This is a genomic window from Bradyrhizobium sp. Tv2a-2 (assembly GCF_000472425.1).
Taxonomy (GTDB): domain Bacteria; phylum Pseudomonadota; class Alphaproteobacteria; order Rhizobiales; family Xanthobacteraceae; genus Bradyrhizobium.
Genome location: NZ_AXAI01000022.1, coordinates 1 through 57,671, shown reverse-complemented (window position 1 = coordinate 57,671; position 57,671 = coordinate 1). Strand labels below are relative to the sequence as shown.

Below are 57,671 nucleotides of genomic sequence, written 5' to 3'. Positions count from 1 at the left end.
CCGCATCCCAGAAGCTTTGTGGCCGCTCCTGTCGTGGCTGTCGCGGCGGCGATTGTGCCGCTGGCCAGGTAATAGCCGAGCGGCAAGAAACCGGCCGCATATTCTCCGACATTGAAAAAGGACAGAGTATCTCTGTTGCGAAGCTTGCGATAAGGCTGCAATTTTTTGGTGAAGTGAACAATGCCACCGCCAGTGACACCCGCGCACATTGAAATCCCGTGGCCCCTTAGCATTTCCGTGATCACGTCATACGGATCTGCCGAGATTTTGTTGATTGCGTTCATGGCCTAAAGATCCCCTGAGCGTCCCTGGATTGCGGAGGCGGCGGATCGATCGACTGCATCTCGATGCAATCGACCATGTGTCGGATGTGAGGCCAGGGACTCGTGTCGAGCACGACGTGATGTAACCGGACAATTTTTAGTAGAACATCACGCCTGTTACACCATTGTGTCATTTCGCAAGATGCATCGCTCTGATGGCTTCGACCGCACGCACTGAAAATGTAAAATGCGTTTTGAGATTGCATCTCGGAAGTCTCCGCTCTTGATGGCGCGCCTTGTCGTGCCGGCCGACGCTTTGCTCGAAGGCTCGGGTCGCGATCAATTGATGGCTGAATTGATCGATGACTCGCGAAGACGGATGATACAGCTATCCGAACGAGGTGCGTGCCAAACGCATCAGGCACACGCTTCGCGAGCAAAGGTGCAACAATGACGTCCTCCTTCGATTCCCGTGACCTGCGCATGGATTCCGCGTTCTTCGATCTGCTCACTGGCAGCTATGCCCGTCTCGTCGGACAGCCGCTGGTCGCGGATGGAAAGGGACCGCCGTGGCTCTACAATGAAGCGCCGTTCGTGGTCTTGGCCCATAACACTGAGCCAGATCCGCACTTCATCTATGCGAACAACGCGGCGCAGGTCTGTTTCGATTACACCTGGTCTGAATTCACCAAGTTGCCCTCGCGTCTCTCTGCGGAGGCTCCAGAGCGAACAGAGCGTCAACGTCTGCTGGACGAGGTCCGGCGCAATGGCTTCACGAGAGGCTACCGCGGCCAGAGGATCGCAAAATCGGGCCGCCGCTTCTGGATAGAAGACGGCATCGTCTGGCAGCTTATGGACGCAAACGGAATCGTGCGGGGCCAGGCCGCAACATTCGCTTCGTGGAAGGACCTATAGCCGGCCTCGGTCCGGCAGAAAAACCATGTGACGGGCCGATCGGCGCGGCGACCATCACTTCGGATGCGGCGCCGGCTCAATCCCCTATCTGAACGCCGACACCACGATCAATCCGATGATGGCGACCGTCAGCGTGTACTTCAGCGTATAGTAGACGCTCCGGTTCCATTCCTTCACCTTGCGGCTCTGAAGGTGGATCTCGTAGAGCTTGCCAAATACCTTGTTGAGCACGCCGACGTCCTCGCCCTCGACATTCTGCGTCGCGGATGCCTTGACGATGTGATGGCTGACCCAGCGATTGATGTGCCTGAGCAAGCCGTATCTCATCGGACGCTCAACGTCGCAGAACAGGATGATGCGGTTCACATCGGTCGCGTTCTCGGCATGATGGATGAAGGTCTCGTCGAACATGAAAGCTTCGCCGTCGCGCCAGACGCAGGGCACACCGTCGACCAAGATCCGGCATTTGTCGGAATTGGGTGTGACGAGCCCGAGGTGATAGCGCAGCGAGCCAGCGAAGGGATCGCGATGCGCCCCGAGCTTCCCGCCGGGCGGCAGCATCGCAAACATCGCTCCGTGCACGCTGGGGATCGAATTGAGCAGCTCGACCGTTTTAGGGCATAGCGTTCGCGCCGACGGCAAAAAGTCGTCGTACCATTTCAGGTAAAAGCGCTTCCAGCCGCTCTTGAAGAAGGAATAGAAACCCCAGTCGTTGTTCTTGGCAGCGGCGCGAATGAAACCCTCATCGAACAGCCGCACTGCCTCGTCGCGGATGGTCTCCCAATTCTCGCTGAGCTTGTTGAGTTCCGGGAAACTCGCAACCGGGATCACCGGCTGGTTCGGCACAGCGGAGCCCGCGTACATCAGCACGTTATAGGGTGCGAGATAGGTCGAGTGATCGCCGAGCTGCCGGGCGAATCGAAGCCGCTCCTTGCCGCGGAAATGCACATAGAGCGTCGAGGCCACAAGAATATACACGCCTACGAGTTGCGGCGCGAGAAGCTGCTTTAACATGGTCCGTCCCCGCGCGACCGTGGCCCCAAGCCCCTTGGGCCCGATCGTGTCGTGCAAGCGGCGCTTGCAAGGCAGCCGCTCCTCCGTCTCCCAATACCATGGGGGCAAGATGGATGACCAGAGATGGTAAAGCGCTACACCACCCGCGAAGCCGGCCAATGTCGGCCCATTTGGGTGCGATCTTCCGGAATAAACCAGATGTGAATGGTGCATCAGCCTCGCGCCAGCGCCTGCAGGCCCTTGAAGGTCAGCCGCTTCGGATCCTTCACGCCAGCCAAATAGAGCCTGCGAATGAAGGCGGCCGCCGCCTCTCGGTCACAATCGGTCAACGCAACGATGGCGTCGACCGCAATTCTCTGGGCTTCCATGGGGCTTCCCTTCCCTCTCGAGCAGCCGCCCCGGCCCTCGAAGCATAAAGCGTGCCGGTTAACCCTACGTTAACCCTGCCGGCAGCGTGGAGGATTCGGAACAACAGGCGAATACGCGAAACGACGGATGGCGAGTGGCTGCCGATCAGCCCTTGCGCTCGGTGCGGTCCTTGGCGACCGCCTGCCCCAGCGACTTCACCGCATCCGCCTGCTTGAGCATCAGCTCGCAACTCTTGCGCGCCTGCGTGGCCGTGAGCTCGACGAATTCGGCCGCTGTTCGCGTGCCGGCAAGGTCGCGCGCATAATTCACCGTGGCGGCGACATTCGCCTGCATCAATACAATCGCCTCGGCGCGAAACGCCACGGCAGCGTCGAGCGCGTTCACGCCGTCGTTCGCCGGACCGATATCACCCGCCGCTTCGCCCGCTCGCTTCGTTTCCGCAAAATCCTTCGCATGGTCCAACGCGGCATTCAGACCGGCCTTGATGCTGTCGAGCACGTTGTTCTGATAGTCCTTGGCGATCTGCACCATCATCTCGGCGGCGCTGCCGGACGCCACACTTTCGCGGCCGCGCGATGCCTGCTTCTTCGGCGGTTCCGCAGCCGCGGTGCGGATCGGAGCGATCGGCGGCTCCGGCGTGTCAGTTTGTTCGGGCTTCTCCGTGGCGCGCTCCAGCCGCGGATGTTCCGCCAGCGCGGCCACCCGGCTCGCAGGCACTTCCAGCAAGCCATCCTCGACGGCCTGCCGCACGGCCGCGGTCAACTCCACCAGCGAGCGGCGCACGGCATTGTCGTCAGTAGGCCGCCTGTTTCGCGTCTTGCTCATGACCGACCGTCCCTTCGACAAGCTTTTTCAGAACCCAGCGCCACACCGCAACCATTTCCTCCGCGGCTTTGCCCTCAGGGGCATACTCGGTCACGCCCAGGCCCGCACCCAGCGCGTCCTGATGGTCGTTGCGCTGGACGACATAGGGCAGCGCGAGATGCCCGAGCGAACTGAGCGAGGTCGCGGCCTCGCTCAAGCGGCCGCCGCGCGCCGGCGTCTGGTTGAGGATGAAGGCAAAGCGCCGGTTGAGCCTGCGAATCGCAATCAGCGTCGGCACCGCCGCCTCGATGTCGGCCGGGCTCGGACGCGCCGGGATCAGGCAGAGATCGCTGCGTGCGATGGCGCGCAATGCCGCCGCATTGGTGGTCGCGGCGGTATCGATGATGGCAAGCCAGGTTCCTTCGGCCTTGAGGCGCGCCAGCGCCGGCTCAATATAGGCGGGATCGCTCACGCGATCGACGCGCGGGTAGCTATCACCGCGCCGCTCCTTCCATCGCCATATTGTCCCCTGAGGGTCCGCCTCGACCAGCGCCACGCGCTCGCCGTTCTCCATTGCGGCCACCGCAAGGCCTACGGCCAGCGTGCTCTTGCCGCTTCCGCCTTTCTGCGTGACTAAAGCAAGGACGTACATGTCCTGTGCGTATCCTGACAGACGACAACGATGCGGAACAGAATTTATCGGAACATGAACTAAATGAATGCCGTCACGTCCTACTCCGAGTCGCGAGTCGCCTCAAGCGCACAGGGCTGGAACTTGCCGTATTCAAGAAAACGTCACGCAAAGTGATGCCTCGGCGCATCAGTTCGGCAATCGTCCGTAGGCCACCGTCGAGGACTGCATCACACCGTCATCAACTTGCCGAGCGTGTCTCTCCACCATCACTGCGTGGAACAATGCGACGACTCTCACGCGTCCCAAAAACGCAAATGGCCGGGCTGTTGCCCGGCCATTGCGAATGCAGCAATCGCGCGTGTCGCTCAGTAGCGGTAGTGATCCGACTTGTACGGGCCTTCCTGCTTGACGCCGATATAGTCGGCCTGGTCCTTGCGCAGTTCGGTGAGCTTCACGCCGATCTTGGCGAGGTGCAGGCGGGCGACCTTTTCGTCGAGCGTCTTCGGCAGCACGTAGACCTTCTTCTCGTACTTGCCACCCTTGTTGTTGGCGAAAAGCTCGATTTGCGCCAACGTCTGGTTGGTGAAGGAGGCCGACATCACGAAGGATGGATGCCCCATCGCGTTGCCGAGGTTCACGAGACGGCCCTCCGACAGAAGGATGATGCGGTGCTTGTCGGGGAATTCGATCTCGTCGACCTGCGGCTTGATGTTGGTCCACTTCAGATTGCGCAGGCTCGCAATCTGGATCTCGTTGTCGAAATGGCCGATGTTGCAGACGATGGCGCGATCCTTCATCGCGCGCATGTGATCGATGGTGATGATGTCCTTGTTGCCGGTCGCGGTAACGAAGATATCGGCGCGGGGCGCGGCATCTTCCATGGTCACGACCTCATAGCCTTCCATCGCTGCCTGCAGCGCGCAGATCGGATCGACCTCGGAGACCATCACGCGGCAGCCGGCCTGACGCAGCGAGGCGGCCGAGCCCTTGCCGACATCGCCGAAGCCGGCGACCATCGCGACCTTGCCCGACAGCATCACGTCTGTGCCGCGCCGGATGCCGTCGACCAGCGACTCGCGGCAACCATAGAGATTGTCGAACTTCGACTTGGTGACGCTGTCGTTGACGTTGATCGCGGGGAACAGCAGCGTGCCCTTGTTCGCCATCTCGTAGAGACGATGAACGCCCGTGGTGGTCTCCTCGGAGACGCCCTTGATGTTCTTGGCGATCTCCGCGAAGTAACCCTTCGGCTTCTCCTTCAGGAGACGCTTGATCAGTGCGTAGAAGATCTCTTCCTCTTCCGAACCGGGCTTGTCGAGGAAGGCGGTGTCGCCGTTTTCGGCGCGGACGCCGGCATGCACCAGCATGGTGGCATCGCCGCCATCATCGAGGATCATGTTGGGCGTGCCGCCGCCATGCCAGTCGAACAGCTTGGCGGTGTAGTCCCAATATTCGGCGAGCGTCTCGCCCTTCACGGCGAACACCGGAATGCCAGCGGCAGCAATCGCGGCCGCAGCGTGGTCCTGGGTCGAATAGATATTGCAGGAGACCCAACGGATGTCAGCGCCGAGCGCAGCCAGCGTCTCGATCAAGACCGCGGTCTGGATGGTCATGTGCAGCGAGCCCGCGATGCGCGCGCCCTTCAGCGGCTGCTTCGGACCGAACTCCTCCCGTGTCGCCATCAGGCCGGGCATCTCGGTCTCGGCCAGCGAGATCTCCTTGCGGCCGAACTCGGCCAGCGAAATGTCCTTGACGATGTAGTCTTTGAAGTCCGGCTTCTTGGCGGTGGCGGTCATGCAGTTTTCCTGTCTGGCTGGCATGTCATTCCGGGGCGGTCCGCAGGACCGAACCAAGGTGCGCAATTGCGCACCTTGAGAATCTGGAGATTCCGGGTTCGCGTCCGTCGCCGCGCCCCGAATGACGGTGAGAAATCAAACCGCGCGCTTGAGCGGCTCGACGAGGTCGGTCTTCTCCCAGGAGAAGCCGCCTTCATTGTCCGGCGTGCGGCCGAAATGACCATAGGCCGAGGTGCGCGCGTAGATCGGACGGTTGAGATCGAGATGAGAGCGGATGCCGCGCGGCGTGAGATCCATCACCTCGGCCGCCGCCTTCTCCAGCCGGTCCTCCGGCACCTTACCGGTGCCGTGGGTGTCGATGTAGATCGAGAGCGGCCGCGCCACGCCGATGGCGTAGGCGAGTTGCAGCGTGCAGCGGTCGGCAAGACCGGCGGCGACGATGTTCTTCGCCATATAGCGGGCAGCGTAAGCGGCCGAGCGGTCGACCTTGGTCGGGTCCTTGCCTGAGAACGCGCCGCCGCCATGCGGGGCTGCGCCGCCATAGGTGTCGACGATGATCTTGCGGCCGGTGAGGCCGCTGTCACCGTCGGGACCGCCAATATAGAACTTGCCCGTGGGGTTGATGTGCCAGATGGTCTTGCCGTTGATCCAGTCCTTTGGCAGCGCCTCGCGCACATAGGGCTCGACCCGCTCACGCACCTGCTCCGAGGTCATGTCCTCGACCAGATGCTGATGCGACACCACGATCTCGCGCACGCCGACGGGCTTGCCGTTCTCATACTGCACGGTGACCTGGCTCTTGGAGTCCGGACCCAGCACCTTCTCGCGGCCGGCGTGACGGGCTTCAGAGATCAGGCGCAGGATCTTGTGGGCGTAGAAGATCGGCGCAGGCATCAGATCCGGCGTCTCGTTACAGGCATAGCCGAACATGATGCCCTGGTCGCCTGCGCCCTCTTCCTTGGCGGCGCCCGGCTGCAGCGCGTCGACGCCCTGCGCGATGTCGGCCGACTGCGGGTGCAGCAGGATATCGATGTCGCACGTGTCCCAGTGGAAGCCTTCCTGCTCGTAGCCGATGTCCTTGATCGCCGCGCGCACCACGGCCTCGATCTGCTCGTTGGTCACGGACTTCGGACCGCGGGTCTCGCCCGCGATCACCACCTTGTTGGTGGTGGCGAGCGTTTCGCAGGCCGCGCGGATCGCCCAGGGGTCGATGCCCGCCTTCGGGCCCTCGCGGTAGAACAGGTCGACGATCTCGTCGGAGATCCGATCACAGACCTTGTCAGGATGGCCTTCGGAGACCGACTCGCTGGTGAACAAATAAGACGCGCGCATCAAGCATCCCCTTCATTCCGCCCGATATGGCGGTTGTTTCAAACTGTCCCGGAGTGTCAGTCCCGCCGACGCGAGATGACGTAGGATTCGTCGTAGAACCAAAGTCCGTTGTACTTGCGTAAAACCTCTCTGGCGGCATCGAGAGCCAAGCTCGAGTGAGCCGTCTCCGTCAGCCGGTCCTCTTCAATCTGGGCGACATACACCGCCGCATTCCAGGCTGCAAAGGCCGTCGAGGTGCCGATTGGACCCGTCACCTCGGTGGGCAGCGCTTCCATATCATATCTGAAAACGGAACGGTTGTCGGAATATGCATTAAAATTGAGCACCCGCCCAACGGAACCCAATTCATACTTCACAGCCTGCAACAGCTCGTGCCGGCTCACCACGAAAGGATTTTCCCCTGGCCACACCATCTGGATGATTTCCATGCCCGGGTCCTGCCCATGGGAGTGGATGCCGATCAGCCGGCCGCCCGGACGAAGCGCCCGCGCCAGTGGCGCGATGATCCGCTTGGCGCGGAAATTCACAGAAGATTTGGCCCGATAAGGCTGCGAGGCGATGATGAGGTCGAAATTGGCCTCAGTGCGGCCGGCTCTGGGAATAATAGCGTCGAGCAGGAAGCGGTGGTCTTCGCGGTACAGGACCAGCGCCATCGGGCGTTCATAGACCGGCATGCCCGTGCGAGGGCTGACGCTGGCGCGCCAGTTCGAATCCAGAAAGCCTCGCAGATCGGCGATTTGGGCCTCGAATTCGCCTGAGGAGGCGCCGCGCAGCGCCACCTCCTGCCAGATCATGCCGGCAGCGGCCGCGGGCGAAGCCGGCGTGAGCCAGGGCGCCTCGGCATAGTTCATGTTGGTGAAGACAAAGATGCTGGCGGGGTGCTCCAGGAGCCGGTCCGGCACCTTGTCCAGGGTCAGGCGTACATCTTCGAGGCTCAGTTCTTTGCCGGCCACGTAAAAAGGCATGTGGGGAAAGCGGCTGTGCATCGCACGAAGCACCCGAGCCATCACCGTCCCGTCGCCCATCCCGGCATCGAACATCCGCAGGGCCGGTGGGCGGGGATGGATCGAGGACAATTCCAGCGCGATCCGATCGGCGATCACCCGCTTTTCGCTGCAGGTGTGCACGAACAGGAGGTATTTCTGACGGTTCTCGAAGAAGCGGAAATTGCCGCGGGGATCGCGCTTCTCGGGCGGCACCTGCAGCCCGCGCGGCGGCGGTGGGCCGCCGGTGGACGCCGCGATATAGGCCTGGATACGCTCCAGCGTATCGATGGTGATGCGCTTGCCCTCGCGCAGCCGGTGCACCAGCTTGCCGTCGTTCACCGCGCGGCGCCCGAAGGTCGATTCCGCCATGTCCGCCTGCCGGCAGAAGTCGGAAATCTGGGCTAAAATCGCGTCGTTCTTCATGAATTCGCGTTGGGAAAGTGTTGTGGGCAGCTACAGGCTTCCCACACCTCCTACCACTGTTTGCCCAACAACACCAACCCCGGCCGGAGGGCGGTTCAAACGGCAGTGACCCCGCCCCGACCGTTGGTCGCCAGAATCAGTGGATGCCCCCGGTTATTGCCTGGAGCCAACCAAGATCGACCCCATACGCCGCCTCATCCTGGCTCGCGACGCTGCGCATCGCCCCGAAATGACGAAGGCGTCACTTCCCCCACACCTCTTGCGCCAGTTCCACCGCGAGTCGGAGCTTCGCCCACTGTTCCTCCTCCGAGAGGACATTGCCCTCCTCGGTCGAGGCGAAGCCGCATTGCGGGGAGAGCGCGAGTTGCTCCAGCGGAGCGAACTTGGCGGCCTCTTCCAGGCGACGCTTGATGTCGTCGCGCTTTTCCAACTCGCCGAACTTCGAGGTGATCAGCCCGACCACCACGACTTTGTTGCCCTTGGGCAGGAAACGCAGCGGCTCGAAGCCGCCGGCGCGGTCGGAATCGTATTCCAGGAAGTAGCCGTCGTAATTGGTCTCGCCCAGCATGGTCTCCGCCACCGGCTCGTAGCCGCCGGAGGAAATCCAGGTGGAGCGGAAATTGCCGCGGCAGACATGGGTGGTGATCGCCATGTCGGCTGGACGCTCCGCGATCGCGTAATTGATGATGCGCGAATAGATCTTCTGCAGGCCCTCCGGATTGTCGCCGCGCTCGCGCGACTTCTGCAATTCCTCCTGTGAGCACAGATAGGCCCATACGGTGTCGTCGAACTGCAGATAGCGGCAGCCGGCGTCGTAGAACGCCTTCACCGCCTTGCGGTAGGTCTTGGCGAGGTCCTCGTAGAAAGCGTCGAGATCGGGATAGACGTCCTTGGAGATCGCCTTGCGGCCGCCGCGGAAGTGCAGCACCGCAGGCGAAGGGATCGTCATCTTCGGCACGACGTGAGCAATGTCGGCATGCTTCTTCAGGAAGCGGAAATGGTCGAGCATCGGATGGTCGTCAGGGAAGTCGAGCTTGCCGATCACGCGCACCGCGTCATGCCGCGTCTCGACACCGGCGAACTGGATCCCGGTCTCCGGGTGAAACAGCTCGCAGCCGGTCAGCTTGGCCAGAAAGTCGAAATGCCACCAGGAACGGCGAAACTCGCCGTCGGTCGCGAGCTTGAGACCGATCGAGGCCTGCTTGTGCACGACCTTCTCGATCTCCATGTCCTCGACCTTGCGCAGATCCTCGGGCGAGATCCCGCCCTTCTCCCGCTTGGCCCGCGCCTCCTTGATCTTCTGCGGCCTGAGCAGGCTGCCGACCTCGTCGGCGCGGAAAGGCGGTTTTGCTCGTTGCATGGTCTCACTCCCGATATTCAGCGTATTTTAGTGTGCGGTGGCGGCGGCGCCGGCCACGCCGAGATGGCGCTCCAGCACCGCGGGATCGGCCTTCAGCGCCTGGCTTGACGCATCGTGCACGATGGTACCGCGTTCCAATATCACAACGCGGTCGGCGAGCCCCAGAATCTTTTGCGCGTTCTGCTCGACGATGATGGAGCAGATTCCCGTGCCGCGGGTAATGCTGCCGATCGCCTTCAAAAGCTCCTCGACGATGATCGGCGCGAGTCCTTCGGTCGGCTCGTCCAGCAGCAGCACCTTGGGATTGAGGGTGAGTGCGCGGCCGATCGCCAGCATCTGCTGCTCGCCGCCGGAGAGCTGGTTGCCAAAATTGCTGCGCCGCTCTTTCAGCCGCGGAAACATCTCGTAGATCTTCTCCACCGTCCACGGGCCCGGCTGGGCCACCGCGGTCATGTTCTCTTCCACGGTGAGGGAGCGGAAGATGTTGCGCTCCTGCGGCACCCAGCCGATGCCGGCACGCGCCCGCTCATCGGGACGAAACGAGGTGATATCGCGCCCGGCGAGCGTGATGCTGCCGCCGAAACGCCTGACGACACCGACGATGGAGTTCATCAGTGTGGTCTTGCCGGTGCCGTTGCGGCCGAGCACCGCCAGCACCTGCCCTTCCGGCATGCCCAGCGACATGTTCGGCAGCACGACTGCCTCGCCGTAGCCGGCGCGTAAATTCTCGATCGTCAGCAGATCAGGCATCGGCGGCCTCGCCGAGATAGACCGCCTTCACCTGCGGGTCTTTTGCCACCTGGTCCGGCGGGCCTTCGGTCAGGAGCGCGCCGCTGACCAGCACGGAGATGCGGTCGGCAAAGGAGAAGACAAGGTCCATGTCGTGTTCGATCAGGAGCACAGTGACGTCGCGCGGCAGCGCGGCGACGACGGCGAGAATGTCATGACGCTCGCTCTCGGGAACGCCGGCTGCGGGCTCGTCGAGCAGCAGCACGCGCGGCTTTGCGGCAATCGCAACTGCAATCTCCAGAAGCCGCTGCTTGCCGTACGGGAGTGTTGCGGTCTGCTCGTTCATGACATCGAGCAGATGGAAGCGGCCGAGAATGTCGGCGATCTCGGCATTCACGTCGTCGCGCGTGCCCATCACCCGCCACCAGTCGCCGCCGCGACCGAGCCTTTCAGAGACCGCAAGACCGATCGTCTCCAACGGCGTGAGATCCGCATAGAGCTGGTTGATCTGGAAAGTGCGCGACAGGCCGCGCAGCACGCGCGCGTGCACGGGCAGATCGGTGATGTCCCGCCCCTCGAGCAGGATGCGTCCCGAATTGGGCTTGAGCACACCGGTGAGCTGGTTGATGACCGTCGTCTTGCCGGCGCCGTTGGGGCCGATCAGCGCATGACGCGCGCCTTGCGCAATCTTCAGCGAGAGGTCGCGCGTCACCCGCAGGCCGCCGAACTGCTTTTCCAGTCCGATCGTTTCCAGCGCGATCGTCATTGTCCCTCGCCTTCGGGAATGGCGACCGCGGCCTTGCGGCCTGCGACCTGCGCGATGAGAAGGTTCGGCAGAAACAGCACCCAGCGATGCAACCGCGCGCGCCCGATCATGACAATTGCGACCAGAACCACCCCGATCCAGAATTGCCAGTATTGCGGGGTGATGGTGGAGAAGACTTCCTGCAGCATCCGAAACACGACGGCGCCGATCAGGCCGCCATAGAGATAGCCGGTGCCGCCGATGATCAGCACGAGCAGCAGATCGGCCGAGCGCTCGAAGGCGAACACATCAAGCGAAGCCAGCGCCGTTGTCTGGGTGAACAGCGCGCCTGCGATGCCGGCGTAGAACGCGGCTACCGTGTAGATCGCGATCAGCCGCCGGTTCACGGGGATGCCGATCGCAGCCGCCCGCAGCGGATTGTTCTTGATCGCGCGCAGCGAAAGCCCAAACGGCGAATGCACGATGCGCCGCGCCAGCAGGAACAGCACGAACAGCACGATCAGCGAATAGAAGAACCCGGTCCGCCCGAACATATCGAAGGCAAAGATGCCGAGGATCGGCTGCATCTCGATCCCCTGCAGGCCGTCGGTGCCGCCGGTGATGCCGGAAAAGCTCTCGGCCAGCGCCTCGAGCAGCATCGCGATGCCGAGCGTCACCATCAGCCGTGTCAGATCGACGCCGCGGATGACGAGAAAGCTCGTGACAAAGCCGAGCAGCATGGCCGCGCAACCGGCGAGGACCAGCGCCAGCAGCGGCTCGGTGACGACGCCATGCAGCGCCATCAGGCCGGCCGAATAGGCGCCGACGCCGAAGAAGGCCGCGTGGCCGAGCGAGACGATGCCGGCATAGCCCAGGATCAGGTCAATCGACATCGCAAACAGCCCGAGCCGCACGATGTCGGTCATGACCAGATAGCGCGAGGGAAACAGGAAGGCGCTAGCGAGTGCGAGCACCCAGAACACGATCTCGCCGACATGCCATCGCGCATGCCGCCTGGCGTGATATCCGACATCATCAGGGGCGCTCATGTCGCCTCACCGCGCCGCGGTGCGACCGAACAGGCCGTTCGGACGCCAGATCAGGATCACGATCATCAACGTGTAGATCACGAACGGGCCCATCTTGGGCACGTAATATTTGCCGGCGACGTCGCCGATCCCGAGCAGCAGCGAGGCCAGGAACGGCCCGGTGATCGAGGAAGAGCCGCCGACGGTCACCACGATCAAAAAGTAGATCATGAATTTCAGCGGAAAATATGGATCGAGCCCAAGGACCTCGGCGCTCAGCGCGCCGCCAAGGCCGGCAAGCCCGCAACCGAAGGCAAAAGTGAAGGCGAACACCTGCGGCACATTGATGCCGAGCCCTGAGGCGACGCGAGGATCGTCGACCGCAGCGCGCAGCCGGCTGCCGAAGCGCGTGCGCGCCAGCACCAATTGCAGGCCGGCAGTGAGCAAGCCGCAGATCACGATGATCATGAGGCGGTAACGGCCGATGCCGACGCCGAGCACATCGAACTGTCCCTCGAGCACCGACGGCAAATTGATGAAGATGCGCTGCGACCCCATGATGTAGTCGACAGCGGCAACCGAGATGAAGACGAGGCCGATCGAGAACAGCACCTGGTCGAGATGGCTGCGGGCGTAGAGATGGCGATAGAGCAACCGCTCCAGCACGATCCCGATCGCGGCCGCCGAGACGAAGGCGAGCGGCAGGCCGGCGAAGAACGGCCAGCCCATCTGGTTGACCAGCACCGCGCAGACGTAGCCGCCGGCCATGGCGAAGGCGCCATGCGCGAGATTGACGAAATTCATCAGCCCGAGCGTGACGGCAAGACCGCAGGCGAGCACGAACAGCAGCATGCCGTAAGCGACGCCATCGAACAGGTTGGTGAGAATAGAGGTCATGCGGTCCGAGTTTGAGCCAAATACGATGGAGCTATCTGTAGGTCGTCATGCCCGGGCTCGTCCCGGCCGTCCACGTGCTTCCGGCCATGCGGATGCCCGGGACAAGCCCGGGCATGACGTGAGCGTGTGGGGCGCAGCCCCGGGATGACGCTTCGCGTCACTTCTTCGTCTTGCCCGGATCCTTCACGTCCTTGAAGGTCTCGAACTCGACATTGTAGAGTTCACCATCGACCTTCTCGACCTTGCGGACATAGACATTCTGCACGATGTCGCGGGTGTCGGGGTCGATCGAGATCGGGCCGCGCGGGCTTTCCCACTTCATGCCCTTCATCGCCTCGATCAGCTTGTCGCCATCGGCATTGCCGCCGGTCTTCTTCAGCGCTTCGTAGATCAGGTTGATGCCGTCATAGCCGCCGACCGCCATGAAGCCCGGGCGCTGGTTGAATTCCTTCTTGTAGGCGGCGACGAAATCCTTGTTGGCCTGGGACGGATGCGCTGCGGAATAGATATGCGCGGTGACAGCGCCGAGTGCGGCATCGCCCATGCCGTTGAGGAGATCGTCATCCATGACGTCGCCCGGCCCGATCACCTTGATGCCGGCCTTGTCGAGGCCTCGCTCGGCATATTGCTTCATGAAGTTGCCGCCTTGGCCAGCGGGCACGAACACGAAGACAGCATCTGGCTTGGCATCCTTCATGCGCTGCAGGAACGGCGCGAAGTCGGGGTTGGCCAGCGGCACCTTGACCTCCTCGACGATCTCGCCGCCACCGGCGGTGAAATGTTCCTTGAACGCGGCGAGCGCATCGTTGCCCGGCGCGTAGTCCGAGGTCAGGGTTGCGACCTTCTTGATGCCGTTCTTCACCGCCCAGTCGCCGATGATGGTGGAAGACTGCGGCAGCGTGAACGAGGTGCGCACGATATAGGGCGACTTCTCGGTGATGATGGAGGTGCCCGCCGCCATCACGACCTCGGGAATCTTGCCCTGCGTCGCAAGCGGCGCCGCGGCGAGCGCCGCCGGCGTCACCCCGAAACCGGCGATGACATTGACCTTTTCGTTGACGATCAATTCCTGCGCTGCGGTCTTGGTCTTGTCCGGCAGCGCGCCATCATCCTTCAGGATGACCTCGATTTTCTTGCCGGCGACGGTGTCGCCATGCTGCTTCATGTAGAGCTTGATCGCATTGTCGATCTGCTTGCCGGTCGAGGCCTGCCCGCCCGTCATCGGCACAATCAGGCCGATCTTGAACGTCTCTTCGGCGCGCGCCGGCATGAGCGCCAATGCGCCGATGGCGGCAGCACCGAGCAACGACCATGCGAGCTTCCTGTCAGCAACGAACATCTACCCTTCCTCCCTCAACGGCCTGTCGAGCCCTCAACTCAAGGGCCTGGTGTCGCCCAGGCCTGCATTGTTTTTGCCTGCAGCGGCAGGTCATGGCGTCCCGCCGCCGTGATATTGTCAATCGCGACAATAGATGTGCCTGCGGGACCGGTTTCGATGTGGTGGCATCGGCTCCAGCCCCGAAGATACGGTACCTTCATACCCCGTAAAGGGCGCCGATACACGCTTTCCAGTCCCCCTCCGTGCGCCGCGCACGCAGTCCGGTCCTGCTGACGATTCCTTTGTACATTTGTACAAGGAATGCAAGAGCGCGTTGCCCAAAGCGGCGATTGTCTTTTCTAGTGCCTTAGTAGAGGAGCCCGCGGGATGGATAATCCCGTCCTTCTTTTGCACGATTCAAACCTGCGCCGTTGGCGCGGCTGCGACCAGACGGCAGGTCTGTTCGAGCTGTTCGCGCAGCCAAAGATGGGCGGGATCCTTCTGGTAGCGCTGGTGCCAGACCATGAACATCGGCAGTTTCGCCAGCGCCCCCGCACGCGAAGGAAGCGGGATACGCGCGCTGGCGAAGCCGCGCACCACGTCAGGAGCCAACAGGCTCGGCATGCTCGCCAGCATGTCCGAGCCGCGCAGGAAGGCGGCGACGCCGGAAAAGCTCGGCACCGAGATCGCGATGTCGCGCTGCAGACCGGATGCCTCCAGCCTGCGGTCGAAATCAAGCCGCTCATTGTCGGTGTAGACCACGGTGATGTGACGCGCCGCGAGATAATTGGCATGCGTCGCCGGCGCCGACCGCACTTTGGCATCGTAGTAGCAGACGTAATGATCCTGCAGCAGCCGCTTCTGCACGATATCGATGCCGGAGGGCGGCAGCGGCGTGATCAACAGATCGCAGCGGCTCTCGCGGAGCATTGCCGGCGTCGGCGATTGCGAGGGAATGACGCGCAGGTTCAGGCTCTTAACCTTAGCCGCGACGCGCCGGTAGAAGCTCGGCAACAACAGGTCGCGCTGGAAATCATTGGCGGCGATGGTGAGCGACAACCGCGCGTTCGCCGGGTCGAAGCTCGCTCCGCTGGCAAAGCTCCGCATCTCGTCGATCAGGCCCCGCGCTCTTGCCGCGAGCGCCTGCGCATGCGCGGTCGCGATGATGCCGCGCCCGGATTTGGCAAACAACGGATCGCCGATGATCCGCCTGAGCTTCTGCAGGCTGTGGCTGACGGCGGACTGGGTCAGCCCGAGCCGGGTCGCGGCCGCCGTCACCGAGCCCTCCTCCAGCACGGCGAGGAACAGCGCGAGCGCATGGCCGTCGAGGGACAAATGATCAATTTCCTTCATGCAATTGATTATAATCCATCTATTTATTTTTAGAATGGGCCCGCGCACCCTCCACCGGTCAATTGCGCCGCATTCCCAAGGCGCGAGAGGGAGACAACACGTCATGAGCGCCCAGGCCGCCGACACTGATGTTCGCCACAACCGCCCTGCGCCGTCCTTTGGCGATGGCGGCTTTTTCCAGCGCGACCGCTCCATCCATCCGCCGCTGCATGCGCCCGGCTACAAATCCTCGGTGCTGCGTTCGCCGCGCCAGGCGCTGCTGTCGCTGGAAAGCTCGGTCTCGGAAATCACCGGTCCGGTGTTCGGCCACAACGATATCGGCCCGCTCGATAACGATTTGATCAAGAACTACGCCAAGGACGGCGATCCTGTCGGCGAGCGCATCGTGGTCCATGGCCGTGTGCTGGATGAAACAGGCCGCGGCGTGCCGAACACGCTGGTCGAATTCTGGCAGGCCAATGCCGGCGGCCGCTACCGGCACAAAAAGGACACTTATCTCGCGCCGATCGATCCCAATTTCGGCGGCTGCGGCCGCGCGCTGACGGATGCGAGCGGCTATTACTATTTCCGCACCGTGAAACCGGGACCCTATCCGTGGCGCAACTTCGTCAACAGCTGGCGCCCGGCGCACATCCACTTCTCGGTGTTCGGCTCCGGCTTCGCGCAACGGCTGATCACCCAGATGTATTTCGAGGGCGATCCCCTGATCCCGGTGTGCCCGATCCTGACCACGATCCCGGACCCGGAGGCATTGAGCCGGCTCGTTGCATCGCTTGATCTCAATGCGAGCCTGCCGCTTGATTCGCTCGCCTATCGCTTCGACATCGTGCTGCGCGGCAGCCGCTCGACCTTTTTCGAGAACCGTCCGGAAGGAAACTGAGCCATGGTGCAACCGCTCAACTATCTGAAGGAAACCGCTTCGCAAACCGCCGGGCCCTATGTCCATATCGGCCTGATCCCCGGCATGGCCGGCTTCGACATTTTCGAGAAGAATTTTACCAACGTCCTGGTTGGGCCGAACACCAAGGGCGAGCGCATCACGATCGAGGGCCGCGTGCTCGACGGCACCGGCACGCCGCTGCGCGACGTGTTGCTGGAAATCTGGCAGGCCAACGCGGCCGGACGCTATAACCATCCCGCCGACCGTTCGTCCGGAGAGCTGGATGCAGATTTCCGCGGCTGGGGCCGTGCCGGCTCGGATTTCGAAAGTGGCTTGATCACCTTCGAGACCATCAAGCCCGGCGTCACCACGGACAAGGCGGGCCGGCGCTGCGCGCCCCATGTCAACGTCTGGATCGTGGCACGTGGCATCAATATCGGCCTGAACACGCGGCTCTATTTCTCCGACGAGGAAGCCGCCAACGCCGCCGATCCCGTGCTCAACCTGATCGACCAGCCGGCGCGGCGGTCGACGCTGATCGCCACGCGCAACGAGCGCGGCGGCAAGACGGTCTACAGCTTCACGATCAACCTGCAGGGCCCCGAAGAGACTGTCTTCCTCGACGTGTGAGTAATCACCCCTCCCCGCCATGCACTTGCGCACGGAAGGCGCGCGGCGAAAGGCCGGTGGCGGCAGCGTAGACGCGGCTGAAATAAGCGGGGTCGTCGAAGCCGAGCGCATAGGCAATCGTCGAGACCGGCAGGTTGGTATAGACCAAATTGCGCCGCGCTTCGCGGATCAGCCGATTCAGGATCAGATGCGAGGCGGTGTCGCCGGTTGCTGCACGCGTCACGCGGTTGAGATGCGTCGGCGTCACCGACAACGCCTTGGCATAATCTGCAACGCTCCAGCGCTTCAGATGATGCTCTTCGAGCAAGGCCTCGAAGCGGCGGAACAGCTCCGAATCGGCCGCCGCCGAGACGCCGCTCTCGCGGGCGAGTTCGCGCGCCACAAGCCCGATCAGCGCCGCCGACAGCGCGCGCAGCGCATGCGCCCGCCCGAAGCGCCGCCCGGCATGCTCGGCAAAGATCTGCTGCATCAGCGTACGGATCTCGCGGGTTCCGCGTACCACCGCCGCATGCGACAGCGCCGCGCGCAGGCCCTCCGGCGCCAGCAGAGTCTCATCCAGCACTTCGGCGGCGATGGTGAGAACCCACCCTTCGGTAGCCGGCACGAAGTTGAAGCCGTGCACGTCGCCAACAGGCACATTGACCATGGTCATGGGCTTGAGTGGCGAGACGCGCCCATCGAGCGTCGCCTCGCCGCCGCCGCGCTCGATCAGCAGCACCTGGTGCAGCCGCGCATGGCGATGCACCGAGAGCGTCCAGTCGTGCAGCGCGGCGCGCGAGACGATGGTCTCGCAATGCACGACATCGGGCAGATCGCCCTGCTCCCCGAACAGGTTGTAGACCTGGATCGATGTTTTGGATCGTGCCGCGCGCATGTTCGAATTGTACAAGACAAAGGCCGTTCCCTCCATCGGTTTCTCCCGGCGATTCGCCGAGTGTGCGGCCACGGAAGGACGCGAAAATGAAAGTTCAGGTCTGTATCATCGGCGGCGGGCCGTCGGGGCTCTTGTTGTCGCAGCTGCTGCACCTGCAGGGCATCGATACCATCCTCCTGGAGAAATACAGCCGCGAGCATGTGCTTTCCCGCATCCGCGCCGGCGTCCTGGAGCACGGATTCGCAAAACTGATGCGCGAGGCGCAATGCGGCGAGCGCATGGATCGCGAGGGCGAGATCCACCGGGGATTCCACATCGCCCATGACGGCGTGCTCGATCACGTCGACCTCCACAAATATTCCGGCGGCAATTCGGTGATCGTCTACGGCCAGACCGAGCTGACGCGCGATCTCTACGATGCGCGCGACCGCCTGGGCGGCAAGGTCGTGCACAATGCCGAGGATGTCGCCCTGCACGAGCTGAAGAGCGATGCACCCTTCGTGACCTGTCGGCTGGGCGAGGAGACGCTGCGCGTGGACTGCGACTATGTGGTGGGCGCCGACGGCTTTCACGGCGTCAGCCGCAAGTCGATGCCGAAGGACGTGTTGCGCGAATATGAGAAGGTCTATCCGTTCGGCTGGCTCGGCGTGCTGTCGCGCACCAGGCCGGTCTCGCCCGAGCTGATCTATGTGAAGCACCAGCGCGGCTTTGCACTGTGCTCGCTGCGCTCGCAAGTGCTGAGCCGCTACTACATCCAGGTGCCGCTCACCGATCGACCTGAGCACTGGCCTGATGACCTGTTCTGGGCCGAGCTGAGACGCCGCCTGCCGGAGCAGGTCGCAGCAGCCCTCATCACCGGTCCCTCGATCGAGAAGAGCATTGCGCCGTTGCGCAGCTTTGTCGCCGAGCCGATGCAATATGGCCGGCTGTTTCTCGCCGGCGACGCCGCGCATATCGTGCCGCCGACCGGCGCGCGCGGTCTCAACAGCGCAGCGTCCGACATCTACTACCTCTATCACGCGCTGCTCGGACACTACAAAAAGGGCGACGATACGGGCCTTGAAGGCTATTCGCAAAAGGCGCTCGCGCGCATCTGGAAGGCGCAGCGCTTCTCATGGTGGATGACCATGCTGCTGCACCGCTTCCCCGATCGCCTCGCCTATGACGACCAGTTGCAGCGGACCGAGCTCAGCTATCTGTTCTCGTCTGATGCGGCGCTCGGGCAGCTCGCGGAGAACTATGTCGGCTTGCCGTTCTGAGCCACGTCGGCGCAGCATTGGCCGGCTGCGTTGCGAGGGCTTGACTGCGACGGCCCGCCATCTGAAATGCGGGCCGCGAAATAACGCAAGAAGAAGACAGGGTGGAAATATAATGATGCGATTGCGGATCGATGCCCGGCTCTGGGCGACAGCGATGTTTGCCGTGATGGCGACGGCCTCGTCGGCTCCGGCCACGCCGCTGCAGGGCGATGCCGCCAAGACATGCTCCGGCCTCGCAGGAGACGCACCTGATGCGGTCCGCATCGATTCCGCCGCGATGCAGGCGCCAACGCCGCTATCCATCGCCGAGCGGGCCGGGAGCCCGGCTGCGCGCGTCGCGCCGGCCAATCCCGCCTTCTGCAAGGTGCTCGGCCATATCGAGCCAATCGATCCAAAAGCACCGCCGATCAAGTTCGAGGTGAACCTGCCGACCGATTGGAATGGCCGCTCGCTGCAATATGGCGGCGGAGGCTTCAACGGCGTGCTGATCACCGGCCTCGCGCTGCCGCCGGCCTATCCCTTCAACAAGCCCTCGCCGCTGGCACGCGGCTTTGTCACCTACGGTACCGACTCGGGCCACGAGGCCAAGCCGGGCGAGCCGCCGCAGACGTTTGCGCTCAACGACGAAGCGTTCGAGAATTTCGCACACAAGGCCTACAAGAAGGTGCGCGATGCCGCGGTCGCGCTCGTCGTGCGCGCCTACGGCAAGAAGCCGGACAAGATGTATTTCATGGGCTCCTCGGAAGGTGGCCGCGAGGCGCTGACCATGGCGCAACGATACCCCGAAGACTTCGACGGCATCCTCGCGCGAGTCCCCGTCATCAACTGGGTCGGCTTGCAGCATGCCGGGACCCGTTCGGGCCTTGTCACCATGGGTGATGGCTGGATCAATCCCGCGCAGATCAAGCTCGTTGCCGATGCCGTCCTTAAGGCCTGCGACAAGGCCGACGGCATCGAGGATTCCATCATTGAAAATCCGGTCGGCTGCCGGGCGACGTTCCGCCCCGACACGCTGCGCTGTGCCGAAGGCCAGCATGGCGACCAGTGCCTGACGGATGCGCAGATCAAGGCGATCGACACGCTGCATGCGCGGTACGCCTTCCCGTTCCCGCTCGCGAACGGTGTCGACGACTATCCGGGCTGGGGCGTATCAGGCGAAAACACCCCACCCTTCGCCTCGGCCGGCGGCTGGGTGTCCTGGTGGCTCGGCACGACTGCGCCGACGCAGCCGCCGGGCCAGACCAACGGCATTGCCTGGATTTTCGGCGCCGGCGGCACGCAATATGTTTTCGCGCGCGATCCCAAGCTCGACGTCGCCAAATACAAGCCCGAGGACCACAAGCAGCGCGTGCTTGAAGTGTCGCAGCTGATGGACTCGACCAATCCGAACCTCACCGCCTTCAACGATCATGGCGGCAAGCTCATCATCCTCGAGCACATGTCCGACTACGCCCAAAGCCCGTTCGCCGGCATCCGCTATTTCGAGAACATGCAATTCTCGCTGGGCAAAGAGGAGACCGCGGCGTTCGCGCGGCTCTACACCGCGCCGGGTGTCGACCATGTCGGCTCGGGCGCGCCGGCCAATGTCGACATGCTGAGCGTGCTGGTCGATTGGGTGGAGAGCGGCAAGGCGCCCGGCGATCTCGAGGTCGTCGAACAGAAGATCGAGGCACCGGCTTTCGCAACCACGCGCGCACTGCCGCTGTGCCAATGGCCGGCATGGCCGCACTACAAATCCGGCCCGGCCGAGGCTGCCTCAAGCTTCTCTTGCGCGCCATAAACGCTGGCGGACGCGGAGATCAGTCCCCGGCCGTCCAGGCTGGGGACTGATTTTTTTGTTGACACGAAAATACCTTAATACCTATCCAACCAGAATAAGCCAATTTTACCTGTTAGCGGCTAGCCTCACGGCGGGGCCGGCAGTGTATGCCTGCCTGCCGATTACAAACGGGCCCGACCTGATCTCGATATGATCTCTCGCTTCCACCAGCCTTTGACTGCCCTCGCTCTCGTGCTGCTCGGCTCGTCGCTCGCCGGCTGCGCCAGCATCAACGAGAGGGCGTCAGCCGCCATGGGCGACTACGTCCCGCAATGGGCCGGCGGCCTGCCGGCGGACGCGCCGCCACGGCCGGGAACAGCCAAATACGATGAGTGGATGAAGGAGCGCGAACGGTTGCGACAGCTTCCCGCCGACCAGCGTCCCCCCGACCCGCAGGCGCAAAGCTCGGCATCATCCTCTGCGACGAGCAAGCCGTTTGCGTGGTCGGCATCGCCTGCAGCCCCGGCCGCGAAGCCATCGTCATCGTCCACGACCTCGAAGCCCGCCGCGAGCCCCTCGTCAACATCAACGACGTCAAGTCAATCAACGCCGTCAGGGGTGGACCCGGTGCATTAGGGCACGGGCCTCAGCGAAGGCGCCGACCTTCACCCCTCCCCGCAGCGGTGAATCAATCCATGAACACCACTGTCTTGCGGCCGTTGAGGATCACGCGATCCCCCAGGTGATAGCGGATGGCGCGCGCCAGCACGCGCCGCTCGATGTCGCGGCCCTTGCGCACGAGGTCTTCAGGCGTATCGCGATGGCTGATACGCTCGACATCCTGGTCGATGATCGGGCCTTCGTCGAGATCGCTGGTGACGTAATGCGCGGTGGCGCCGATCAGCTTGACGCCGCGTTCATGCGCCTGGTGATAGGGCTTTGCGCCCTTGAAACCCGGCAGGAACGAGTGGTGGATGTTGATGCAACATCCCGCCAGCTTCGCCGAGAGATCGTCGGAGAGAATCTGCATGTAGCGCGCGAGCACCACGAGGTCGGTCCTGGTCTCCTTTACCAGCTTGAAGATTGCCTCTTCCTGCGCGCGCTTGGTCTCCTTCGTCACCGGCAAATGATGGAAGGGGATCGACGCGAAATCGAGCCCGGCATAGGTCTCGCGCGGATGGTTGGAGACGATCGCGGTCGGAACCATCGCAAGCTCCCGGGTGCGCCAGCGATAGAGAATGTCGACAAGGCAGTGGTCGGATTTCGAGACCAGCAACATGACTCGCTTTTGCGCGGCGCGGTCGCGCATCTGCCAGTCCATGGCAAAGCGCTCGGCGATGGCGGTAAAGCCGGTCTGCAGCGCCGACAATTCCACCGCGAGATCGGCGGCCGTGAACACCACCCGCATGAAGAATTTGTTGGTCTCGACGTCGTCGAACTGCTGGGCGTCCAGGATATTCTGTCCACTATTGGCAAGGAACGTCGACACGGCAGAGACGATGCCCGGCCGATCCGGGCAGGAGAGCGTCAACACATATTGATGATCGGGCATGGAACGGCCTGATTAACCCTTGAGCAGGAGCGGATTTTGCGCCCTGCTCTATCAGAGCCATCGCCCTTGCGCCAAGCACACCTTGGGAGTCAGGATGAACAAAAAGTGGCTCGTTGTCGTTGAGATGACGCTTTAAGAGACAAGAGCATGGCCGACAGGCTTAACGGTTACCGCATCCTGATCCTGGAAACGCGCGAGGAGGCACAGTTTTCGCGCCTCCTGGCGGAACAGGGCGCCGACGTCGTGCAATGCCCGATGTTCGAGATCCATGATGCCCCCGATCCCGCGCCGGTCGAGGCCTTCATCGCCCGTTTCATTGAAAAGCCGTTCGACGATCTGGTGCTGCTGACCGGCGAGGGCCTGCGGCGGCTGATGAAAGTGGCGCGGCGGGTCGGCAACGATGCGGACTTTGTCGCGAGCCTCGCCAAGGCGCGCAAATTCACCCGCGGCCCGAAGCCCGGGCGCGCCTTGCGCGAGATCGGGCTCGAGCCACAGCAGACCACCGAAAAGCCGACCTCCGAAGGCGTCGCCGAGATGCTGTCGCGCGTCGAATTGAAGGAGCATCGGCTGGCGCTGCAGCTCTATCCGGACAAGGACCATTCGGCGCTGATCGGCGCCATCAAGGCATGGGGCGCCGACGTCGAGACCGTGCTGCCTTACGTCTATGACCCCAAGGCCGCCGACGGCAAGATCGTCACCGCGATCGAGGAGATGGCCGCGGGCCAGATCGATGCCATCGCGCTGACGAATCTGGGCCAGGTCCGCCGCCTGGTCGAAGCCGCCCGCGCTCACAATTGCGAGGCTACCTTGCGCGAGGGATTGACGCGCACCGCGATCGCCTCGGTCGGACCGGCTGTCTCGGGCGAACTGCAAGCACATGGCCTGCGCACGGACATCACGCCGGCGAATGACGCTTTCTTCATGAAGCCGCTGATCTCGGCCATGGCGGCCGAGCTGGCGAAGAAGCCGCCGCGGGCATGCCGAAGCTGATTCAAATCAGTCGGTTGCCTCAGCGAACTGACCTATCCCGTCAGCCCGCTCGCTAATCCCCGTAGCCACGCAGCCGCTCCAGGTCGACAATGGTCACCCCGCCGTATTCGAGCCGCAGCAGCCCTTCCCGCTCCAGCCGCTTCAGACACTGGTTGGCATTCTGCCGGGAGATGCCTGACAACGCTCCGATTTCCTCCTGGGTTATCTCGATATGCCGGCTGAGATCGGGGTATAGGATCGGGTTGAACAGCCAGGCGATGGAGCGCGCCAGCCGCGCGGTGGCGTCCAGCGTCCGGCCATATTCGACCAGGCCGATGAACTGGCCGAGACGCTCGTTGAGCTGGACCACCAGGAAGCGGTTAAAGGCGGCAGAGTGCTCGTACAACCAGAAGAAGGTCGTGCGGTCCATCAGAGCGAGACGCGTGTCGCGCAGCGCTACCACGTCGTAGCGCCGAGCCTCCTTCTTGAGCATGGTGCCCTCGCCGAACCAGGCACCGGCGGTGAGACCGGTGAAACTCGTGGTCTTGCCCTCGCGCGAGACGATGCCCATCCGGGCGAGCCCGGAGACCACGCCAGTCCAGTAGTCGAAATGGTCGCCGCGGACGAAGATCGACTCGCCCGCCGCATAGGACCTCTCGACAATGCCGCCGCGCGCCATCTCGATCTCGCGCGCGTCGAGCTCGCGCGACCAGATCGCGATCCGCCGCAGGTAATCCTCAGCGATCATGCACTAACCAGTGCGATACCAACCAGGTCGCCTCATAAAGGATTTTCATATTGCACTGCAACAATGCCACCGAAAATTGCCGGCGAATTGTCCGGCAAAAGACATTTCAAACTATTGCTTTACCCTATTGAGGACCATCGCGCTCGGACGAGGCTCCAAGGCCCGATGGGTGCGGCATTGTTGAGAAGGACGCCCTGCGGCAACCAAAATCATAAATGGTCGCATGGCGGGTAAAAAACGACCGATATAGGATCGGTCCTTTAGGACGACACGGGATTTAGAGCGCCTCAAGGTGCCGCATCCGGGAGGGGTTTGGTGGACGATATTCTTGCGGCGCGTGGAGTGTGCTTGCGGTTCGGCGGCGTGCGCGCGCTGACCGAGGTCGATTTCGGCGTCAGGGACGGCGAGTTGTTCTCCATCATCGGCCCCAACGGCGCCGGCAAAACCTCCATGGTCAATTGCATCTCCGGCCGCTACCGGCCGAGCGAGGGCAAGCTGATCTATCGCGGCCGCGACATCACCCCGCTCAACCCCAATGCCCGCGCCTCCCTTGGCATCGGCCGCACCTTCCAGAATCTCGCGCTGTTCCACCACATGAGCGTGCTCGACAATATCATGGTCGGGCGGCATCACCTGCTGAAGAACAATTTCATTACGGGCTCGCTATACTGGCTTACCGGCGCGCGGCGCGAGGAGCTGGAGCATCGTCGCAAGGTCGAGGAGATCATCGATTTCCTCGATTTGCAGTCGGTGCGGAAAGCGCAAGCCGGAACCTTGCCCTACGGTTTGCGCAAACGGGTCGAGCTGGCCCGCGCCATGGCGCTGGAGCCGAAGCTGATCCTGCTCGACGAGCCGATGGCCGGCATGAACTTCGAAGAGAAGGAGGACATGGCGCGCTACATCGTCGACCTGAACGAAGAGTTCGGGATGACGGTGGTGATGATCGAGCACGACATGGGCGTGGTGATGGATATCTCCCACCGCGTCATGGTGCTGGATTTCGGCCGCAAGATCGCGGAAGGCGATCCGGCTTCCGTGCTCGCCGATCCCCATGTCAAGCGCGCCTATCTGGGTGAAGAGGACGAGGTGCTGGTCGATCCCGAGGAGCAGCCGGCGCCGTCGCGTGCGGAGAATGCGGCATGATGGATTATGCGGGCCGCGTCGCGCAGGCCGACACCTATCCAAAACTCTTGCGCCTCAATGCGCGCGAGCATGGCAGCGAGATCGCGCTGCGCGAGAAGGATCTCGGCCTCTGGCGCCTGTTCACCTGGAACGACTACCAGGCCCGCGTACATGACTTCGCGCTCGGCATGGTCGAACTCGGCATCGGAAAAGGTGATGTCATCGGCATCATCGGCGACAACCGGCCCGACTGGGTCGCGGCAGAGATCGCGAGCCACGCACTTGGCGCCCTGAGCCTCGGCCTCTATCGCGACGTGCTGGACGAGGAAGCCGCCTATCTCCTCAATTATGGCGAGGCCAAGCTCGTCTTTGCCGAGGATGAGGAGCAGGTCGACAAGCTGCTGACGCTTGCTGACCGCGTGCCGAAGCTGAAGCATATCGTCTATTCCGATCCGCGCGGGATGCGCAAATATGACGACCCGCGGCTGATGCCGGCCGACAAGCTCGCGGAGATGGGCCGCGCCCGCGCCTCGCGCGAGCCCGCGCTCTACGACCAGCTCGTCGATGCGACCAAGGGCGAGCACGTCGCGATCCTCTGCACGACCTCAGGCACCACATCGCACCCGAAGCTCGCTATGCTCGCCGCGGGGCGCGTGCTCAGGCATTGTGCGACGTATCTTTGCTGCGATCCCAAGGGACCGGAGGACGAATATGTCTCGGTGCTGCCGCTGCCCTGGATCATGGAACAGGTTTACGTGCTCGGCAAAGGCCTGTTGTGCCGGATGAAGGTCAACTTCGTCGAAGAGCCCGACACCATGATGAACGATTTCCGCGAGATCGCGCCGACCTTCGTGCTGTTCGCACCGCGCGTCTGGGAGTCGATCGCTGCCGATGTCCGCGCGCGCGTAATGGATGCCTCGCCTTTCAAGCAAGGCCTGTACGAGCTCGGCATGAAGACCGGACTTTCAGCGATCGAGAAAGGTCATCATTCCGCTGTCGCCGACATGCTGCTGTTCCGCGCGCTGCGCGACCGGCTGGGCTTTACGCGCCTGCGCTCGGCTGCCACCGGCGGTGCCGCGCTCGGGCCTGACACGTTCAAATTCTTCCAGGCGATGGGCGTGCCCTTGCGCACGCTCTATGGCCAGACCGAGCTGCTCGGCGCCTACACCCTGCATCCCACCGACAAGGTCAATCCCGATACCACAGGCGTGCCGATGGCCGACGATATCGAGATCCGCATCGAGCAGCCGGACGTGCATGGCGTCGGCGAGATCGTGGTACGCCATCCGAACATGTTCCTGGGCTACTACAAGAACCCGGAATCGTCAGTGGCCGACATCAAAGACGGCTGGATGCATTCCGGCGATGCCGGCTATTTCAACGACACGAAACAGCTCGTCGTCATCGACCGCATCAAGGATCTCGCGGAAACCTCGCGCGGCGAGCGCTTCTCGCCGCAATATATCGAGAACAAGCTGAAATTCTCGACCTATATCGCGGAAGCCGTGGTGCTCGGCGCCGGCCGCGAGGCGCTCGCGGCGATGATCTGCATTCGCTATTCCATCATCTCCAAATGGGCCGAGAAAAACCGCATCTCGTTCACCACCTACACCGATCTCGCCTCGCGCCCGGAAGTGTATGCGCTCCTGCAGAAGGAGGTCGAGGCTGTCAACGCCACGCTGCCGCCGGCGCAGCGCATCTCGAAATTCCTGCTGCTCTACAAGGAGCTCGACGCCGACGACGGCGAGTTGACCCGCACGCGAAAAGTCCGCCGCGGCGTCATCAACGAGAAATACGCCGACATCATCGACGCGATCTATCGGGGTGAGCCCACCATCCCCGTCGACACCGTGATCCGATTCCAGGATGGCTCAACCCAGCGGGTTCGAACGAGCTTGCGGGTGGTGGATCTGGCAAGCGAAGCTCGTTTCGCGGAGGCCGCGGAGTGAGCCCTCTCCATTTTCAAAGCGAAGGTCGGTACCGTCACCTCGCCCCGCTTGCGGGGAGAGGTTAGCATCGCATACAAGAGCATGAACCTCGCATTCCTCATCCAGCTCCTGGTCAACGGCCTCGTCGTCGGCACGCTCTATGGCGTGGTCGCGATGTCGTTTGTCCTGATCTACAAGGCGACCCAGGTCGTCAACTTCGCCCAAGGTGAACTGCTCCTGATCGGCGCCTGGGTTTGCTGGGCGCTGCTCACCAAATTCCAGGTGCCGTTCTGGCTCGGCATGCCGCTGACGCTCGTATTCATGTTCGTCTTCGGCATCGCCATCCAGGTCGTGATTCTAAGACCGATGATCGGCGAGCCGATCATCTCGGTGATCATGGTGACCATCGGCCTCTCCACCGTGTTCCAGGCCGCGCTGAAATGGATCTTCGGCGTCAACCCGCAGCCCTTCCCGCGGGTGTTCCAGAGCCAGTCGGTCGATTTCCTGGGCCTGCAGATCCAGACCGTCTATCTCATGAGCTTGGTGGTCTCGCTTGCCATGATGGTCGGCATGGCATGGTTCTTCCGCGCCTCGAAATACGGTCTTGCGATGCGCGCGACCGCCTTCAACCAGCAGGTGGCGCAGTCGCTCGGCATCTCCGTGAAAAGCGTATTCGCGATGGCTTGGGCGATTTCGGCCACCGTCTCCGCCGTTGCCGGCGTCGTGGTCGCCGTCGTCAATGGCGTCTCCTCGGGACTGTCGGCCTACGGCATCAAGGTGTTTCCGGCGGCGATCCTCGGCGGGCTCGACTCCATCGGCGGCGCCGTGCTGGGCGGCATCATCATTGGCCTTTTGGAAAACGTCGCCCAATATGTCGACAGCCAGTTCCTGCACTGGGGCAATCTCTACGAAATCGCGCCGTTCTACGTTCTGATCATTATCCTGATGATCAAGCCCTACGGCCTGTTCGGCACCAAGGACATCGAGCGGATCTGATCATGACAAGCTCCACCCTTATCCCAGCCGGCGATTTCCGCACCTCTTACGCGGCCGATACCACGATCTTCCCGACCAAAACCAGCCGCAACTTCGCGATTGCCGGCGTCGTGCTGCTCTGCCTGGCACCGCGGCTCTTCAGCGAATATTGGCTCGCCATCTCGATCCAGATCGGCATCTTCGCCATCGCAGCGTTGGGGCTGAACATCCTGGTCGGTTTCACCGGCCAGATCTCGATCGGGCACGCCGCCTTCTTCCTGTTAGGGGCCTTCACTTCGGCCTACATCAACAACAATTTCCCCGTTCCCGTCTTCTTCGCGATCCCACTCGCCGGAGTGATCACTGCGCTGGTCGGCCTTGTGTTCGGCCTGCCGGCTGCGCGGCTGAAGGGGCTCTATCTCGTCATCGCGACGCTCGCCGCACAGTACATCCTGCTCGATTTCTTCTCCCGCGCCGAATGGTTTTCCGGCGGCTCGGTGCCGGCGAGCGCCAATCCGTTCTCGATCTTCGGCTACACGCTGCGCGGCGACCGGCAATATTTCTATGTCGTGCTCGCCTACCTCGTCGTGAGCTACCTGCTCGTCACCAACCTGATGCGCACCCGTGACGGCCGCGCCCTGGTCGCGATCCGCGACCATTATCTCTCCGCGGAGATCATGGGCATCAACCTCACCAAATACCGCACGCTGTCGTTCGGCCTTGCCGCCTTCTTTGCCGGTATCGCCGGCGCACTCTATGCGCATTACCAGCTCGTGATCTCGCAGGAAGGCTTCGGCATCGAGCGCTCCATCCTGTTTCTCGCCATGATCATCATTGGTGGCACCGGCTCGATCATGGGCACGCTGATGGGTACCGCCTTCGTGGTTCTGCTGCCGGAATCGATGGAGTGGATCAGCGCGTCCCTGAAGGGGAGCGCGATCGATCACGCGCTGTCGCTCAACAACAACATCACCTTCCTGCGCGAGATCGCGATCGGCCTGATCATCATTGCGTTCCTGATGTTCGAGCCTGACGGGCTCGCGCACCGCTGGCGCCAGATCAAGATGTACTGGAAACTCTACCCGTTCTCACACTGAGGTTTTGGCCTCTCAAACATCGTCGAACAAAAGACCGGAGGAAAACAAATGACATTCAAATCCCTTTTCAGCGCGGTATCGCTGGCGCTGCTGCTCGGCACGGCTTCGGCCAGTGCGCAACAGATTTCGATCGGGCATCTGGAAGATCTCTCCGGCGGCACGTCCGATGTCGGCACGCCCTACGGGCAGGCGGTGGCCGACACCTTCGCCTGGATCAACAAGAATGGCGGCATCGGCGGCAAGCAGCTCTCTGTCGACAGCAATGATTACGGTTACCAGGTGCCGCGCGCGATCGCGCTGTACAAGAAATGGTCGGCACCCGACAACAAGGTCGCTGCGATCATGGGCTGGGGCACCGCCGACACCGAGGCACTGACCGGCTTCCTCGCCCAGGACAAGATTCCGGATATGTCCGGCTCCTATGCGGCCGCGCTGACCGACCCCGAAGGCGTGAGCGGCAAGGCAAAACCCGCGCCCTACAATTTCTTCTACGGTCCGACCTATTCGGATGCACTGCGCGCCATGCTGATGTGGGCGGCCGATGACTGGAAGGCCAAGGGCAAGCCGGGCAAGCCGAAATTCGTCCACATGGGCGCCAACCATCCCTACCCCAATGCGCCGAAGGCCGCGGGCGAAGCGCTCGCCACCGAGCTCGGCTTCGAGGTGCTGCCGCCGCTGGTCTTTGCGCTCGCGCCCGGCGACTATTCCGCGCAGTGCCTGAGCCTGAAGAACTCCGGCGCCAACTATGCCTATCTCGGCAACACCGCAGCCTCCAACATCTCGGTGATGAAGGCCTGCAAGGCCGCCGGGGTCGACGTGCAGTTCCTCGGCAATGTCTGGGGCATGGATGAGAACGGCGCCAAGACCGCGGGCGATGCGGCCGACGGCATCGTGTTCCCCTTGCGCACCTCGGTGGCCTGGGGCGGCGACGCGCCGGGCATGAAGACGGTGATGGAAATCTCGAAAATGTCCGATCCCACCGGCAAGGTCTATCGCCCGGTGCACTACATCGCGGCCGTCTGCTCGGCGATGTACATGAAGGAAGCGCTGGACTGGGCGGCCAAGAACGGCGGCGCCACCGGCGACAACGTCGCCAAGGGCTTCTACCAGAAGAAGGACTGGGTGCCCGCCGGCATGGAAGGCGTCTGCAACCCCTCGACCTGGACCGAGAAGGACCATCGCGGCACCATGAAGGTCGACCTCTATCGCGCGAAAGTCTCCGGCGCGACCGACGGCAATCTCAACGACCTGATGGCCAAGGGCACGATCAAGCTGGAGAAGGTGAAGACCGTCGAGCTGCCGCGCAAGCCGGAATGGTTCGGGTGGTGAAGTAGCACACACTCGCCATTTCCGTGTGAGCTTAAAATCGAGTACGTCGTGGGCTTCTCTGTGAATCTCAGGCGGTCTCAGAAGTACGTGGTCCGCCGCCTTCGCGGGGGACCACAGTGAGAGGTCATCAAGCATGGTCGAAACTCTCGACATCACACGTCCCGCAGCAGGCCCGGCCGCGGCGCCGCCCCTGCTCGCTGTACGCAACATCGAGGTGGTGTACGACGACGTGATCCTGGTGCTGCGAGGCTTGAGCCTCGAAGTTCCAAAAGGCGCGATCGTCGCACTGCTCGGCGCCAATGGCGCGGGCAAGTCGACCACGCTGAAGGCGATCTCGGGCCTGCTCAAGACCGAGGACGGCGAGGTCACGCGCGGCGAGATCGTGTTCGACGGCGAGCGGATCGATGGCATCGATCCCGACAAGATCGTCCGCCGCGGCATTTTCCAGGTGATGGAGGGCCGGCGCATCGTCGCGGACATGACCTCGCTCGAAAACCTCAAGCTCGGCGCCTTCACGCGCAGCGATCGCAAGGTCGATGCCGATATCGAGATGGTCTTCAACTATTTCCCGCGGCTGAAAGAGCGCACGGGGCTGGCCGGCTATCTCTCCGGCGGCGAGCAGCAGATGCTCGCGATCGGCCGCGCGCTGATGGCGCGCCCCAAGATGATCCTGATGGACGAACCGTCGATGGGCCTGTCGCCGCTGCTGGTGAAAGAGGTGTTCGCCATCATCAAGCAGATCAACCGCGACCTCGGTGTCACCATCCTGCTGGTAGAGCAGAACGCGCGCGCCGCGCTCTCGGTCGCCGGCCACGGCTACATCATGGAACAGGGCAAGGTCGTGCTCGACGGCACCGCGGAGGAATTGCGCGACAATGAGGACGTCAAGGAATTCTACCTCGGCGGCGCCGGCGACCAGCGCAAGAGTTTCAAGAACTTGAAAAGCTTCAAGCGCCGGAAGCGGTGGCTGTGATCCTTCTCCCTCTCCCCGCCCTTCGCGGGGAGAGGGCACCGGCGGCCCCGGCCGCCGATCTTATGCGAAGAACGCCGATGCGACAGCATCGGCTACCGTGAGGGGCTGTCCCCACGACGTCAGTCCGCGGAGAGTCCCCCTCACCCGGATTGCATCTGGCGATGCAATTCGACCTTCCCCGTGAGCCGGGCGAAGTAAGACAAGGGGCAAAACAAAATGACCGATCACTACGATACAAAAGAAACCCGCGATCCGGCCGAACGCGAGGCCGATCTGCTCTCCCGCCTCCCCGCCATCCTGCGCAAGGCGATGCAAGCCCCGGCCTACGCCGAGCGCCTCCGCGGCGTCGATCCCGTTTCCATCACCAGCCGCGCCGCGCTCGCGCAATTGCCCGTCCTGCGCAAATCGGAGCTCCCTGCGCTGCACAAGGCCGCACCACCTTTCGGCGGTTTCGTCGCTACACCATCAGGCGCGTTCGCGCGTCTCTTCACCTCACCCGGCCCGATCTTCGAGCCCGAAACGGCCCATGCCGATCCCTGGCGCGGCGCGCGGGCGCTGTTCGCAGCAGGCTTCCGCCCGGGCGACATCGCGCTCAACACGTTCAGCTATCACCTGACGCCCGGCGGCTTCATCATGGATTCCTCGGCACGCGCCCTCGGTTGCGCCGTTATTCCCGCCGGTCCCGGCAATACCGAGCAGCAGTTCGAGCTGATCGAGACGTACCGTCCGAACGGCTACAGCGGCACGCCGGACTTTTTGAAGATCCTGGTCGACGCGGCCATCGCCGCCGACCGCGACATATCCTCGATCAAGCGCGCGCTGGTCTCCGGCGCGGCGTTCCCGCCGTCGCTGCAGAAGGAAATCAAGTCGCATGGCATCGAGGCGTACCAGGCCTTCGGCACCGCCGATCTCGGCATGGTCGCCTTCGAGACGCCGGCGCACGAAGGCATGGTGGTCAACGAGGATCTGATCCTGGAGATCGTCAAGCCCGGCACCGGCGATCCGGTCGCAGCAGGTGATGTCGGCGAGATCGTCGTCACCTCGCTCGACCCCGATCATCCCTGGATTCGCCTGGCGCTCGGCGACCTCACCGCAAGCCTGCCGGGCACGAGCCCCTGCGGGCGCAGCAATCTACGCATCAAGGGCTGGATGGGCCGCGCCGACCAGACCACCAAGGTCAAGGGCATGTTCGTCCGCCCCGAGCAGATCGCCGAGATCGCAAAACGCCATCCCGCGCTCGGCCGCCTCCGCCTGGTCGTCGGCCGCGCGGAGGAAACCGACGTGATGACGTTAAGAGCGGAGTGCGCCGCGCCTGATGCGACCCTGCAAAACGAGCTCACGGCAACGCTCCGCGCGGTCACTAAACTTGGCGGCGCGGTCGAACTGGTCCGCGCAGGCTCATTGCCGAACGACGGCAAGGTGATCGCCGACGAGCGGTAGCGTGGAAGGAAATCTGCTTGAGCTGCTGCGGCAGCGAAGGTCCACCTCTCCCATCGGGAGAGGTCGATTTGCGCAGCAAATCGGGTGAGGGGTTACGGTCTCTCGTGAGCGCTGGAGCCCCTCACCCGGATTGCTTCGCAATCCGACCTCTCCCCGCCGGGGAGAGGTAGACCGAATTCGCGGACACACCGACCGACTCCAATTGGCTGTCGAGCCCTTCGGGAACTGCTCTTGCCGTTGCAAACCTGCATTGCCGCCGCCCCGGCTAGCCCCAGGCTGCGGGATTGTCGATAGTACCGCACTCCCCTATACCGTTCCGTCCACGTCCCCGGAGTTTCCCCTGCAATGGCCATTCCGCACGCCTCGCAAGCCCTGTCCCGCTTCACCGTGCTTGACCTGACCCGCGTGCGGGCCGGTCCGACCTGTGTGCGACAGCTTGCGGATTGGGGTGCCAACGTCATCAAGATCGATGCGCTGCTGGAAGATGCGCCCGGAGAATCCTTAGGCGGACCACGGCACGGTGCCGACTTCCAGAACCTGCACCGCAACAAGCGGGCGATCGCGCTGAACCTGAAGGACCCCCGTGGACTAGAGGTGTTCATGCGGCTGGCCGCCAAGGCCGACGTGGTGGTCGAGAACTACCGGCCCGACGTCAAGACCAAGCTCGGCGTCGACTATGAGAGCGTGCGCAAGATCAATCCGCGCATCGTCTATGGCAGCATCTCCGGCTTCGGCCAGGACGGCCCCTATCACAAGCGCCCCGGCTTCGATCAGATCGCGCAGGGCATGGGCGGGCTGATGTCGATCACCGGCGCGCCTGGCGAAGGTCCGATGCGGGTCGGCATTCCCGTCGCCGATCTCACCGCCGGGCTTTTCTGCGCCATGGGCATCCTCACCGCGCTGCTGGAGCGCGACGTGTCGGGCGAGGGACAGTGGGTGCAGACCTCGCTGTTGCAGGCACAGATCTTCATGCTGGATTTCCAGGCCGCGCGCTGGCTGATGGACAAGGACGTCGCGAAGCAGGCCGGCAACAACCATCCGACCTCGATCCCGACAGGAGTGTTCAAGACCTCCGACGGCTACATCAATATCGCAACCGCCGGCGGCCGCACCTGGGAGCGCTGCGCGCAAGCGATCGGCGCGCCGGAATTGGTCAGCAATCCCGATTATGCCACAGCGCCCGCGCGTTCGAAGAACCGCGATGCGCTCAACGCCGAGATCGACAAGCGCACGGCGACGAAGTCGACCGAGTACTGGGTCAGCGAACTCAACGCGGCCGGCGTGCCCTGCGGTCCGATCTATTCCATCGACCAGGTGTTTGCCGATGCGCAGGTGCAGCATCTCGGCATGGCGCAGGACGTACCGAATGCGGAGGGCCGCCACATCCGCCTGGTCGGCCAGCCCTTCAAGCTGTCGCGCACGCCGAGCCACATGGACGCACGACCACCGGAATTCGGCGAGCAGACCGCGGAGGTGCTGGCCGAGTTCGGCTTCAGCGCCGGCGAGATCGCCGAACTTAAGCAGCGCAAGGTGGTGTGAGGAGCGCCACAGCTTTATAGCGTTTTCGAGCGAAGTGGACGCCGGTTCGCGTGAAGAAAACGCGTCAAAACAAGAATCTAGAGCTCCGGTTCTGATTCAATCAGAACCGGAAATGCTCTAGTTCAGAGCTGATTCGACGGTTGTCGCGTTGCTGCTACCCTGCTCTTTTCGCGGGTCGACCCAATTCCCGCAGCCGCGCAAACGCCTTGTCGATCAGCGGCCAGAATAGCAGCACGATCGCCAGCGTGGTGATTGAGCCGACCAGGTAATTCGACCAGAACACCTTGATGTCGCCGCCCGCCCCGATCATCGACAGGCGGAATGCGTCCTCGGCGCGGCTGCCGAGCACGAGCGCGAGCGTCAGCGGCGCCAGCGGAATGCCGATCTTCTTGAAGACGTAGCCCACCACGCCGAACAGCAGCATCAGCCAGATGTCGAACATGGCGTTCTGGATCGCATAGGCACCGATGGCGCAGGACACCACGATCATTGGCGCGACCGCCGCAAACGGCACGCGCAGGATGGACGCAAAGATCGGCACGGTCGAGAGCACCAGCACGAGGCCGACAACATTGCCGAGATACATCGAGGCGATCAGGCCCCAGACGAAATCCTTGTGCTCGACGAACAGAAGCGGCCCCGGATTGAGGCCCCACACCATCAAGCCGCCGAGCAGGATCGCGGCGGTGCCCGAGCCTGGAATGCCGAGCGCGAGCATCGGCAGCAGCGCCGAGGTGCCGGACGCATGTGCCGCGGTCTCGGGCGCAAACACGCCCTCGATGCGGCCCTTGCCGAAGCTCTCGGGCTCCTTGGCAAAACGTTTGGCGAGGTTGTAGCCCATGAAGGAGGCCGCGATCGCGCCGCCGGGCGTGATGCCGAGCCAGCAGCCGATCACCGAGGAGCGCAGCAACGTCACCCAGTATCTCGGCAGCTCCTTCCATACCGACAGCACGACGCGCAGGCTGATCGCCGCCGCGTGCCCGCGCAGCGCCAGACGCTCCTCCATGGTGAGCAGGATCTCGCTGATGCCGAACAGGCCGATCACAGCGACCAGGAAGTTGATGCCGCGCAAGAGCTCGCCGGAGCCGAAGGTCATGCGCAGCTGCCCGGATACGGTGTCCATGCCGATACCCGCGAGCAGCAGCCCGAGCGACATCGAGATCACTGTCTTGTGCTTGGCCTCGCGCCCAAGGCCGACAAAGGAGCAGAAGGTCAGCAGATACACCGCAAAGAATTCCGGCGGCCCGAATTTCAGCGCGAAGGAGGAGATCAGCGGGGCCAGGAAAGTGATCAGGAGGACGGCGACCAGCGAGCCGATGAAGGACGAGGTGAAGGCCGCAGTGAGTGCCTCCGCCGCGCGGCCCTGCTGTGCCATGGGATAGCCGTCGAAGGTGGTCGCCACCGACCAGGCTTCGCCCGGGATGTTGAACAGGATGGAGGTGATGGCGCCGCCGAACAGCGCACCCCAATAGATGCAGGACAGCATCACGATGGCCGAGGTCGGATCCATGGTGAAGGTAAGCGGCAGCAGGATCGCAACGCCGTTGGGACCACCGAGCCCCGGCAGCACGCCAACGAAAATGCCGAGCACGAGCCCGACCATCATCAGCGCCAGCGTCTTCCAGGTCAGAAGAACCGCAAAGCCGTGCAGCAACAGACCGAAGGCTTCCATCTTTCGCCCCGCCCAGCCCCGTCGCTAGTAGCCGAAGGCCGCTTCCAGCGGCCCCTTCGGCATGATGACGTCAAACACGACATCGAAGGTCACGAACATGATTGCCGTGAACAGAAAAGCCGTCAGCAGCGACTTCCACAGCGCGATTTTGCCGACCAGGCGCATGAAGCCGCCGATCAAAAGGAAACTCGCGACATAGAGGCCGAGAAACTGGGTCGCCAGGCAGAACAGGAAGGTTGGCACGAACACCGCCATCACGCGGCGCAGTTGCGCGCGGGTGACAAAGCCCTCGAGCGCTTCCTTGCGCGACAGGAGCGCGGCGCCGAGACCATAAACGCTCGCGGCGCCGAGAATCACCGACAGATAGAACGGGAAATAGCCGGGCTGCGGCCCCGTCTCGTCCCAGGCGATGCCGGTGCGCCAATTGTCGTAGCCGAGCGTGACGGCGAGCGCGAGCAAGAGCAGCGAAACGACGACATCGGCCGTGCGGTTGCTGGTCACCGTCGGCGAATCGGCCGACGGTGCGGTGGGGTCGTCGACAATGATTTCCAGATCGGTGTCAGACATAAATTATAGATTTGGCTATTGGCTCAACATCATCATTCGCCAACGAACAGCCGGGCTGCCCGATGAGAGATTCCAACCGATGATCCAACAACCCCGGGATGGCCGCCGGTCTTCCCGGTCTCTTTGCAACGTGGAATGCCCCGGATCAGCGGGACATGGATGGACGGCAGGTTCACTTCGCAACAAACCCCGCCTGCGTCATCAAAGATTTGTTGAGCGCGTCGTCATCCTCGAGAAACTGCAGCATGTCCTTACCGGTGAGGAAGATCGGCTTCAGTGCCTGCTTCTCCATATAGTCCTTGTACTCGGGCGTTTGGACCACCTTACTGAACAAGTCCACATAAAAAGCCTTTTGCTCCGGCGTCACTTTGCCGGGCAGGAAGATCGCGCGCAACATCAGATATTGCACATCGAGCCCCTCCTCCTTGCAGGTCGGGATGTCGTGCCAGGACTGGGTCGCGGTCACCTTCGCGGTGTAGGAAATCCGCTCCTTGTCGAATACGCAGAGCGGGCGCACCTGGCCGGCGCGCCAGACCTCGAGATTTTCGGAGGGGTTGTTGACGTTGGATTCGATATGGCCGCCGACCAGTTGCGTCGCGGCCTCGCCGCCCGACTTGTAGGGCAGATAGGAGAACTTGGCGCCGGTCTTCTGCTCGACGAACACAGTCAGTACGTGATCCTCGCGCTTCGATCCCGTCCCGCCCATCTTGAAGGGAAAGGTTGCCTCCTTCGCCGCGTCGATAAACTCCTTCACGGTCTTGGGACCCTGGACATTGTCCCACAGCGCGAACTGGTCGAGCGCGATCACCGCGACCGGCGTCAGATCGTGCCAGTCGAAGGGAATCTTCGCCGACAGCGGCAGCATGTAGATCAGCGAATAGGCGATCAGTATCTTGTTAGGATCGCCCTCGCTGGCCTTCATGTACATCAAGGCCTCAGCCCCGGAGGCGCCGCCCTTGAGCGACACCACCATCGGCTGCTTCATGAGGTTGTTCTTCTGGATGGCGGCCTGCATCATCCGCGCCATCTGGTCGGAGGCGCCGCCGGCGCCAGCGGCGACGACGATCTCGACCGGTTTCGTCGGCTCCCAGCCGGCATGGCCTGGCGTCGCCGTCAGCATTGCCGCCAGCAAGGCAGCGACTTGGACAATCTTGCGCACGAGTTTCTTCCCTTGATCCTTATGGATTCTTGGTCGGGGGTTTAGCACGGCTGGTGAGCATCACCAGCCGCCATTGTGCGGAGGATTGCCGGTCAGTTCAAGCTGGCTCGCCGAGGCGAAGCGTATGACTTTCGCATGAGACGCCAGCCTCGTTTGACGCCTTACTTGCCCTTCCAGTTCGGCGTGCGCTTGTTGAGGAAGGCGTCCATGCCCTCGCGGAAATCCTCGCTCATATAGGCGCGCAGGATCAGGTCCTCGCCCTCGTCGCGCGACAGCGTGCGGCGGATGCGGCGCACCGCCTCCTTGGTGACCGCAAGCGTGATCGGCGCATGGGAGGCCACGAGCTTCGCGGTCTCGTCGGCACGGCGCTGCAAGGTCTCGACGTCGGGCACGATCTCGTTGAGGAGCCCGAGCGCGAGCGCCTCCGGTGCTTCCACCAGCCGCGCCTTGAAGATCAGGTCCTTGGTGCGCGCCGGCCCGATCAGCGACACCAGGCGGGAGATGTTGGACATCGACAGGCAGTTGCCGAGCGTGCGCGCGATCGGAAAGCCGATCCGCGTCGCCTCGGTGCCGATGCGGATGTCGCAGCAGGCGGCGATGCCGGCGCCGCCGCCGGTGCAGGCGCCGGCGATCGCGGCGATGACGGGCACGCGGCACTGCTCCAGCGTGCCGAGCACGCGGTCGATCCGCGCTTCATAGTCGAGCGCATCCTGCGCGGATTTGAAGGCGCGGAACTGCGAGATGTCGGTGCCGGACGCGAACGCCTTGTCGCCGGCCCCGGTCAGGATCAGTGCCTTGATCGAAGGATCGGCGTTGATGTTCTCGCAAGTCGTGGCCAGCTGCTCGTACATTGCGAAGGTCAGCGCGTTGCGCGCCTGCGGGCGGTTGAAAGTGAGCCGGGCAATGCCGTCTTGGACGGAGTAGAGCAGGTCTTCGCTGGCAGCGACCGGTGCGTTCATCGCGCTTGTCCTTCTTCTTGGCGTGAATTGCGAAACTCAGGCGACGGCGGCCTTCGGCATCGGCGCCGCCTCTCGGCTGGTCAGAACCTCCATTGCCGCCAGCACGCCGCCCTTGCGATGCGGCACGCGCGCGAGCTCGAGGCCCATTTCCACGCCGGAGAGCGTGCCCATCAGCATCAGGTCGTTGAAATGGCCGATATGGCCGATGCGGAACGCCTTGCCCTTGATCTTGTTCAGCCCGGTGCCGAGCGACATGTCGAAATTGTCCAGCACCACTTTGCGGAAATTGTCGGCGTCATGGCCTTCCGGCATGACCACGCCAGTCAGCGCCGGCGAATGAGCCTGCGGATCGGCGCACTGGGTGTCGAGCCCCCAGACCTTCATGGCCGCGCGGGTCGCCGTGCTGTGGCGCTTGTGACGGGCGAACACGTTCTCCAGCCCTTCTTCCTCGAGCATGCTGATCGCCTCGCGCAGGCCCATCAGCAGGTTGATCGCCGGCGTATAGGGGAAGGTGCCGAGCTTGTTGAAGGCGATGACATCCTGCCACTCCCAGTACGAGCGCATGCCGGGATTGGCCTTGGCCACGGCGAGCGCCTTCTCCGAGACGGCATTGAAGCCGAGCCCGGGCGGAAGCATCAGGCCCTTCTGGGAGCCAGCGACCGAAATGTCGACGCCCCAGGCGTCATGCTCATAGTCCAGCGAGCCGAGGCCCGAGATCGTGTCAACCATCAAGAGCGCGGGATGTTTGACCCGGTCCAGCAGTTTACGGACCTCGAGCGGATAGGTGACGCAGCCGGTCGAGGTCTCGTTGTGCACGACCATCACCGCCTTGACCTTGTGGGCCTTGTCGGCGGCAAGCCGCTGCTCGATGGCGGCAAGATCGGCGCCACGGCGCCAGTCGCCCGGGACGAAGTCGACATCGAGCTTGAACTTGTCGGCGATGCCGCGCCACAACACGGCGAACTGGCCGGTCTCGGCCATGATCACCCTGTCGCCGGGCTGCAGCGTGTTGACGATCGCCGCCTCCCAGGCACCGGTGCCGGACGACGGATAGATGATCACCGGCTGCTTGGTCCGGAACATCCGCTGCATGCCGGTAAGTACAGCAAAGCCAAGCTCGGCGAATTCCGCACCGCGATGGTCCAGCCCCGGCATGTCCATGGCCCGCAGCACCCGGTCGGGGATATTGGTCGGCCCTGGAATCTGAAGAAAATGCCTTCCCGTGTGCAAAGTCATCGGCGTTCTTCCCGGTCTTGATTTGGTTTCGGCTTGATTTGGCTCGATTTGGCGAGGGGCTCGAATAGCACCATTCGCCCGGCTTGTCCCCCGCCCCGCCGCCGCCGTCAATGCACAAGACGGCGGAAATCGCTCGCAAAATCGCCGAAGCCTTACCGGGCCGTCACCACACCGGCCAGGGGCACCGGCCGGTCAGCCGCCTCGAAGGGCAACTCCGGCCGCATCAGGAAGGCGCAGGCTCCCCCGAGCGCCAACAGCCCCATCGACATCAGGAACGGCAGGTACCAATTGCCGGTGGCATCGATGACAAAGCCCGCGACCAGAGGCGAAACGATCGCAGCCAGGGCCGAGCCGGAGTTCATGATGCCGGCGGCCGTGCCGGAATATTTCGCCGCAATGTCCATCGGGATCGACCACATGGGTCCGATGGTGATTTCAGCGAAGAAGAAGCCCGAGGACAGGCAGAGCGCGACCACGGTCATGTCGTGGACGAACAGGATCGGAAACAGCGAGGCAAGTGCGCCGGCAAATCCCAGCACCGTCACCGAGAGCCGCGCCAGCCGAACATTGCCGGTCCGCTTGAGGATGCCGTCGGAGAGCAGCCCGCCGATGCTATCGCCGATGACGCCGGCAAAGAAGACGCCGGAGGCGAACAGCGCGGAGTTCTTCAGGTCGAGATTGTAGCTGTTCTTGAAGAACAGCGGCAGCCAGTTGAGGTAGAGCCACAGGGTCCAGCCGTAGCAGAAATAGGTCAAGGTCACCGGCCACATGCGGCGGAGCAACGGCCCCCAGGGCACGCGCGGCCGCTCGCCGGTCGGACGCGGCGGCAGCGTCGCGAGTTCGGCCTCGGTGATCCCGCCATGCTCCCGCGGCTCGTTGCGGAAGTAGCAGACCCAGGCGATGCCCCAGACCAGGCTGACAAGGCCGAGCGCGATGAAGGCGCCGCGCCACGTGAAATAGACGATCAAGAGCGCCACCATCGGCGGGGTCACCGCATTGCCGAGCCGGGCGAAGGCATGCGTCAGGCCCTGGGCAAAGCCGCGGCTGGTTGCAGGCGTCCAGTATTGCATGGCGCGCGTTGCGGTCGGGAACGTCGCGCCCTCACCGAAGCCGAGCGCGAAGCGCGCGGCAAACAGCGCCGGCAGGCTGTAGACGAAGCCGGTCATGATGGTTGCCGCCGCCCAGATCATGCCGCACCAGAATAGCGTCTGGCGCGGCCCGAAGCGGTCGCCGACCCAGCCGCCAATCACCTGGAACAGCAGATAGGGATAGGCGAAGGCGGAGAACACGAGACCGAGCTGTGTATTGGACAGATGCAGGTCTTTCTGGATCTCGCTCGCGGCAGTGCCGATGTTCACCCGGTCGATGTAGGTGATGAAATACATCACGCACAGCATCGCCAGGACGACGTGCGTGGCCTTGAACCGAACTCCCATTTTCACTCCCGCATTCCGTTGTTCTGTCGTTTGATCGCGGCGTTCACCGGATTGCTCACCTCTCCCCAGCGGGGGGAGGTCGATTTGCTCCTGGCGATGCGAAGCATCGTCCAGTGCAGATCGGTTGAGGGGCCGCAGCGCTCACGAGGGATCGTAATCCCTCACCCGGATCGCATCCTGCGATGCGATCCGACCTCTCCCTCCGGTAGAGTGAACCACTGCCGCCTCACCACACGCGGCTAGCTGCCGACGACCTTGAGATGGCTGGCGTTCCCCGGCGGGCGCTGCTCCAGGAATGTCATCGCGGCATCGACGCCGCCGGCACGGTGCGGGACGCCGGCGACCGCCAGCCCCATCTCCACGCCGGTGATCGCTGCAAGCAGAGTGAGCTCGTTGCATTCGCCGAGATGGCCGATACGAAACACCTTGCCGGCGACCTTGGAGAGGCCCGATCCGAGCGACATGTTGTAGTTGTCGAGCACGACCTTGCGGAATTCGTCGGCATCATAGCCCGGCGGCATCAGCACCGCGGTCAGCACCGGCGAGAAATCCTTCGGCTCCTGGCACAGCACTTCGAGGCCCCAGTGATTGACGGCGGCGCGGGTCGCGGCCGCAAGCCGCTGATGCCGCGCGAACACCTTGTCGAGCCCCTCTTCCAGCAGCATCGCAACCGCCTCGCGCAGGCCGTAGAGCAGATTGGTCGCGGGCGTGTACGGGAAGAAGCCCTTTGCGTTGGGCTTGAGCATCTCGTCCCAATCCCAATAGGAGCGCGGCATCTTGTTGGTCCTGGATGCGGCCAGCGCCTTCTGCGAGATCGCGTTGAAGCCCAGCCCCGGCGGCAGCATGAAGCCTTTCTGCGAGCAACTGACGCTGACGTCGACCTTCCAGTCCTCGTGGCGATAGTCGACCGAGCCGAGCGAGGAGATGGTGTCGACCATCAACAGCGCCGGATGCTGGACGCGGTCGATCGCCGCGCGGATCTCTGCGATGCGGCTGGTCGCGCCGGTCGAGGTCTCGTTGTGCACGACCATCACCGCCTTGAAGGCATGCGCCTTGTCCGCAGCGAGCTTTGCCTCCAGCTCGGCCGGATCGGCGCCACGGCGCCAGTCGCCGGGAATGAAGTCGACCTCGATGCCCCAGCGCTTGGCCATGTTGCACCAGAGCGTGGCGAAATGGCCGGTCTCGACCATCAGCACCTTGTCGCCGGGCGAGAGCGTGTTGACGATGGCGGCTTCCCAGGCGCCCGTGCCTGAGGATGGGAAGATCACGACCGGACCTGAGGTCTGGAAGACTTTCTGCGCTCCCTCCAGCACCGTCCGCCCCAACTCGCCAAATTCGGCGCTGCGGTGGTCGATCACCGGCATGTCCATAGCGCGCAGGACGCGGTCGGGGACCGGGCTCGGCCCCGGAATCTGCAGAAAATGGCGGCCTTGGCCCATGGTAACCTCTCAAGCTCAGGCAAACGGGTGATCTACGGAACTTTTGCATTCATTTTCTGGATGTGCAATCCTCCTTTATATGCAAATTGAGCCATCGACGACGATGGTTCCACTGAAATATTGTTACGTACATGAAATCGATGATTCCCGAGGATGGCGTGCCTTTGACCAAGCCGGCCGGCAATGGTGGCGAGATTTCGCTCCATGGCGAGATCCTGTCGCGGCTGCGCGACTATGTGGTTGAAGGCAATATCGCCGAGGGAGCGCGCGTGCCCGAACGCCAGCTCTGCGAGATGTTCGGCATTTCGCGCACCCCCTTGAGGGAAGCGCTGAAAGTGCTGGCGGCAGAGGGACTGATCGAGCTCCTCCCCAACCGCGGTGCGCGGGTGCGCCAGCTGTCGCGGCGCGACCTCGATGAGTTGTTCGACGTGATGGGTGGCTTGGAGAGCCTGGCCGGGCGCCTCGCCTGCGAAAACATCACGGATGAGGAAATCGCCGGGATCGAGCGGCTGCATTACGAGATGTACGGCCACTACCTGCACCGCGATATGCACAATTACTTCCAAATCAACCAGCGCATCCACGAGAGGATCGTGGACGCCGCGCGCAACCAGATCCTGCGCGCGACCTACGCCAATTTCGCCGGCCGCATCCGCCGCGTGCGCTATTCCGCCAATTTCGCCCGCAAAAGGCAGCGTTGGGGCGAGGCCATGCGCGAGCATGAGGCTATCCTGGACGCACTCCGCCGCCGCGCCGGCAGCGAACTCAGCGACATCCTGTTTCACCACCTCCGCGCCAAGCGCGCCGCCGCGCTTGACCATCTCGACGAGGCCGAGACCGGCGCACCAGCCGCCACGTCGTCACCGAATCTGAACTCATAAATAACATTATACCAGAGCATATTGCATCTATTCCCGGATCGGTTCAAAACGCCCCTCTTGCATTATCCTGGAATGGACCATGAACAACGCGTCACCGCTCGAGCGCCGGCTGCGGTCGGAAATCACCGGCGAGGTCCTGTTCGACCGGTTCAGTCGCGGCCGCTATGCGACCGATGCCTCTTTTTACCAGATCATGCCGGCCGGCGTGGTCGTGCCCCGCACAATGGACGAGGCGCTGCGGGCGTTGGCGATCGGCCGCGACGCGGGAAGCAAGGTCACGCCCCGCGGCGGCGGCACCTCGCAATGCGGCCAGACCGTCAATGACGGCCTCGTCATCGACTTCTCGAAATATCTGAACCGCATCGTCTCGCTCGACCTCGACAACCGCTCCTGCATTGTCGAGCCTGGCATCGTGCTCGACGACCTTAACCGGCAGCTGAAGAAGCACGGCCTGTGGTTTCCGGTCGACGTCTCCACCGCCTCGCGCGCCACCATTGGCGGCATGGCCGGCAACAATTCCTGCGGCGGACGCAGCTTGCGTTACGGCACCATGCGCGACAACACGCTGTCGATACAGGCTGCCCTCGCCGACGGCATGCGGATGCGTTTCGGCGACGTGCCGCGCGATCTTGCAAGCGTCGACGCGCCGGACGAGGGGCTTGCCCTGTTCCGTGACATGCTCGCGCTTGGCGAGCGCGAGGCGGCGGAAATCGCGGATAAATTCCCGAAGGTGCAGCGTCGTGTCGGCGGCTACAATCTGGATGCGCTCACTCCGCGCAACGCGCCCAACAACATGGCGCATCTCCTCGTCGGCTCGGAAGGCACGCTCGCCTTCACCACGCAGGTCGAGCTGAAGCTCTGGCCGGTCATCCGCAACAAGGCGCTCGGCGTCTGCCATTTCGGCAGCTTCTACGAGGCGATGGATGCCACCCAGCATCTGGTCAAGCTCAAGCCCATCGCGATCGAGCTGGTCGACCGCACCATGATCGGCTTGGGGCGCGACATCGCCATGTTCGTGCCTGTCATTGAGGCCGCCGTGCGCGGCGACCCCGAGGCGCTGCTGCTAGTGGAGTTCGCCGAAGAGGACCAGGCGGACAATCTCCAGCGCTTGAAGCAGCTCTCCGAACTGATGGCCGATCTGGGCTTTAGCTGGAACAATGCGCAAGGCAAATCGGGAGGCGTGGTCGAGATCATCGACCCCGCGTTGCAGGCGGCGATCGCCGATTTCCGCGCCGCCGGCCTCAACGTGATGATGTCGATGAAGGAGGCCGGCAAGCCCGTCTCCTTCGTCGAGGACTGCGCCGTGCCGCTGCCGCATCTCGCCGATTACACCGCGCGGCTGAACGAGGTGTTTGCCAGGCACGGCACCAGCGGCACCATGTATGCGCACGCCTCCGAAGGTTGCCTGCATGTGCGCCCGGTGCTGAACTTGAAGCTTGAGAAGGACGTCAAGGCGATGCGTGCCATCGCCGAAGAGGCGTTCTCCATGGTGCGCGAGTACAAGGGCTCGCATTCCGGCGAGCATGGCGACGGCATCGTGCGCTCGGAATTCCATGCCGCCATGTTCGGCTCGCGCATCGTTGCCGACTTCAAGGAGGTCAAGGCGCGCTTCGACCCCGGCAATACGCTCAATCCCGGCAAGATCGTCGATGCGCCTGCTATGGACGATCGCACCCTGTTCCGCTATCCGCCGGACTATCGCATCGGCGAATTGAAGACCGTGCTCGACTGGTCGGGCTATTCCGGCGCCGGCGGCGGCTTCCAGGGCGCGGTCGAGATGTGCAACAACAACGGCACCTGCCGCAAGCTCGAGGGCGGCGTGATGTGCCCGTCCTACCGCGCCACCCGCGACGAGACGCATGTCACCCGCGGCCGCGCCAACACGCTTCGGCTTGCGATCTCCGGCCAGCTCGGCCCGGACGCGCTCACCTCCGACGAGATGATGGAGAGCCTGAAACTCTGCGTCTCCTGCAAGGCCTGCCGGCGCGAATGCCCTGTCGGCGTCGACATGGCCAAGATGAAGATCGAGGTTCTGGCCGCGCGCGCAGAGCGGTACGGACTTTCCTTGCGCGATCGCCTGGTCGGCTATCTCCCGCGCTATGCCGGTTTCGCCGCGCGCGCAGCACCCCTCGCCAATTTGCGCAACAGCAGCGCGTTGCTGCGGCGCCTGTTCGAGAAATTCACCGGCATCAGCGCCAAGCGTGCTTTGCCCGCGTTCCGCAGCGACGTGTTCCGACCGCAACGCGAAGCTGTCGGACAGCTAGGCGGCCGCGAGGTCGTGCTGTTCGCCGACACGTTCAACCGCATCTATGAGCGCGAAAATCTCGACGCTGCCTTACGGGTGCTGGTCGCCGGCGGATATCGCGTCCACATACCAAGCCCTGCGCAAGGCGGCCGGCCACCTTGCTGCGGCCGCACCTTTCTTTCCGCGGGTCTCGTCGATGAGGCACGCGCCGAGCTCGACCGGCTGGTCGCGACCTATGCGCCCTACGCTGCGCGCGGCGTGCCCATCATCGGGCTCGAACCGAGCTGTCTGCTGACGCTGCGCGACGAACTGCTGTCGCTGCGCACGGACGTCAGCGCAAGGGCCGTCAGCGCCCATGCGCTGCTGTTCGAGGAGTTTCTGGCCCGCGAGGCGAAGGCCGGCCGCCTCAATTTGCCGCTCGGCCCACTGCAGGTCACCGCGCTGGTGCACGGCCATTGCCACCAAAAATCCTTCGATGCGTTCAAGCCGGTCGCAGAGGTGCTGCGGCTGGTGCCGGAACTGAAGGTCGAGACCATCGAATCCAGCTGCTGCGGCATGGCGGGCGCCTTCGGCTACGGCGCCGAGACCTATGAGGCCTCAATCCAAATGGCCGAAGCCTCGCTGCTGCCGGCCGTGCGCCGCGCCGACAGCAAGACGCTGGTTGTCGCCGACGGCACCTCCTGCCGTCACCAGATCGCCGATGGCGCGCAGCGCAATGCGCTGCATGTCGCGCAAGTGCTTGCGATGAGCCTCGATCGTGCGCCATCATTCGAAACCTCCCCATCGTGCAAGGAACCCGCCCATGGCTGAACTGACCCTCGACATCGCCCGCAAGATCCTCGATGCCGCGCTCGCCAGGGCGGTGGAAAAGAAGCTGAAGCCGCTGGTCATCACCATTCTGGACGCGCGCGGCGCGGTCAAGGTGACCGCGGCCCAGGACGGCACCAGCCTCCTCCGTGCCGAGGTCGCGCATGGCAAGGCGTTCGGCGCGCTCGCGATGGGCATGGGCTCGCGCGCACTGTACCAGCGCGCCCAGGAGCAGGCCTATTTCATCGATGCGGTGAACACGCTGGCACAGGGCCGCATGGTGCCGGTGCCCGGCGGCGTTCTGATCCAGGACGGCACGACGCTCCTGGGCGCGGTCGGCGTCAGCGGCGACACCTCCGAAAATGACGAGATTTGCGCGATTGCCGGGATCGAAGCCGCTGGCCTGAAGCCCAATCCGGGATAGGATCGCGTTCACAAGCCTGTCGCCCCCGGCGAAAGCCCGGGGCCCTGACCCGCGGATTTCTCTCCGTGACTTCAAGACCGAAGTATCAGTCACAAGAGGTGGAGAGATGAACGACCAGTCAAGCCTCGACGCCCGCATCCTCGATGCCGTCGCCGACGCGCTCATCTCAGCCGACCGTTCCGGCACGATCACGCGCTGGAACCGTGCCTCGAGTACCTTGTTCGGCTATTCCGCGGAAGAGGCGCTCGGCCAAAGCCTCGATCTCATCATCCCCGAGCACCTGCGCGCCGCGCACTGGAAGGGTTTTGACGCCGCACTCGCGAGTGGCACCATGAAGCTCGCAGGACGCCCCACTCTCACCCGCGCCCAGCACAAGGACGGCCGCAAGCTCTACATCGAGATGACCTTTGCCCTGGTGAGGGACGAAGGCGGCGCCGTGCTCGGCTCCGTCGCCATGGCCCGCGACGTGACCGAGCGTGTGATGCGAGAGCGCGGCAAGGCATAATTCGCCGCCCTTGCGATACCGCGAGGGCGCCAAACGTTGCGCCATCGCGTCCTACGGTGTCGCGGTGGCTCGTCAGCGAATGGGCAAACCTCAAATGTTGTTGATGTGAAGGACGCAGTTGATGTGAAGTAGCTCACATCTGCAATGCTCAAACCCGGTATAACTTTAGCGCTGGCAGGCGAGCGTGGTCGCGTTGGACGCTTTGCCAAGCGATGAAGGCACCGAATGTCTCGCTTCGCCATTGCAACCAGTGGATCACCTTGATGGTCGCGAGGCACTCGGGTTGAAGATGAGATGTGACAAATTGGCTCAGTCCGGATGCCGCGCGCAGGCCGCGCACGCTGACGCCACGTTGGAAAGTCCTCCAAGGATCAGATAATCTATTGTGGCTGTCACTCGCTTTAGCAACGACTGCTTTATGGACGGCAACTAGGATTTGGCTCCCGTGAGGCGGCGAGATTTCATCGCGCTTGCAGGTGGTGCGGTGATCTGGCCGCACATGGCGCGCGGGCAGCAGCCGACACAGCAGCCAAAGAAGGTTTATCGCATCTTCTGGGTGTCGACCGAATCCCGGCCCGACCCGTTCCTGGATGGCTTTCGGGAAGGATTGCGCGAGCGAGGCTATGTTGAAGGAAAAGACGTCGTCTTCGAGCTGCATTACGCGGCCGGCGATCCCGGCGCGCTGCGGCAGGTGATATCCGAATTGAAGGGAGGCAACATCGACCTGGCGGTATCGAGCGGACCGGCGACCCGCGCAATGACGGCCGTAACAGACGTTCCCGTTTTATTTGCCCTCAGCGGCGACCCCGTCGAGCTTGGCGTCGTCAAGAGCATGGCACAGCCGGGCGGCAATTTCACAGGCTCGAGCTTTCTCTCACTCGAGTTGGCGGGAAAGCGAGTTGAACTGCTCAAGGACATTTTTCCCAAGCTTCGAACGCTCGCGGTGATTTCGAACACCAATCACCCGGGAGAACAATCGGAATGGCGGACGACGCGGCAGGCCGCTCAGGCGCTGGGTATGGATCCCGTGTATGTTCCTTTCTTTGGCACGCGTGAAATCGATAAGGCGATCGAGCAGGCCGGCAATGCGCACGCAGACGCGATGCTTGTGTTCCCGGACGCCGTGACGATGGTGCATCGGACCAAGCTTGCCGAGTTTGCCATTGCGCGGAAGTGGCCATCGATGTTTGGCTGGAGCGAATATTGCGAAGCGGGCGGGCTTTTGAGCTATGGCGCGAACCAGCGCGCCACCTATTTCTGGCTTGCGACCTATGCCGACAGGATCTTGCGCGGCGAAAAGCCCGCCAATCTTCCCGTCGAGCGGCCCACGAGATTTGAACTGACGGTGAACTTAAAGACTGCAAAGGCCCTCGGTGTCGAGAGCGCCATGTCCTCCATCCTGTTTCGCGCGAGCAAGGTGATTGAATGAGGTCGGCATGTCCGGTTTGTTACGGAACGATCGCTATTCTGACAAAGTCATTTCTCCAGTCGTACGCCAGCGTCGCTCCCTTTTCCTGAAATATTTCGTCACGCTGTTTGTTGCAGTGGTCGTACCCCTCGTCATCGGCGCCGCCGGCGAGGCGTGGTTCGGCTACCGCGACCAGCGTCTCAACCTCAATGAGCTTCTTCAGGCCGACGCACGGTCGGCGGCCGACCGGATACAAACCTTCATCGATGGAATCGGCGATCAGATCGGCTGGGTTGTCCAGTTTCCGTGGATCGCAGGTGAAGAGGACTCCCACAAGATCGATGCCGAGCGCCTGCTGCAGCAGGTCCCCGCAATCGTCTCGATCACGCTGGTTGACCAGAGTGGAATTGAGCGCGCCTTCGTATCCAGATTTGGCCTGAACAGAACGGGTCGAGGCGCAGACATGGCGGCGGACCCGGCGGTCCTCGGCGCCCGCACCAACAAGATCTGGTACGGCCCGCTGTCGTATCGGCGCGCTTCCGAGCCCTACATGACAATCGCGGTTGCCGGAAATCGCGCGGCCGACGGCATTGCCATCGCCGACATCAATCTCAAGCTCATCTGGGATGTCATAGCTTCGATCGCAATCGGCCACACCGGCCGCGCCTTTGTCGTCGACGATTCCGGACGCCTGATCGCCCACCCCGACATCAGCAGGGTGTTGCGCGGGGATGCTGGCTCGGCCGACCTCAATCGGCTCAAATCCGCCATTGCCGCCGCGAAAGGGGCGGCGGTCGTGACCACAGGCGATAAAGGCGAGCCAGTAGTCGCCGTCTCGGTGCGTGCCGACAATGTGGGCTGGACGGTGATTGCGGAACAGCCCGTTTCGGAAGCGTTCGCATCCATCCGCGCCACGCTGTGGCGTTCGCTGGCTCTCATCGTCGTCGGCGCCCTGGTTGCGGCTGCGCTCGCCTACTGGCTGGCTCACCGCATGTCCGGGCCGATCCGGCAGCTGGAGGACGGCGTGCAGCGGATCGGCGCCGGGCATTTCGAGCATCGCATCGCCATGTCGAGCGGCGACGAACTGGAGCAATTGGCAAATCGTTTCAACGAAATGGCGGAAGAGCTGGCAGTCTCGAAGGAAAAATCCGAACGCATCAACCGCCTCAAACGATTCCTTGCACCGCAGGTTGCTGAACTGGTGGAGCAGTCCGATGCGCGGATGCTGGATGGACAGCGGCGTGAGATCGTCGCGGTCTTCGGTGATTTGCGCGACTTCACGGCCTTCGCTGCCCGCGCCGAGCCCGATGTGCTCATGACGGTGCTTTCGGAATATTACGAAGCCGTCGGAGCGGTCGTCACCCGCCACGAAGCAACGCTGACCGGCTTCGGCGGCGACGGGGTGATGGTTCTCGTCAACGCGCCGGTCGCCTGCGAGAATCCAGCGCTGCGCGGCGTCAGGCTCGCGATCGACATGCAGGCAGCGGTACAAGGCCTCGTCACCGGCTGGCGTGCCAAGGGCCATGCGATCGGCTTCGGCGTCGGTATCGCGATGGGACCGGCTATCGTTGGAACCGTGGGCTATGAAGGCCGGATCGACTACACAGCGGTCGGAAACGTTGTAAATCTGGCGTCGCGGCTTTGCGGCACGGCGAAAGACACGCAGATTCTCCTGGATCCGGTTGTTGCCACCCGGGTGAAGGACAGCGTCGCGCTGGCCCCCCTCGGTGTGCGCCCCATCAGGGGTTATGATCGTCCGCTCCAGATATTCGCCGTGGCGCGCGGCGATTTTCATTTGATACGACAGGACGGTCGCCCCACCGATGCAGGCGTTGCCAGGCTGGAGGCCGGTCGTCAACTTCAGGACAGCGAAGGTGCGTGGCCCTGAGGCTGCGACCCCTGCGACCCTGACGCCCTTGATTGTGCGTCCGCCTGGGTACAGAGTCGGGGCGCGACCGAGACCATGTTACCGCTTGCGCCTTCGCGAGCGTGGTTGTCACGAGCGGAACCGGAACGGCGCGGATCGCGTTCTGTCGGCAGGAGCGACCCACAATGAAGCGTCTGCTGAAATGTCTGGGCTATGCCCTCGTGACGATCTATTTCGTCGCCGATCTGGTGTTCGAATCCGTGGCACGTCCGTTGTCGGCGTGGATCGGAGGCCTGCGAATCCTGCAACCACTCTACGCCTGGATCGCCCGGCTGCGCCCATATCCAGCGCTCGCCCTCTTCTCGGTCCCAGTCGTGATACTTGAACCTGTGAAGCCAATCGGCGCGTTTCTCGTGGCTGCCGGTCATGTCGTCTCAGGCGTGTTGACCATTGCGCTAGGAGAGATCCTGAAGATTACCCTGGTCGAGCGCCTGTTCAGGCTGACCCGTGACCGCCTGATGCAGATTCCAACCTTTGTGATGCTCTACCACCCGTGGATGCGGTTTCATGAATGGGTGACATCATCCGAAATCTGGCGATGGGGCCAGCAGCGGATCGCGCAGTTGAAGGCGCTGGTCAGGCGCGCCGTAGCGAGCACGGCGAGAGGCCGGCGGCTAGGTGGGGTGGCTGCGTCCAATAACAAAATGAACAGCGTACGCCATCGCTGACGGTCGTAGCTGGCTGCGTCCGCTCCCGTCGCGCCCCGGCGACGGCCGCGGCATGACCGGCGGAATCCCTCGATAGATGCGGGGCGCTGGACATCGCCGCTCTGCGTCGCGTCCGGCGAGCGCGACTTCCTGTCAAGCCTGACGCGCCAAAAGCGCCGCGAGAACGAGGCCGCAAGAACGAGATTGCGTGTCCGTGGCCAACAGAGGCCTGGAATGACAGCCCTCCCCCTTCCCGACCCGCCAATCCCATGGCTACAATCGGTTCCATTGGCTCCCGGCAAAGCGCCGCCGGAACAAGAGACGATTTCGGGAGTCAGAGCTAAATTGGGAGGAATGGAATGCGTAGCGTCGGAAACGAGCCGCTGTCGCGCAACGCGCTGGCCTTCGTGCTCGCGGGCGGTCGCGGCAGCCGGCTTCTGGAACTGACGGACCGGCGCGCCAAGCCCGCGGTCTATTTCGGTGGCAAGACTCGCATCATTGATTTTGCGCTCTCCAACGCCGTCAACTCCGGCATCCGCCGCATCGCGGTCGCGACCCAGTACAAGGCCCATAGCCTGATCCGGCATCTGCAGATGGGCTGGAATTTCTTCCGCCCGGAGCGCAACGAGAGTTTTGACATCCTGCCCGCCAGCCAGCGCGTCTCCGAGGCCAACTGGTATCTCGGCACGGCGGACGCGGTCTACCAGAACATCGACATCATAGAAGCGCACGGCTCCAAATACATCGTCCTGCTTGCCGGCGATCACATCTACAAGATGGACTATGAGCTGATGCTCAAGCAGCATGTCGAGAGTTGCGCCGACGTCACCATCGGCTGCCTCGAAATGCCGCGCGCGGAATCCTCAGGCTTCGGCATCATGCATATCGAGGAAGACGGTCTGGTCAAAGCCTTCATCGAGAAGCCGGACGATCCGCCGCCGATGCCCGGCAAGCCCGACATGTCGCTTGCCAGCATGGGCATCTACGTGTTCGACACCAAATTTCTGTTCGACGAGCTTCGGCGCGACGCGGCCGATCCGTCGTCCAACCACGATTTCGGCAGGGACGTGATCCCCTACATCGTCAAGAACGGCCGCGCCGTCGCCCATCAATTCAGCCAGTCCTGCGTCAGGTCCGGAACAGAACGGCAGGCCTACTATTGGCGGGATGTCGGTACGGTGGACGCCTACTGGTCGGCCAATATCGACCTCACCGACGTGGTGCCGGAGCTTGACCTGTACGACCGCGAATGGCCGATCTGGACCTATTCAGAACTCGCGCCACCGGCCAAATTCGTACATGACGAGGAAGGCCGCCGCGGCCAGGCCGTGGCGTCGCTGGTGTCGGGCGGCTGCATCATCTCGGGCGCCTCGCTGCGCCGCTCGCTGCTGTTTACCGGCGTGCACATTCATTCCTATGCCAGCGTCGAGAACGCCGTCATCATGCCCTATGTGACCGTCGGACGTTCCGCGCGGCTGAAGAACGTCGTGATCGACCGCGGCGTCAACATTCCCGAAGGCCTCATCGTCGGCGACGATCCCGAGTTCGATGCCAGGCGCTTCCGCACCACACAGCAAGGCATCTCGCTCATCACCCAGCCGATGATCGACAGGCTGAATGCATGACGCTGCTTCGCGTCCTTTCGGTCGCCTCGGAAATCTATCCTCTCGTCAAGACCGGCGGCCTTGCCGACGTCGCCGGAGCCTTGCCGGCGGCGCTTGCGGATTGCGGCGTCGCGACCAAAACGCTGGTGCCCGGCTATCCCGATATCCTCAAGGCGCTGCCTGCGGCCAACACGCTCCTGCAGTTGGATAGTTTCTATGGCGGGACGGCGCGCCTCCTGGGCGGCACGTGTGAGGGACTGGAGCTCCTCGTCCTCGACGCGCCGCACCTGTTCGCGCGGCCCGGCAACCCCTATCTCGGGCCCGACGGCCAGGACTGGCCGGACAATGCCTTGCGCTTTGCGGCGCTCTCACGCATGGCGGCTGATATCGCGCTCGGGGCCATCACGCCGCTTGTGCCCGACATTGTGCATGCACATGACTGGCAGGCGGCGCTGGCGCCAGTCTTCCTGCACTATCATTCGGGCCCGCGGCCCGGCACCGTGATGACGGTGCACAATCTCGCCTATCAGGGCCTGTTCCCCTACGAGATGCTTGGAACGATCGGCTTGCCGCCGGACTCCTTCAACGTCCACGGTGTCGAATATTATGGCAAGGTCAGTTACCTGAAGGGGGGCCTGCAGTTCGCCGATCGCATCACCACGGTCTCGCCGACCTATGCGCAGGAAATCCAGACTGATGAAGGCGGCATGGGGCTCGGCGGCCTGTTGCGCGAGCGCGCGGCTGCCTTGAGCGGAATCCTCAACGGCATCGACACCGCGGTGTGGAATCCGGCAACCGACCCCGACATCGCAGCACACTTCGGTTTCGACGCACTGTCGCGGCGCGCTGCCAACAAGGTCGCGTTGCAGCGGCGGTTCGGGCTCGACCCAAAGCCGGACGCTCCGCTGCTTGGCGTCATCAGCCGGCTCTCCTGGCAGAAAGGCCTCGACCTCCTGCTCGCAAATCTCGACACCATCCTGGGCGAAGGGATGCAGCTGGCGCTCCTCGGCAGCGGGGATCGCGACCTTCAGGACGGTTATGTGGCGACCGCGAAGGCGCATCCGGGCCGAATCGGGGTGGTGATCGGCTATGACGAACGTCTCGCCCATCTGATTCAGGCCGGCAGCGACGCGCTCGTGGTGCCGTCGCGATTCGAGCCATGCGGCCTGACCCAGCTATGTGCCTTGCGTTATGGGGCAGTGCCGATCGTCGCGCGGGTCGGCGGCCTCGAGGACACGGTCGTCGATGCCGACGAAGCGGGTGCAGGCGCGACCGGCTTCAAGTTCGGCCCGGTCACAGCCGACAATCTCGCGGGCGCGCTGCGCCGGGCAAGCGTCACCTTCCACGACAAGCCGGCCTGGCAAAGCCTGCAACGGCACGGCATGACGACGGACGTGTCCTGGCGCAACCGCGCGAGCCGCTATGCCGAGCTCTATCGCGATATCCTTGCGACATGCGGGATTGCGACGCACCGGCACACGGCGCCCTGACCGGCCGACCTTGATTCAAGTCAATAAGCGACCTTGGATCGTACCGCTAATCTGGCTAGGATTTGGATTTGGAATTTTGGTTATAATCTCATTTCGTTGTTGTTCGCGCCGCCCACCCGGCGCGCTATTGAAAATGGGAGGGCGCCATGATCAAGCGGATTTCGACAGGGCTGTACGACCCGATCCAGCGCGACGTGCGGCTCGATTTCTTCCGCGGCATCGGACTGTGGATGATCTTCCTGGACCACATTCCGCACGACGTGGTCGGCTGGCTCACCTTGCGCAATTACGGCTTCAGCGACGCGGCCGAATTCTTCGTCTTCATCTCCGGCTACCTGGTCGGCTTCATCTACGTGCCCGTCGTCAAGGACGGTATGTTCATGGCAGCGCTGAAGCGGCTGTGGACCCGGGCGGCGCAGCTATACGTCGCCCACATCATGCTATTCCTGATCTTCACCGCGCAAATCGCGCGCACCGTGCGCCGCTTCGACAATCCGATGTACGAGGACGAGTTCAACGTCCATAATTTCCTGCAGCACCCGGACGTCCTGATCGGCCAGGCACTCACGCTGCGGTACAAGCCGGTCAATCTCGACGTGCTGCCGCTCTTCATCGTGCTGGTCCTGGCGGCGCCCTTCATGGTGTGGTGCCTGACCCGCCGGCCCAACCTGACGCTGCTCGCTTCCATACTGCTGTATATTCCCTCCCGCATCTTCGACTGGAACATCGCGTCCTACCCGCCGGGCGCGACTTGGTATTTCAACCCGTTCTGCTGGCAGCTTTTGTTCGTGTTTGCCGCCTGGTGCGGCTCCGGGGAGATCGGGAAATACGCCTCGCTCATCTGGTCGAAGCTCGGCATGACGATCGCCTGTCTCTGGCTGTTGTTCGCCTTCCTGATCGTGATGACCTGGCACATTCCCGCGCTCGGGGCGCTGGTGCCGAAATGGATGATCAAGGTGATCTATCCGATCGACAAGACCGACCTCGACATGCTGCGCCTGACCCATTTCTTCGCGCTTGCCGTCATCGTCACCTCCATCGTCACGCGCCATTGGAAACCGCTGTACACGAAATGGCTTCATCCCGCCGTTCTGTGCGGCCGCCATTCGCTGCCGCTCTTCTGCATCGGCGTGTTCCTGTCGTTTTCGGCGCACTGGATCCTGACGCAATACACCAAGGGCGCCTGGGAGCAGCTCGCCGTGAGCCTCCTGGGCATCGTGATCATGATCGGCATCGCCTGGGTTCTAGATCGCGCGCGGGAGGTGCCCGACCTCTTCGTGCAGGTGCTCGAGGACGAGGAGCCCGTGATGCCCGCGGTCGAAGCGGCGAAGGCGTGACAGGAGCGCGACATGTCAAGATATCTGTCGTTGATCTCAGCCCTGCTGCTGTGCCTCGCTCTGCCGGCAGCCGCGGAAACGCCCTCGCCTGAGGCCATGACCACGGCGCGGAACCTCGTGACCACCATGGGGCTGGCCGATCAATACCGCGCGCTGCTGCCGGTGATCCTGTTGAGCTTGAAGCCTGTCGTGACGCAGGACCGGCCGGAAATCGAGCAGGATTATGATTCGATGGCGGCGATGATCGCAAACGCCTATACGCCCTTCTACAACCAGATGATCGAGCAAGCTGCGACCCTTTATGCGACGAACTTCACGCTCGACGAGCTGCGGCAGCTGGATAACTTCTACCATCAACCGGTCGGCCAGAAGCTGCTCCGAATATCGCAAGGCCTGCGACAGCAGACCACGCAGATCGGCCAGGACATCAGCCGCAAGGCGACAGATGAACTGCGCGCCCGGCTGACCGATGCGTTGCGCCAGAAGGGTCACAAGCTCTAGAACCGCGCGAGCCCGCCACGCGGGCCCCTAAAGCGCGATGAGATTTGGTTGACTCGTCATCGCGCTTTAGGTCTTTGATTGAGCATGATCTTTTTGGAAAACCGCTACCCACTTTTCCGGATCATGCTCTAGCTGTGAACTTTCAGGAGGTTGTCCATTCGGCCCGTGCCGTGAACGCTGATGTCACCAAACACACAGTGATTCGCGGGGGACCGAATGGACACTCACAAGAATGCGCCACTGACGCCCAAAGGTCGAGAGGCCATGGTGCGATGCGTTGTTGAAGGCGGGCTGAGCAAGGCAGCCGCCGCGTGCCAGTTCAACGTTACGCCAAAGACTGTCGCCAAATGGGTCAAGCGGTTCCGCGCAGAAGGCGTGGATGGGCTG

The 57,671-nt window shown here is 63.1% G+C and carries 52 protein-coding genes (1 of these 52 running past the window's edge); 27 read left to right on the top strand and 25 right to left on the bottom strand.

Going from position 1 to position 57,671, the window contains the following annotated elements:
• Positions 1–284 carry the 5' portion of a thiamine pyrophosphate-dependent enzyme gene (locus tag A3AI_RS0133470; protein WP_024519735.1) on the bottom strand. 1,438 nt of this gene lie to the left of the window's left edge, so the window shows 284 of its 1,722 coding nt (coding positions 1–284); the start codon lies at positions 282–284; its stop codon lies off the left edge, out of view.
• 429 nt (positions 285–713) lie between these two features.
• Here A3AI_RS0133470 and A3AI_RS0133465 point away from each other — a divergent pair, with 429 nt between their 5' ends.
• Positions 714–1,178: an MEKHLA domain-containing protein gene (locus tag A3AI_RS0133465; protein ID WP_024519734.1), complete on the top strand. Its 465-nt coding sequence runs from the start codon at positions 714–716 to the stop codon at positions 1,176–1,178.
• Positions 1,179–1,262: 84 nt separating this feature from the next.
• On the opposite strand, the gene A3AI_RS0133460 is transcribed toward A3AI_RS0133465, so the two are convergent.
• From A3AI_RS0133460 to A3AI_RS0133390, 14 genes are all read right to left on the bottom strand, one after another.
• Positions 1,263–2,192, bottom strand: a complete 930-nt coding sequence (locus A3AI_RS0133460; RefSeq protein ID WP_024519733.1) for an aspartyl/asparaginyl beta-hydroxylase domain-containing protein — start codon at positions 2,190–2,192, stop codon at positions 1,263–1,265.
• 212 nt (positions 2,193–2,404) lie between these two features.
• A complete protein-coding gene (locus tag A3AI_RS48960) occupies positions 2,405–2,560 on the bottom strand; it encodes a hypothetical protein (protein WP_198030284.1) in 156 nt (51 codons plus the stop codon).
• A gap of 145 nt (positions 2,561–2,705) precedes the next feature.
• Entirely contained in the window at positions 2,706–3,386 is a 681-nt protein-coding gene (locus tag A3AI_RS45555; RefSeq protein WP_024519732.1) for a phasin family protein, read from the bottom strand.
• On the bottom strand, positions 3,355–4,017 hold the full coding sequence (locus tag A3AI_RS0133445; RefSeq protein ID WP_024519731.1) for a nucleotide-binding protein: 663 nt from the start codon (positions 4,015–4,017) through the stop codon (positions 3,355–3,357). Before A3AI_RS0133445 ends, A3AI_RS45555 begins: the two co-directional genes overlap by 32 nt.
• A gap of 347 nt (positions 4,018–4,364) precedes the next feature.
• Positions 4,365–5,795, bottom strand: coding sequence for an adenosylhomocysteinase (gene ahcY, locus A3AI_RS0133440; protein ID WP_024519730.1), 1,431 nt, complete (start codon positions 5,793–5,795; stop codon positions 4,365–4,367).
• A 135-nt stretch (positions 5,796–5,930) separates the two neighbouring features.
• Entirely contained in the window at positions 5,931–7,127 is a 1,197-nt protein-coding gene (gene metK, locus A3AI_RS0133435; RefSeq protein ID WP_024519729.1) for a methionine adenosyltransferase, read from the bottom strand.
• A 56-nt stretch (positions 7,128–7,183) separates the two neighbouring features.
• Entirely contained in the window at positions 7,184–8,536 is a 1,353-nt protein-coding gene (locus tag A3AI_RS0133430) for a hypothetical protein (protein WP_024519728.1), read from the bottom strand.
• A 241-nt stretch (positions 8,537–8,777) separates the two neighbouring features.
• Positions 8,778–9,896, bottom strand: coding sequence for a cobalamin-independent methionine synthase II family protein (locus A3AI_RS0133420; RefSeq protein WP_024519727.1), 1,119 nt, complete (start codon positions 9,894–9,896; stop codon positions 8,778–8,780).
• Positions 9,897–9,923: 27 nt separating this feature from the next.
• On the bottom strand, positions 9,924–10,646 hold the full coding sequence (locus A3AI_RS0133415) for an ABC transporter ATP-binding protein (protein WP_024519726.1): 723 nt from the start codon (positions 10,644–10,646) through the stop codon (positions 9,924–9,926).
• A complete protein-coding gene (locus A3AI_RS0133410; protein ID WP_024519725.1) occupies positions 10,639–11,391 on the bottom strand; it encodes an ABC transporter ATP-binding protein in 753 nt (250 codons plus the stop codon). Before A3AI_RS0133410 ends, A3AI_RS0133415 begins: the two co-directional genes overlap by 8 nt.
• The gene (locus A3AI_RS0133405; RefSeq protein WP_024519724.1) at positions 11,388–12,419 is read right to left on the bottom strand and encodes a branched-chain amino acid ABC transporter permease; all 1,032 of its coding nucleotides are present in this window, start codon (positions 12,417–12,419) and stop codon (positions 11,388–11,390) included. The genes A3AI_RS0133410 and A3AI_RS0133405 overlap by 4 nt, the downstream gene beginning before the upstream one ends.
• A 6-nt stretch (positions 12,420–12,425) precedes the next feature.
• Positions 12,426–13,295: a branched-chain amino acid ABC transporter permease gene (locus A3AI_RS0133400; protein ID WP_024519723.1), complete on the bottom strand. Its 870-nt coding sequence runs from the start codon at positions 13,293–13,295 to the stop codon at positions 12,426–12,428.
• A 157-nt stretch (positions 13,296–13,452) separates the two neighbouring features.
• The gene (locus A3AI_RS0133395; RefSeq protein ID WP_024519722.1) at positions 13,453–14,634 is read right to left on the bottom strand and encodes an ABC transporter substrate-binding protein; all 1,182 of its coding nucleotides are present in this window, start codon (positions 14,632–14,634) and stop codon (positions 13,453–13,455) included.
• A 396-nt stretch (positions 14,635–15,030) separates the two neighbouring features.
• Positions 15,031–15,966, bottom strand: coding sequence for a LysR family transcriptional regulator (locus A3AI_RS0133390; RefSeq protein ID WP_036050497.1), 936 nt, complete (start codon positions 15,964–15,966; stop codon positions 15,031–15,033).
• Between the two features lie 103 nt (positions 15,967–16,069).
• Between A3AI_RS0133390 and pcaH the strand changes: the two genes are divergently transcribed.
• Together pcaH and pcaG are read left to right on the top strand one after the other, a co-directional pair.
• On the top strand, positions 16,070–16,846 hold the full coding sequence (gene pcaH, locus A3AI_RS0133385; protein WP_024519720.1) for a protocatechuate 3,4-dioxygenase subunit beta: 777 nt from the start codon (positions 16,070–16,072) through the stop codon (positions 16,844–16,846).
• 3 nt (positions 16,847–16,849) lie between these two features.
• Positions 16,850–17,476: a protocatechuate 3,4-dioxygenase subunit alpha gene (pcaG, locus tag A3AI_RS0133380; RefSeq protein ID WP_024519719.1), complete on the top strand. Its 627-nt coding sequence runs from the start codon at positions 16,850–16,852 to the stop codon at positions 17,474–17,476.
• 4 nt (positions 17,477–17,480) lie between these two features.
• Here the strand turns inward: pcaG and A3AI_RS0133375 are convergent, their stop codons facing one another.
• Positions 17,481–18,386 carry a helix-turn-helix domain-containing protein gene (locus A3AI_RS0133375; protein WP_024519718.1) on the bottom strand — a complete coding sequence of 302 codons (906 nt, stop codon included), beginning with the start codon at positions 18,384–18,386 and terminating at the stop codon, positions 17,481–17,483.
• Positions 18,387–18,436: 50 nt separating this feature from the next.
• Here A3AI_RS0133375 and pobA point away from each other — a divergent pair, with 50 nt between their 5' ends.
• The 3 genes from pobA to A3AI_RS50135 all read left to right on the top strand — a co-directional run bounded on the left by pobA (position 18,437) and on the right by A3AI_RS50135 (position 22,004).
• Entirely contained in the window at positions 18,437–19,609 is a 1,173-nt protein-coding gene (gene pobA / locus A3AI_RS0133370) for a 4-hydroxybenzoate 3-monooxygenase (RefSeq protein ID WP_024519717.1), read from the top strand.
• 154 nt (positions 19,610–19,763) lie between these two features.
• Positions 19,764–21,389 (top strand): tannase/feruloyl esterase family alpha/beta hydrolase, encoded by a 1,626-nt coding sequence (locus A3AI_RS0133365; protein ID WP_502685782.1) that lies wholly within the window; start codon positions 19,764–19,766, stop codon positions 21,387–21,389.
• A 189-nt stretch (positions 21,390–21,578) separates the two neighbouring features.
• Entirely contained in the window at positions 21,579–22,004 is a 426-nt protein-coding gene (locus A3AI_RS50135) for a hypothetical protein (protein ID WP_349509711.1), read from the top strand.
• A 52-nt stretch (positions 22,005–22,056) separates the two neighbouring features.
• Here the strand turns inward: A3AI_RS50135 and purU are convergent, their stop codons facing one another.
• Positions 22,057–22,920, bottom strand: coding sequence for a formyltetrahydrofolate deformylase (purU, locus tag A3AI_RS0133355; RefSeq protein WP_024519715.1), 864 nt, complete (start codon positions 22,918–22,920; stop codon positions 22,057–22,059).
• 147 nt (positions 22,921–23,067) lie between these two features.
• Between purU and A3AI_RS0133350 the strand changes: the two genes are divergently transcribed.
• On the top strand, positions 23,068–23,910 hold the full coding sequence (locus A3AI_RS0133350; protein WP_024519714.1) for a uroporphyrinogen-III synthase: 843 nt from the start codon (positions 23,068–23,070) through the stop codon (positions 23,908–23,910).
• A 52-nt stretch (positions 23,911–23,962) separates the two neighbouring features.
• Here A3AI_RS0133350 and A3AI_RS0133345 read toward each other — a convergent pair whose 3' ends face one another.
• Positions 23,963–24,637: a Crp/Fnr family transcriptional regulator gene (locus A3AI_RS0133345; protein WP_024519713.1), complete on the bottom strand. Its 675-nt coding sequence runs from the start codon at positions 24,635–24,637 to the stop codon at positions 23,963–23,965.
• A 315-nt stretch (positions 24,638–24,952) separates the two neighbouring features.
• Here A3AI_RS0133345 and A3AI_RS0133340 point away from each other — a divergent pair, with 315 nt between their 5' ends.
• From A3AI_RS0133340 to A3AI_RS0133305, 8 genes are all read left to right on the top strand, one after another.
• A complete protein-coding gene (locus A3AI_RS0133340) occupies positions 24,953–25,780 on the top strand; it encodes an ABC transporter ATP-binding protein (protein ID WP_024519712.1) in 828 nt (275 codons plus the stop codon).
• Positions 25,777–27,708 (top strand): long-chain fatty acid--CoA ligase, encoded by a 1,932-nt coding sequence (locus A3AI_RS0133335; RefSeq protein ID WP_024519711.1) that lies wholly within the window; start codon positions 25,777–25,779, stop codon positions 27,706–27,708. The genes A3AI_RS0133340 and A3AI_RS0133335 overlap by 4 nt, the downstream gene beginning before the upstream one ends.
• A gap of 81 nt (positions 27,709–27,789) precedes the next feature.
• Positions 27,790–28,683 carry a branched-chain amino acid ABC transporter permease gene (locus A3AI_RS0133330; protein WP_024519710.1) on the top strand — a complete coding sequence of 298 codons (894 nt, stop codon included), beginning with the start codon at positions 27,790–27,792 and terminating at the stop codon, positions 28,681–28,683.
• A 2-nt stretch (positions 28,684–28,685) separates the two neighbouring features.
• Entirely contained in the window at positions 28,686–29,759 is a 1,074-nt protein-coding gene (locus A3AI_RS0133325; protein WP_024519709.1) for a branched-chain amino acid ABC transporter permease, read from the top strand.
• 48 nt (positions 29,760–29,807) lie between these two features.
• Positions 29,808–31,088, top strand: coding sequence for an ABC transporter substrate-binding protein (locus A3AI_RS0133320; protein WP_024519708.1), 1,281 nt, complete (start codon positions 29,808–29,810; stop codon positions 31,086–31,088).
• 133 nt (positions 31,089–31,221) lie between these two features.
• The gene (locus A3AI_RS0133315) at positions 31,222–32,061 is read left to right on the top strand and encodes an ABC transporter ATP-binding protein (protein ID WP_024519707.1); all 840 of its coding nucleotides are present in this window, start codon (positions 31,222–31,224) and stop codon (positions 32,059–32,061) included.
• Positions 32,062–32,277: 216 nt separating this feature from the next.
• A complete protein-coding gene (locus tag A3AI_RS0133310; protein ID WP_024519706.1) occupies positions 32,278–33,501 on the top strand; it encodes a phenylacetate--CoA ligase family protein in 1,224 nt (407 codons plus the stop codon).
• 345 nt (positions 33,502–33,846) lie between these two features.
• Entirely contained in the window at positions 33,847–35,040 is a 1,194-nt protein-coding gene (locus A3AI_RS0133305; RefSeq protein WP_024519705.1) for a CaiB/BaiF CoA transferase family protein, read from the top strand.
• A gap of 154 nt (positions 35,041–35,194) precedes the next feature.
• Here the strand turns inward: A3AI_RS0133305 and A3AI_RS0133300 are convergent, their stop codons facing one another.
• The 7 genes from A3AI_RS0133300 to A3AI_RS0133270 form a co-directional block, all read right to left on the bottom strand.
• Positions 35,195–36,712, bottom strand: a complete 1,518-nt coding sequence (locus tag A3AI_RS0133300) for a tripartite tricarboxylate transporter permease (RefSeq protein WP_024519704.1) — start codon at positions 36,710–36,712, stop codon at positions 35,195–35,197.
• 24 nt (positions 36,713–36,736) lie between these two features.
• Entirely contained in the window at positions 36,737–37,279 is a 543-nt protein-coding gene (locus tag A3AI_RS0133295; protein WP_024519703.1) for a tripartite tricarboxylate transporter TctB family protein, read from the bottom strand.
• 172 nt (positions 37,280–37,451) lie between these two features.
• Positions 37,452–38,399, bottom strand: coding sequence for a tripartite tricarboxylate transporter substrate-binding protein (locus tag A3AI_RS0133290; protein WP_156928053.1), 948 nt, complete (start codon positions 38,397–38,399; stop codon positions 37,452–37,454).
• Between the two features lie 200 nt (positions 38,400–38,599).
• Positions 38,600–39,397 (bottom strand): enoyl-CoA hydratase/isomerase family protein, encoded by a 798-nt coding sequence (locus A3AI_RS0133285; RefSeq protein WP_024519701.1) that lies wholly within the window; start codon positions 39,395–39,397, stop codon positions 38,600–38,602.
• A 36-nt stretch (positions 39,398–39,433) separates the two neighbouring features.
• A complete protein-coding gene (locus A3AI_RS0133280; RefSeq protein ID WP_024519700.1) occupies positions 39,434–40,633 on the bottom strand; it encodes a pyridoxal-phosphate-dependent aminotransferase family protein in 1,200 nt (399 codons plus the stop codon).
• 152 nt (positions 40,634–40,785) lie between these two features.
• On the bottom strand, positions 40,786–42,069 hold the full coding sequence (locus A3AI_RS0133275) for an MFS transporter (protein WP_024519699.1): 1,284 nt from the start codon (positions 42,067–42,069) through the stop codon (positions 40,786–40,788).
• Between the two features lie 239 nt (positions 42,070–42,308).
• Positions 42,309–43,508, bottom strand: coding sequence for a pyridoxal-phosphate-dependent aminotransferase family protein (locus A3AI_RS0133270; protein ID WP_024519698.1), 1,200 nt, complete (start codon positions 43,506–43,508; stop codon positions 42,309–42,311).
• Between the two features lie 131 nt (positions 43,509–43,639).
• On the opposite strand from A3AI_RS0133270, the gene A3AI_RS0133265 reads away from it, so the two are divergent.
• The 12 genes from A3AI_RS0133265 to A3AI_RS46605 form a co-directional block, all read left to right on the top strand.
• Positions 43,640–44,389 carry a GntR family transcriptional regulator gene (locus tag A3AI_RS0133265; RefSeq protein ID WP_024519697.1) on the top strand — a complete coding sequence of 250 codons (750 nt, stop codon included), beginning with the start codon at positions 43,640–43,642 and terminating at the stop codon, positions 44,387–44,389.
• 79 nt (positions 44,390–44,468) lie between these two features.
• Positions 44,469–47,444, top strand: coding sequence for an FAD-binding and (Fe-S)-binding domain-containing protein (locus tag A3AI_RS0133260; protein WP_024519696.1), 2,976 nt, complete (start codon positions 44,469–44,471; stop codon positions 47,442–47,444).
• A complete protein-coding gene (locus tag A3AI_RS0133255) occupies positions 47,437–47,865 on the top strand; it encodes a GlcG/HbpS family heme-binding protein (protein ID WP_024519695.1) in 429 nt (142 codons plus the stop codon). The genes A3AI_RS0133260 and A3AI_RS0133255 overlap by 8 nt, the downstream gene beginning before the upstream one ends.
• A gap of 106 nt (positions 47,866–47,971) precedes the next feature.
• Complete coding sequence (locus A3AI_RS0133250; RefSeq protein WP_024519694.1) at positions 47,972–48,370, top strand: PAS domain S-box protein; 399 nt, start codon at positions 47,972–47,974, stop codon at positions 48,368–48,370.
• Positions 48,371–48,815: 445 nt separating this feature from the next.
• Complete coding sequence (locus A3AI_RS0133245) at positions 48,816–49,799, top strand: ABC transporter substrate-binding protein (protein WP_024519693.1); 984 nt, start codon at positions 48,816–48,818, stop codon at positions 49,797–49,799.
• A 7-nt stretch (positions 49,800–49,806) separates the two neighbouring features.
• On the top strand, positions 49,807–51,666 hold the full coding sequence (locus A3AI_RS0133240) for a cache domain-containing protein (protein ID WP_024519692.1): 1,860 nt from the start codon (positions 49,807–49,809) through the stop codon (positions 51,664–51,666).
• A 164-nt stretch (positions 51,667–51,830) separates the two neighbouring features.
• Positions 51,831–52,373: a hypothetical protein gene (locus A3AI_RS0133235; RefSeq protein WP_024519691.1), complete on the top strand. Its 543-nt coding sequence runs from the start codon at positions 51,831–51,833 to the stop codon at positions 52,371–52,373.
• Between the two features lie 338 nt (positions 52,374–52,711).
• Positions 52,712–53,977, top strand: coding sequence for a glucose-1-phosphate adenylyltransferase (gene glgC, locus A3AI_RS0133230; protein ID WP_024519690.1), 1,266 nt, complete (start codon positions 52,712–52,714; stop codon positions 53,975–53,977).
• Complete coding sequence (glgA, locus tag A3AI_RS0133225; RefSeq protein WP_024519689.1) at positions 53,974–55,446, top strand: glycogen synthase GlgA; 1,473 nt, start codon at positions 53,974–53,976, stop codon at positions 55,444–55,446. The genes glgC and glgA overlap by 4 nt, the downstream gene beginning before the upstream one ends.
• A 146-nt stretch (positions 55,447–55,592) precedes the next feature.
• Positions 55,593–56,783, top strand: a complete 1,191-nt coding sequence (locus tag A3AI_RS0133220; protein ID WP_024519688.1) for an OpgC domain-containing protein — start codon at positions 55,593–55,595, stop codon at positions 56,781–56,783.
• Positions 56,784–56,795: 12 nt separating this feature from the next.
• Positions 56,796–57,284, top strand: coding sequence for a DUF2059 domain-containing protein (locus A3AI_RS0133215; RefSeq protein WP_024519687.1), 489 nt, complete (start codon positions 56,796–56,798; stop codon positions 57,282–57,284).
• Between the two features lie 216 nt (positions 57,285–57,500).
• Positions 57,501–57,671: helix-turn-helix domain-containing protein (locus tag A3AI_RS46605; RefSeq protein ID WP_036050510.1), on the top strand; the 171-nt coding region annotated here is incomplete at its 3' end.

Bases quoted from the DNA above. Each gene is read 5' to 3' on its own strand.
- A3AI_RS0133270 (WP_024519698.1), bottom strand. From the start codon at position 43,508: ATGGGCCAAGGCCGCCATTTTCTGCAGATTCCGGGGCCGAGCCCGGTC.
- A3AI_RS0133350 (WP_024519714.1), top strand. From the start codon at position 23,068: ATGGCCGACAGGCTTAACGGTTACCGCATCCTGATCCTGGAAACGCGC.
- A3AI_RS0133460 (WP_024519733.1), bottom strand. From the start codon at position 2,192: ATGTTAAAGCAGCTTCTCGCGCCGCAACTCGTAGGCGTGTATATTCTT.
- glgC (WP_024519690.1), top strand. From the start codon at position 52,712: ATGCGTAGCGTCGGAAACGAGCCGCTGTCGCGCAACGCGCTGGCCTTC.
- pcaG (WP_024519719.1), top strand. From the start codon at position 16,850: ATGGTGCAACCGCTCAACTATCTGAAGGAAACCGCTTCGCAAACCGCC.
- A3AI_RS0133375 (WP_024519718.1), bottom strand. From the start codon at position 18,386: ATGGAGGGAACGGCCTTTGTCTTGTACAATTCGAACATGCGCGCGGCA.
- A3AI_RS0133465 (WP_024519734.1), top strand. From the start codon at position 714: ATGACGTCCTCCTTCGATTCCCGTGACCTGCGCATGGATTCCGCGTTC.
- purU (WP_024519715.1), bottom strand. From the start codon at position 22,920: ATGCCCGATCATCAATATGTGTTGACGCTCTCCTGCCCGGATCGGCCG.
- A3AI_RS0133390 (WP_036050497.1), bottom strand. From the start codon at position 15,966: ATGAAGGAAATTGATCATTTGTCCCTCGACGGCCATGCGCTCGCGCTG.
- A3AI_RS0133315 (WP_024519707.1), top strand. From the start codon at position 31,222: ATGGTCGAAACTCTCGACATCACACGTCCCGCAGCAGGCCCGGCCGCG.
- A3AI_RS0133400 (WP_024519723.1), bottom strand. From the start codon at position 13,295: ATGACCTCTATTCTCACCAACCTGTTCGATGGCGTCGCTTACGGCATG.
- A3AI_RS0133305 (WP_024519705.1), top strand. From the start codon at position 33,847: ATGGCCATTCCGCACGCCTCGCAAGCCCTGTCCCGCTTCACCGTGCTT.
- glgA (WP_024519689.1), top strand. From the start codon at position 53,974: ATGACGCTGCTTCGCGTCCTTTCGGTCGCCTCGGAAATCTATCCTCTC.
- A3AI_RS0133295 (WP_024519703.1), bottom strand. From the start codon at position 37,279: ATGTCTGACACCGATCTGGAAATCATTGTCGACGACCCCACCGCACCG.
- metK (WP_024519729.1), bottom strand. From the start codon at position 7,127: ATGCGCGCGTCTTATTTGTTCACCAGCGAGTCGGTCTCCGAAGGCCAT.
- A3AI_RS0133220 (WP_024519688.1), top strand. From the start codon at position 55,593: ATGATCAAGCGGATTTCGACAGGGCTGTACGACCCGATCCAGCGCGAC.
- A3AI_RS0133265 (WP_024519697.1), top strand. From the start codon at position 43,640: ATGAAATCGATGATTCCCGAGGATGGCGTGCCTTTGACCAAGCCGGCC.
- A3AI_RS0133260 (WP_024519696.1), top strand. From the start codon at position 44,469: ATGAACAACGCGTCACCGCTCGAGCGCCGGCTGCGGTCGGAAATCACC.
- A3AI_RS0133235 (WP_024519691.1), top strand. From the start codon at position 51,831: ATGAAGCGTCTGCTGAAATGTCTGGGCTATGCCCTCGTGACGATCTAT.
- A3AI_RS0133320 (WP_024519708.1), top strand. From the start codon at position 29,808: ATGACATTCAAATCCCTTTTCAGCGCGGTATCGCTGGCGCTGCTGCTC.
- A3AI_RS0133330 (WP_024519710.1), top strand. From the start codon at position 27,790: ATGAACCTCGCATTCCTCATCCAGCTCCTGGTCAACGGCCTCGTCGTC.
- A3AI_RS0133410 (WP_024519725.1), bottom strand. From the start codon at position 11,391: ATGACGATCGCGCTGGAAACGATCGGACTGGAAAAGCAGTTCGGCGGC.
- A3AI_RS0133345 (WP_024519713.1), bottom strand. From the start codon at position 24,637: ATGATCGCTGAGGATTACCTGCGGCGGATCGCGATCTGGTCGCGCGAG.
- A3AI_RS0133280 (WP_024519700.1), bottom strand. From the start codon at position 40,633: ATGACTTTGCACACGGGAAGGCATTTTCTTCAGATTCCAGGGCCGACC.
- A3AI_RS0133290 (WP_156928053.1), bottom strand. From the start codon at position 38,399: ATGCTGACGGCGACGCCAGGCCATGCCGGCTGGGAGCCGACGAAACCG.
- A3AI_RS0133365 (WP_502685782.1), top strand. From the start codon at position 19,764: ATGTTTGCCGTGATGGCGACGGCCTCGTCGGCTCCGGCCACGCCGCTG.
- A3AI_RS0133325 (WP_024519709.1), top strand. From the start codon at position 28,686: ATGACAAGCTCCACCCTTATCCCAGCCGGCGATTTCCGCACCTCTTAC.
- A3AI_RS0133275 (WP_024519699.1), bottom strand. From the start codon at position 42,069: ATGGGAGTTCGGTTCAAGGCCACGCACGTCGTCCTGGCGATGCTGTGC.
- A3AI_RS0133215 (WP_024519687.1), top strand. From the start codon at position 56,796: ATGTCAAGATATCTGTCGTTGATCTCAGCCCTGCTGCTGTGCCTCGCT.
- A3AI_RS0133300 (WP_024519704.1), bottom strand. From the start codon at position 36,712: ATGGAAGCCTTCGGTCTGTTGCTGCACGGCTTTGCGGTTCTTCTGACC.
- ahcY (WP_024519730.1), bottom strand. From the start codon at position 5,795: ATGACCGCCACCGCCAAGAAGCCGGACTTCAAAGACTACATCGTCAAG.
- A3AI_RS0133250 (WP_024519694.1), top strand. From the start codon at position 47,972: ATGAACGACCAGTCAAGCCTCGACGCCCGCATCCTCGATGCCGTCGCC.
- A3AI_RS0133395 (WP_024519722.1), bottom strand. From the start codon at position 14,634: ATGTTCGTTGCTGACAGGAAGCTCGCATGGTCGTTGCTCGGTGCTGCC.
- A3AI_RS0133420 (WP_024519727.1), bottom strand. From the start codon at position 9,896: ATGCAACGAGCAAAACCGCCTTTCCGCGCCGACGAGGTCGGCAGCCTG.
- A3AI_RS0133310 (WP_024519706.1), top strand. From the start codon at position 32,278: ATGACCGATCACTACGATACAAAAGAAACCCGCGATCCGGCCGAACGC.
- A3AI_RS0133445 (WP_024519731.1), bottom strand. From the start codon at position 4,017: ATGTACGTCCTTGCTTTAGTCACGCAGAAAGGCGGAAGCGGCAAGAGC.
- A3AI_RS48960 (WP_198030284.1), bottom strand. From the start codon at position 2,560: ATGGAAGCCCAGAGAATTGCGGTCGACGCCATCGTTGCGTTGACCGAT.
- A3AI_RS0133430 (WP_024519728.1), bottom strand. From the start codon at position 8,536: ATGAAGAACGACGCGATTTTAGCCCAGATTTCCGACTTCTGCCGGCAG.
- A3AI_RS0133405 (WP_024519724.1), bottom strand. From the start codon at position 12,419: ATGAGCGCCCCTGATGATGTCGGATATCACGCCAGGCGGCATGCGCGA.
- A3AI_RS0133415 (WP_024519726.1), bottom strand. From the start codon at position 10,646: ATGCCTGATCTGCTGACGATCGAGAATTTACGCGCCGGCTACGGCGAG.
- A3AI_RS50135 (WP_349509711.1), top strand. From the start codon at position 21,579: ATGATCTCTCGCTTCCACCAGCCTTTGACTGCCCTCGCTCTCGTGCTG.
- pobA (WP_024519717.1), top strand. From the start codon at position 18,437: ATGAAAGTTCAGGTCTGTATCATCGGCGGCGGGCCGTCGGGGCTCTTG.
- A3AI_RS45555 (WP_024519732.1), bottom strand. From the start codon at position 3,386: ATGAGCAAGACGCGAAACAGGCGGCCTACTGACGACAATGCCGTGCGC.
- pcaH (WP_024519720.1), top strand. From the start codon at position 16,070: ATGAGCGCCCAGGCCGCCGACACTGATGTTCGCCACAACCGCCCTGCG.
- A3AI_RS0133240 (WP_024519692.1), top strand. From the start codon at position 49,807: ATGTCCGGTTTGTTACGGAACGATCGCTATTCTGACAAAGTCATTTCT.
- A3AI_RS0133255 (WP_024519695.1), top strand. From the start codon at position 47,437: ATGGCTGAACTGACCCTCGACATCGCCCGCAAGATCCTCGATGCCGCG.
- A3AI_RS0133335 (WP_024519711.1), top strand. From the start codon at position 25,777: ATGATGGATTATGCGGGCCGCGTCGCGCAGGCCGACACCTATCCAAAA.
- A3AI_RS0133285 (WP_024519701.1), bottom strand. From the start codon at position 39,397: ATGAACGCACCGGTCGCTGCCAGCGAAGACCTGCTCTACTCCGTCCAA.